At 68.1% G+C, this 56919-nt stretch carries 52 protein-coding genes and 6 pseudogenes (1 of these 58 only partly in view); 31 read left to right on the top strand and 27 right to left on the bottom strand.

Annotated elements, in window-relative coordinates; genetic code table 11:
* Positions 1-95: the 5' end (the start) of a DUF2089 domain-containing protein gene (locus tag E1292_RS17260; RefSeq protein WP_220446890.1), read on the bottom strand. 283 nt of this gene lie to the left of the window's left edge; 95 of the gene's 378 nt are visible here — the first part of the coding sequence; it begins with the start codon at positions 93-95; its stop codon lies beyond the left edge, outside the window.
* A gap of 288 nt (positions 96-383) precedes the next feature.
* Between E1292_RS17260 and E1292_RS17255 the strand changes: the two genes are divergently transcribed.
* The 5 genes from E1292_RS17255 to E1292_RS17235 are packed head-to-tail and all read left to right on the top strand — an operon-like array spanning position 384 to position 6354.
* Complete coding sequence (locus E1292_RS17255; RefSeq protein WP_220446889.1) at positions 384-1967, top strand: ABC transporter substrate-binding protein; 1584 nt, start codon at positions 384-386, stop codon at positions 1965-1967.
* Positions 1964-2908 (top strand): ABC transporter permease, encoded by a 945-nt coding sequence (locus E1292_RS17250; protein ID WP_132596234.1) that lies wholly within the window; start codon positions 1964-1966, stop codon positions 2906-2908. Before E1292_RS17255 ends, E1292_RS17250 begins: the two co-directional genes overlap by 4 nt.
* Before the next feature lie 2 nt (positions 2909-2910).
* On the top strand, positions 2911-3795 hold the full coding sequence (locus E1292_RS17245; RefSeq protein ID WP_132596233.1) for an ABC transporter permease: 885 nt from the start codon (positions 2911-2913) through the stop codon (positions 3793-3795).
* 52 nt (positions 3796-3847) lie between these two features.
* On the top strand, positions 3848-4645 hold the full coding sequence (locus tag E1292_RS17240; RefSeq protein ID WP_220446888.1) for a creatininase family protein: 798 nt from the start codon (positions 3848-3850) through the stop codon (positions 4643-4645).
* Positions 4646-4683: 38 nt separating this feature from the next.
* Positions 4684-6354 carry an ABC transporter ATP-binding protein gene (locus E1292_RS17235; protein WP_132596231.1) on the top strand — a complete coding sequence of 557 codons (1671 nt, stop codon included), beginning with the start codon at positions 4684-4686 and terminating at the stop codon, positions 6352-6354.
* A 20-nt stretch (positions 6355-6374) separates the two neighbouring features.
* On the opposite strand, the gene E1292_RS17230 is transcribed toward E1292_RS17235, so the two are convergent.
* A complete protein-coding gene (locus tag E1292_RS17230) occupies positions 6375-7055 on the bottom strand; it encodes a GntR family transcriptional regulator (RefSeq protein WP_220446887.1) in 681 nt (226 codons plus the stop codon).
* Between the two features lie 57 nt (positions 7056-7112).
* Between E1292_RS17230 and E1292_RS17225 the strand changes: the two genes are divergently transcribed.
* From E1292_RS17225 to E1292_RS17215, 3 genes are all read left to right on the top strand, one after another.
* Positions 7113-7865, top strand: a complete 753-nt coding sequence (locus E1292_RS17225) for an HpcH/HpaI aldolase family protein (RefSeq protein ID WP_132596230.1) — start codon at positions 7113-7115, stop codon at positions 7863-7865.
* 104 nt (positions 7866-7969) lie between these two features.
* Positions 7970-8695, top strand: coding sequence for a sulfite exporter TauE/SafE family protein (locus E1292_RS17220; RefSeq protein WP_165974595.1), 726 nt, complete (start codon positions 7970-7972; stop codon positions 8693-8695).
* A gap of 199 nt (positions 8696-8894) precedes the next feature.
* Complete coding sequence (locus tag E1292_RS17215; protein ID WP_220446891.1) at positions 8895-9320, top strand: VOC family protein; 426 nt, start codon at positions 8895-8897, stop codon at positions 9318-9320.
* A 91-nt stretch (positions 9321-9411) separates the two neighbouring features.
* Here the strand turns inward: E1292_RS17215 and E1292_RS17210 are convergent, their stop codons facing one another.
* On the bottom strand, positions 9412-11409 hold the full coding sequence (locus E1292_RS17210; RefSeq protein ID WP_220446886.1) for a sulfatase: 1998 nt from the start codon (positions 11407-11409) through the stop codon (positions 9412-9414).
* Between the two features lie 354 nt (positions 11410-11763).
* Here E1292_RS17210 and E1292_RS17205 point away from each other — a divergent pair, with 354 nt between their 5' ends.
* Positions 11764-12342, top strand: coding sequence for a DedA family protein (locus tag E1292_RS17205; RefSeq protein WP_246090165.1), 579 nt, complete (start codon positions 11764-11766; stop codon positions 12340-12342).
* Between the two features lie 147 nt (positions 12343-12489).
* Here the strand turns inward: E1292_RS17205 and E1292_RS51155 are convergent, their stop codons facing one another.
* The gene (locus E1292_RS51155; RefSeq protein WP_165974594.1) at positions 12490-12672 is read right to left on the bottom strand and encodes a hypothetical protein; all 183 of its coding nucleotides are present in this window, start codon (positions 12670-12672) and stop codon (positions 12490-12492) included.
* Here E1292_RS51155 and E1292_RS17200 point away from each other — a divergent pair.
* From E1292_RS17200 to E1292_RS17175, 5 genes and pseudogenes are all read left to right on the top strand, one after another.
* Positions 12671-13900: a serine hydrolase domain-containing protein gene (locus E1292_RS17200; protein WP_132596227.1), complete on the top strand. Its 1230-nt coding sequence runs from the start codon at positions 12671-12673 to the stop codon at positions 13898-13900. The genes E1292_RS51155 and E1292_RS17200 overlap by 2 nt on opposite strands.
* Before the next feature lie 105 nt (positions 13901-14005).
* Positions 14006-15033, top strand: a pseudogene (locus tag E1292_RS55790) (AfsR/SARP family transcriptional regulator).
* Between the two features lie 198 nt (positions 15034-15231).
* Positions 15232-15870, top strand: coding sequence for a class I SAM-dependent methyltransferase (locus E1292_RS17185; protein ID WP_132596224.1), 639 nt, complete (start codon positions 15232-15234; stop codon positions 15868-15870).
* Positions 15871-16174: 304 nt separating this feature from the next.
* Positions 16175-16954 carry a hypothetical protein gene (locus tag E1292_RS17180; protein ID WP_132596223.1) on the top strand — a complete coding sequence of 260 codons (780 nt, stop codon included), beginning with the start codon at positions 16175-16177 and terminating at the stop codon, positions 16952-16954.
* The gene (locus E1292_RS17175; RefSeq protein ID WP_132596222.1) at positions 16912-19650 is read left to right on the top strand and encodes an outer membrane protein assembly factor BamB family protein; all 2739 of its coding nucleotides are present in this window, start codon (positions 16912-16914) and stop codon (positions 19648-19650) included. Before E1292_RS17180 ends, E1292_RS17175 begins: the two co-directional genes overlap by 43 nt.
* Positions 19651-20111: 461 nt before the next feature.
* Here E1292_RS17175 and E1292_RS17170 read toward each other — a convergent pair whose 3' ends face one another.
* Entirely contained in the window at positions 20112-20741 is a 630-nt protein-coding gene (locus tag E1292_RS17170; protein WP_132596221.1) for a hypothetical protein, read from the bottom strand.
* Between the two features lie 177 nt (positions 20742-20918).
* A complete protein-coding gene (locus tag E1292_RS17165; protein WP_165974593.1) occupies positions 20919-21920 on the bottom strand; it encodes a NucA/NucB deoxyribonuclease domain-containing protein in 1002 nt (333 codons plus the stop codon).
* Between the two features lie 1157 nt (positions 21921-23077).
* On the opposite strand from E1292_RS17165, the gene E1292_RS17160 reads away from it, so the two are divergent.
* Both E1292_RS17160 and E1292_RS17155 read left to right on the top strand, forming a co-directional pair.
* A complete protein-coding gene (locus E1292_RS17160) occupies positions 23078-23815 on the top strand; it encodes a class I SAM-dependent methyltransferase (RefSeq protein ID WP_132596219.1) in 738 nt (245 codons plus the stop codon).
* Positions 23816-24219: 404 nt separating this feature from the next.
* Positions 24220-24900 (top strand): hypothetical protein, encoded by a 681-nt coding sequence (locus E1292_RS17155; protein WP_132596218.1) that lies wholly within the window; start codon positions 24220-24222, stop codon positions 24898-24900.
* 313 nt (positions 24901-25213) lie between these two features.
* Here the strand turns inward: E1292_RS17155 and E1292_RS17150 are convergent, their stop codons facing one another.
* The 4 genes from E1292_RS17150 to E1292_RS17135 form a co-directional block, all read right to left on the bottom strand.
* Entirely contained in the window at positions 25214-26803 is a 1590-nt protein-coding gene (locus E1292_RS17150) for an ABC transporter permease (RefSeq protein WP_132596217.1), read from the bottom strand.
* Positions 26800-27693 (bottom strand): ABC transporter ATP-binding protein, encoded by an 894-nt coding sequence (locus E1292_RS17145; RefSeq protein ID WP_132596216.1) that lies wholly within the window; start codon positions 27691-27693, stop codon positions 26800-26802. The genes E1292_RS17150 and E1292_RS17145 overlap by 4 nt, the downstream gene beginning before the upstream one ends.
* 359 nt (positions 27694-28052) lie before the next feature.
* A complete protein-coding gene (locus E1292_RS17140; protein WP_132596215.1) occupies positions 28053-29207 on the bottom strand; it encodes an FAD-dependent monooxygenase in 1155 nt (384 codons plus the stop codon).
* Entirely contained in the window at positions 29204-29671 is a 468-nt protein-coding gene (locus E1292_RS17135) for a GbsR/MarR family transcriptional regulator (protein WP_132596214.1), read from the bottom strand. The genes E1292_RS17140 and E1292_RS17135 overlap by 4 nt, the downstream gene beginning before the upstream one ends.
* A 166-nt stretch (positions 29672-29837) precedes the next feature.
* Between E1292_RS17135 and E1292_RS17130 the strand changes: the two genes are divergently transcribed.
* Together E1292_RS17130 and E1292_RS17125 are read left to right on the top strand one after the other, a co-directional pair.
* A complete protein-coding gene (locus E1292_RS17130) occupies positions 29838-30518 on the top strand; it encodes a TetR/AcrR family transcriptional regulator (protein WP_132596213.1) in 681 nt (226 codons plus the stop codon).
* Between the two features lie 3 nt (positions 30519-30521).
* Positions 30522-30965, top strand: a complete 444-nt coding sequence (locus E1292_RS17125; protein ID WP_132596212.1) for a hypothetical protein — start codon at positions 30522-30524, stop codon at positions 30963-30965.
* A 120-nt stretch (positions 30966-31085) separates the two neighbouring features.
* Here E1292_RS17125 and E1292_RS17120 read toward each other — a convergent pair whose 3' ends face one another.
* From E1292_RS17120 to E1292_RS17105, 4 genes are all read right to left on the bottom strand, one after another.
* Entirely contained in the window at positions 31086-32435 is a 1350-nt protein-coding gene (locus E1292_RS17120) for a TrkH family potassium uptake protein (RefSeq protein ID WP_132596238.1), read from the bottom strand.
* 548 nt (positions 32436-32983) lie between these two features.
* Positions 32984-33982, bottom strand: coding sequence for an FAD-dependent monooxygenase (locus E1292_RS17115; RefSeq protein ID WP_246090164.1), 999 nt, complete (start codon positions 33980-33982; stop codon positions 32984-32986).
* A complete protein-coding gene (locus E1292_RS17110; protein WP_132596211.1) occupies positions 33939-34943 on the bottom strand; it encodes an NAD-dependent epimerase/dehydratase family protein in 1005 nt (334 codons plus the stop codon). Before E1292_RS17110 ends, E1292_RS17115 begins: the two co-directional genes overlap by 44 nt.
* Complete coding sequence (locus E1292_RS17105) at positions 34940-36553, bottom strand: CocE/NonD family hydrolase (protein WP_132596210.1); 1614 nt, start codon at positions 36551-36553, stop codon at positions 34940-34942. The genes E1292_RS17110 and E1292_RS17105 overlap by 4 nt, the downstream gene beginning before the upstream one ends.
* A 169-nt stretch (positions 36554-36722) precedes the next feature.
* Here E1292_RS17105 and E1292_RS17100 point away from each other — a divergent pair, with 169 nt between their 5' ends.
* The 3 genes and pseudogenes from E1292_RS17100 (at position 36723) to E1292_RS56115 (ending at position 38076) form a co-directional block, all read left to right on the top strand.
* Positions 36723-37181: a GbsR/MarR family transcriptional regulator gene (locus E1292_RS17100; protein ID WP_132596209.1), complete on the top strand. Its 459-nt coding sequence runs from the start codon at positions 36723-36725 to the stop codon at positions 37179-37181.
* A 33-nt stretch (positions 37182-37214) separates the two neighbouring features.
* Positions 37215-37415 (top strand): annotated as a pseudogene (locus E1292_RS17095) (transposase); the annotation flags it as partial.
* Between the two features lie 34 nt (positions 37416-37449).
* Complete coding sequence (locus tag E1292_RS56115; RefSeq protein WP_439331894.1) at positions 37450-38076, top strand: MauE/DoxX family redox-associated membrane protein; 627 nt, start codon at positions 37450-37452, stop codon at positions 38074-38076.
* Here E1292_RS56115 and E1292_RS17085 read toward each other — a convergent pair.
* The gene (locus tag E1292_RS17085) at positions 37996-39180 is read right to left on the bottom strand and encodes a helix-turn-helix transcriptional regulator (protein ID WP_132596207.1); all 1185 of its coding nucleotides are present in this window, start codon (positions 39178-39180) and stop codon (positions 37996-37998) included. The two genes, E1292_RS56115 and E1292_RS17085, sit on opposite strands and share 81 nt — an antisense overlap.
* A gap of 74 nt (positions 39181-39254) precedes the next feature.
* Here E1292_RS17085 and E1292_RS17080 point away from each other — a divergent pair, with 74 nt between their 5' ends.
* The 3 genes from E1292_RS17080 (at position 39255) to E1292_RS17070 (ending at position 41046) form a co-directional block, all read left to right on the top strand.
* A complete protein-coding gene (locus E1292_RS17080) occupies positions 39255-39812 on the top strand; it encodes a YceI family protein (RefSeq protein ID WP_132596206.1) in 558 nt (185 codons plus the stop codon).
* Between the two features lie 63 nt (positions 39813-39875).
* On the top strand, positions 39876-40454 hold the full coding sequence (locus E1292_RS17075; protein ID WP_220446885.1) for a dihydrofolate reductase family protein: 579 nt from the start codon (positions 39876-39878) through the stop codon (positions 40452-40454).
* A 25-nt stretch (positions 40455-40479) separates the two neighbouring features.
* A complete protein-coding gene (locus tag E1292_RS17070) occupies positions 40480-41046 on the top strand; it encodes a dihydrofolate reductase family protein (RefSeq protein ID WP_220446884.1) in 567 nt (188 codons plus the stop codon).
* Positions 41047-41300: 254 nt separating this feature from the next.
* On the opposite strand, the pseudogene E1292_RS53805 reads toward E1292_RS17070, so the two are convergent.
* From E1292_RS53805 to E1292_RS53800, 3 genes and pseudogenes are all read right to left on the bottom strand, one after another.
* Positions 41301-41476, bottom strand: a pseudogene (locus tag E1292_RS53805) (IS5/IS1182 family transposase); the annotation flags it as partial.
* A gap of 48 nt (positions 41477-41524) precedes the next feature.
* Entirely contained in the window at positions 41525-42445 is a 921-nt protein-coding gene (locus tag E1292_RS17065) for a phosphotransferase (RefSeq protein ID WP_132596203.1), read from the bottom strand.
* Between the two features lie 190 nt (positions 42446-42635).
* Positions 42636-42815 (bottom strand): hypothetical protein, encoded by a 180-nt coding sequence (locus E1292_RS53800; RefSeq protein WP_246090163.1) that lies wholly within the window; start codon positions 42813-42815, stop codon positions 42636-42638.
* A gap of 198 nt (positions 42816-43013) precedes the next feature.
* On the opposite strand from E1292_RS53800, the gene E1292_RS53795 reads away from it, so the two are divergent.
* Positions 43014-43199, top strand: coding sequence for a hypothetical protein (locus E1292_RS53795; protein ID WP_246090162.1), 186 nt, complete (start codon positions 43014-43016; stop codon positions 43197-43199).
* 260 nt (positions 43200-43459) lie between these two features.
* Complete coding sequence (locus E1292_RS53790; protein WP_246090161.1) at positions 43460-43750, top strand: transposase; 291 nt, start codon at positions 43460-43462, stop codon at positions 43748-43750.
* A 211-nt stretch (positions 43751-43961) separates the two neighbouring features.
* Here E1292_RS53790 and E1292_RS17055 read toward each other — a convergent pair.
* Positions 43962-45074 (bottom strand): annotated as a pseudogene (locus E1292_RS17055) (MFS transporter); the annotation flags it as partial.
* A gap of 560 nt (positions 45075-45634) precedes the next feature.
* Between E1292_RS17055 and E1292_RS17050 the strand changes: the two are divergent.
* Complete coding sequence (locus tag E1292_RS17050) at positions 45635-45973, top strand: hypothetical protein (protein WP_165974591.1); 339 nt, start codon at positions 45635-45637, stop codon at positions 45971-45973.
* A 1007-nt stretch (positions 45974-46980) separates the two neighbouring features.
* Here the strand turns inward: E1292_RS17050 and E1292_RS52710 are convergent.
* Positions 46981-47544 (bottom strand): hypothetical protein, encoded by a 564-nt coding sequence (locus E1292_RS52710; RefSeq protein ID WP_220446883.1) that lies wholly within the window; start codon positions 47542-47544, stop codon positions 46981-46983.
* A gap of 15 nt (positions 47545-47559) precedes the next feature.
* Between E1292_RS52710 and E1292_RS52705 the strand changes: the two genes are divergently transcribed.
* The 4 genes and pseudogenes from E1292_RS52705 to E1292_RS17040 all read left to right on the top strand — a co-directional run bounded on the left by E1292_RS52705 (position 47560) and on the right by E1292_RS17040 (position 51039).
* On the top strand, positions 47560-48522 hold the full coding sequence (locus E1292_RS52705) for a restriction endonuclease (protein WP_220446882.1): 963 nt from the start codon (positions 47560-47562) through the stop codon (positions 48520-48522).
* Positions 48449-48871: pseudogene (locus E1292_RS55785) on the top strand (DUF262 domain-containing protein); the annotation flags it as partial. The gene E1292_RS52705 and the pseudogene E1292_RS55785, both read left to right, overlap by 74 nt.
* A 98-nt stretch (positions 48872-48969) precedes the next feature.
* Entirely contained in the window at positions 48970-49278 is a 309-nt protein-coding gene (locus tag E1292_RS53785; RefSeq protein WP_246090160.1) for a DUF262 domain-containing protein, read from the top strand.
* 36 nt (positions 49279-49314) lie between these two features.
* Entirely contained in the window at positions 49315-51039 is a 1725-nt protein-coding gene (locus E1292_RS17040) for an RNA-binding domain-containing protein (RefSeq protein WP_220446880.1), read from the top strand.
* 753 nt (positions 51040-51792) lie between these two features.
* On the opposite strand, the gene E1292_RS52695 is transcribed toward E1292_RS17040, so the two are convergent.
* The 7 genes and pseudogenes from E1292_RS52695 to E1292_RS17010 all read right to left on the bottom strand — a co-directional run.
* Entirely contained in the window at positions 51793-52122 is a 330-nt protein-coding gene (locus E1292_RS52695) for an Lsr2 family DNA-binding protein (RefSeq protein ID WP_220446879.1), read from the bottom strand.
* Between the two features lie 53 nt (positions 52123-52175).
* Positions 52176-52751, bottom strand: a pseudogene (locus tag E1292_RS55780) (ERCC4 domain-containing protein); the annotation flags it as partial.
* A 378-nt stretch (positions 52752-53129) separates the two neighbouring features.
* Complete coding sequence (locus E1292_RS17030) at positions 53130-53714, bottom strand: hypothetical protein (protein WP_132596199.1); 585 nt, start codon at positions 53712-53714, stop codon at positions 53130-53132.
* A 106-nt stretch (positions 53715-53820) separates the two neighbouring features.
* On the bottom strand, positions 53821-54150 hold the full coding sequence (locus E1292_RS17025; RefSeq protein WP_132596198.1) for a hypothetical protein: 330 nt from the start codon (positions 54148-54150) through the stop codon (positions 53821-53823).
* Between the two features lie 336 nt (positions 54151-54486).
* Positions 54487-54996 carry a NucA/NucB deoxyribonuclease domain-containing protein gene (locus tag E1292_RS17020; protein ID WP_165974590.1) on the bottom strand — a complete coding sequence of 170 codons (510 nt, stop codon included), beginning with the start codon at positions 54994-54996 and terminating at the stop codon, positions 54487-54489.
* The gene (locus E1292_RS17015; protein ID WP_132596196.1) at positions 54936-56108 is read right to left on the bottom strand and encodes a hypothetical protein; all 1173 of its coding nucleotides are present in this window, start codon (positions 56106-56108) and stop codon (positions 54936-54938) included. The genes E1292_RS17020 and E1292_RS17015 overlap by 61 nt, the downstream gene beginning before the upstream one ends.
* Positions 56105-56919: ISAs1 family transposase (locus E1292_RS17010; RefSeq protein ID WP_132596195.1), on the bottom strand; the 815-nt coding region annotated here is incomplete at its 5' end. The genes E1292_RS17010 and E1292_RS17015, both read right to left, overlap by 4 nt.

The following is a 56919-nucleotide window of genomic DNA, read 5'->3' as shown; positions in this document are numbered from 1 at the left end:
ACGCCGCTTTCCGCCAGCCGCACCCGCTCGACGACGAACGGCCGGCCCCGGGTCAGGTTGGTGAGTTCCTGCCAGTCCATCGCCCGATCTGTCATAAATCAAGTTATACCGGGCTTCGATGTGAATTTTCAATATGTCGATCTTGAATATCTCAACTGACCGGTCGAACCATCACGGCCGGGCGCCCCCGACCCGGCTCCCCCGCACGGGCGACCCGGCCCACCGGACGACGACCCGCCGGGTTACGGGCCGACGTGCGGACTGGTTTTCGGATAGCCGTTGACCCCTCATGTGAACGCCGTGTATACATGCGCCATACGTGCTGGATTCCTACCAAGACGGCTCAGTGTCAGGCCCGGCGACCTGGAGATGTCATGGCGATGATGAGCAGGCGAAGCTTCCTCGCGGGAGGCGCCGTCGCGTTGGGGACCACGACTCTGGCGGCCTGCGGCAACCCGGTGACCCTGCCGGAGTCCATGGAGGCCGTCCGGCCCCGCCCCGGCGGTCCGAACCGCGGCGGAGCTCTTCACTTCGGCCTGTCCACCGATCCGGCCAACCTGGACCCCCACGTCTCCACGGGCAGCGCGTCGGACTATCTTCGGCAACTCGCCTACAACGGCCTGGTCCAGTACGACGGCTCCGGCGAGATCGTCGCCGATCTCGCGACCGAGTTCGGCTGGACCGACGAGCGGACGTACAAGGTCAGGCTCCGTCCGGACGTGCAATTCCACGACGGGTCCGCCCTGACGACCGATGACGTGGTCTTCTCGTTCCGCCGCATGATGGACGAGAACACCGCGGCGACGTCGGGGCCGCTCCTCGACCAGGTCGCCTCCATCGAGGCCGTCGACGCCACCACCGTGGTCTTCACCTTCAAGCAGCCCGACGTGGCCTTCCCGTTCGCCCTCGCGGCGCCGACCTCCAACATCGTGTCCAGGAAGTGGATCGAGTCGGGCGCGAACACCAAGACGCAGGTGATGGGCACCGGCCCGTTCCGGTTCGTCGAGCGCATCCCCGGCGTCAGCACCACCTTCGTCCGGTTCGACGACTACTTCGAGCCCGAACTGCCGTACCTCAACGGGATCGTGTTCCAGCCGATGAGCGATGACTACGCGCGCGTCACGGCACTCCGCACCGCCACCGTCGACATGATCGACTATGTCCCGGCGACGCATGTCGGGGTCATCACCGGCAACCCGCGGCTGCGGTTCGCCTCCGACAAGACCTTCGGTTTCGGCTTCGTCGGGTTCGTCACCAGCCGGCGGCCGTTCGACGACGTGCGCGTCCGCAGGGCGGTCGCCATGTCGATCAACAGGCCTTCGGTCCTCGACACCGCGCTGCTCGGAAACGGGCGGCCCATGGACGGGGCTCTCATGCCCGAGATCTTCGCCCCCTACGCACGCCAGCTCGACGACTCCACGCCGTACGACCCCGAGCAGGCGAAGTACCTGCTCAAGCAGGCGGGTCAGGAAGGGCTGACGCTGCCGGTGGTCACCACCAGTTCGTACTCGGTCATCGCCCGGCCGGCCCAGGCGATGCTGCCGGGCCTGCGCGCGGCCGGTATGAACGTGAACCTCACCCAGCAGGAGTGGCTGACGTTCCGGGCCAGCGTGGCCGCCAAGACGTTCCCCGTCCACTCCTGGGGGACGGCGCCGAAGTTCGGCGATCCCGCGTCGCTGCGTGACTTCATCGGCGGCACCGGCACCTTCGCGAAGAACCTCGACTTCCAGGACGACAGGATCGATGACCTGCTCGATCAGGGAAGAAGGACGACCGACCCGGCTCTGCGGAACGAGATCTACCTCGAGGCCGAGAAACGGGCGCTGGAGCTGGTCCCGATGACCTACACCGTCCGCCGCGAGCAGGGCGAGGCTCACTACCGCTACGTCAGGGGATACGAGCATCCGCCGAAGGGCGCGTGGACCGCCACGGCTCTTCGCCGCACCTGGATGGAGAAGACAGCGTGAGGCGTTTCCTCGTCAGACGATTCACCCAGGCGATCGTCCAGTTGCTCCTCGTCGGAAGCATCGTCTTCTTCCTCGCCCGGCTCATCCCCGGCGATCCCGCCAGGGCCGCCCTGGGAGAGGCCGCCACGGAGGAGCAGGTGGCCCTGACCCGGGCCGCGATGCACCTCGACGAGCCCTTCCTGGGACAGTTCTTCGGATTCTGGGTGCGGCTCCTCCAGGGAGACCTCGGCACCTCCCTCATCAGCGGCCGTGCGGTGATGCAGGACCTCCCCTCCCGGCTCGGCAACTCCCTGGAGCTGGTCCTGCTCGCCCTGGCGGTCTCTCTGGTGGCCGGTATCGCGCTCGGCCGTGTCGCCGCCACCCGGGCCGACAAGCCGTCGGACCACGTACTGGTCGCAGGGTCGATCTTCGGGATCTCCCTTCCCGTCTTCGTCGTCGGAACCCTGCTCCTGCTGGTGTTCGCGGTCCTCATCCCGATCCTGCCGCCGCGCCGGTTCGCCTCGCCGCTGGACGACCCCGTCGCGCACTTGCAGATCCTCGTCCTCCCGGTGGTCACGCTGGCGGCGGCCTCATGCGCCGTGATCACCCGGATGACCAGAGCGGCGATGCTCGAGACGCTCAACGCGGACTACGTCCGTACGGCGCGGGCCAAAGGGCTCGTCGAGAAGCGCGTCATCAAACGTCACGCCCTGCGGACCGCCATGCTTCCCGTGGTCTCCATGACGACCGTCGAGCTGACGACGCTCATCGGAAGCACGGTCCTGGTCGAGACCATCTTCGGGTGGCCGGGAATGAGCTCCCTGCTCATGAACGCCGTGGGGCAGCGCGACTACCCCGTCATCCAGGCCGTCGTTCTCGCCGCGGCGACCATCGTCATCCTGGTCAACCTCGTCGGAGACCTGGTGGTCAGGGCCCTCGATCCTCGGGCGGAGGACAACTGATCATGGCAACTGCTCCGGAGTCGCTGGCGCAGGCCCTGCCTGGCACACCACTGGTCAAAGGCGCCGGCAGGAAATCCTTTCTCAAGCGGATGGTGGCGAACCGCAGAACGTCCATCGCGGGCGCCTTCCTCCTGCTGGTCGCCATCGTCGCGATGTTCGCGCCGCTCATCGCCCCCTACGACTACCGCGACATCGTCGGCAGACCGCTGACCTCCGGCGGGCCGCTGGGCATCGACGACTTCGGCCGCGACGTCCTCTCCCGCCTGCTGATCGGGCTCCGTACCTCCCTCGCGGTGGCCCTGTCGGCGGTTGCGGTCGCGGGAGTCATCGGGGTCGCGCTGGGCCTGGTGGCCGGTTACGTCGGCCGCTGGGTGTCGACGATCATCATGCGCGGCATCGATGTGCTGCTCAGCTTCCCCCCGATCGTGCTGGCGATCGCGGTGGTGGCGATCTTGGGCCCGGCGCTGGTCAACGTCGTCCTCGTCATCGGCGTGCTCTACATTCCGAGGTTCACCCGGATCGTCTACAGCCAGGTGCTCTCGATCAGGAGCATGGAGTACGTCGAGGCCTCGGAGATCATGGGCACGAAGCCGGCCGACATCCTCGTCAAGACGATCCTGCCGAACGTGGCCGCGCCGATCATCGTCCAGCTCAGCCTCTCGGTGAGCTTCGCCATCCAGATGGAGGCGGGCCTGAGCTTCCTCGGTCTCGGGGCGCAGCCGCCGCTTCCGTCCCTGGGCACGATGGTCGGCGCGGGACGTGACTTCCTCGAGGTGCAGCCGACGCTCCTGATCTACCCGTCCGTGCTCATCATTCTCGTCGTCCTCGCGCTCAACGTGTTCGGGGACGGCATGCGCGACCTGCTCGACCCGCGGCACCGCACCTGACCACCGTTCTCCCGCGGCGACGACGGCGATCCAGAAAGGAAACCTCATCACCATGGCCCTTCCCGCCACGCACAGGCTCGGCGAGCTCTCCTGGACCCAGGTCAAGGAGTTGGCGGAGCAGGATCCGATCATCCTCCTGCCCATCGGAGCCGTCGAACAGCACGGGCCGCACCTGCCGATCCATGAGGACTCCATCGTGGCCGAGTGGGTCGCGGACAAGCTGGCGAAGGAGAACGGCTGCTACGTCGCTCCGGCCCTCAACTACGGACACTCCGGGACGTTCCGCGGCTACAACGGCAACCTCTCGCTGAGCCAGGCCACGTTGCGCAACGTCACCTACGAGATCATCGAGGCTCTGGTCCGGTCCGGCTTCAGGCGCATCGTCATCATCGACAACAACGGCGGGAACGTCGGGCCGGTCACGGGCGCCGGCCTTGACGCACGGCGCGACTTCGGGGTCCTGATCGGGCACCTGTATCCGTGGCAGCTGGGTTACGCGCTCATGCGCGACGTGTACGACGACCCGGGCAGGGCGTACGGCCACGGGGCGGAGCCCGAGCACTCCGCGATGCTCGCGATGTTCCCGGACCAGGTGCAGGGCGACCTCGCCGTAGCCGGGGGCCTGGAGTCCTCCAGCGGCTGGAACCCGACGAGCTACACGGAAGCGGCGATTCCCGGCTACGACGTCCGCGGGACCGTCTTCTGGGACTTCTCCGAGGTCAGCTCGACGGGGTGCACCGGCGACGTGAGCCTGGGCAGCGCGAAGATCGGCGAGATCTGGATCGAGCGCGTGATCGGCTTCTGCTCGGCGTACCTCCGGGAGTACGACCGGAACACCTCGGCGAAGTAGCCCGCCGTCCTTCCCGCACGAGCACCTGAGGAGAGGCCATGACAACCGGCACGATTCCCTCCGACCCGATCCTCTCGGTCGAGCGGCTCTCCGTGGACTTCCAGATCGCCGGCGAGTGGACACCGGCCGTGAAGGACGTCAGCTTCTCGGTCGCCAAGGGCGAGGTGGTGGCGCTGGTCGGGGAGTCCGGCTCGGGCAAGTCCGTGAGCTCGATGTCCGTACTCGGGCTGCTGGCGCCGAACGCGCGGCGCCACGACAGCATCCGTTTCGGCGGCACCGAGATGCTCGGCCTCGGCGAAGAGGCTCTCCGCGCCATCCGGGGCAGGAGGATCGCCATGATCTTCCAGGAGCCGATGACGGCGCTCAACCCCGTCTACACCATCGGGGAGCAGATCATCGAGGCGATCCAGTGCCACGAGCCCGTACCGGCGGCCGAGGCCCGTGCGCGGACGCTGGAACTGCTGAAGAAGGTCGGGATCCCGGAGCCGGAGCGCCGGATCCACAGCTACCCGCACCAGCTCTCCGGCGGGCAGCGCCAGCGGGCCATGATCGCCATGGCCATCTCCGGTTCGCCGGAGGTGATCATCGCCGACGAGCCGACCACGGCCCTCGACGTCACGGTCCAGGCGGAGATCCTCGAGCTGCTCCGCCGCCTGCGGGAGGACCTCGGCTCGGCGGTCGTCATCATCACCCACGACATGGGGGTGGTCGCCGATCTCGCCGACCGGGTGGTGGTCATGAGGCAGGGGGAGGTCGTCGAGGAGGCGCCGGTCGCCCGGCTCTTCTCCGAACCGCGGCACGAGTACACCAGGAAGCTGCTCGCCGCGGTGCCGCGGCAGGAGCCCGGAGGGCACGCGGAACCGGACGCGGCCACGACCGGCGCAGGCGGGGGCGCCACCCTCCGGGTCGCCGATCTGGAGGTCGAGTACCCGGGGAGGCTGGGTCGCAAGGGCTTCAAGGCCGTGCACGGAGTCAGTTTCACCATCGGGAAGGGCAGGGTCCTCGGCCTCGTGGGCGAGTCCGGTTCGGGCAAGTCCACGATCGGCCGGGCGATGGTCGGCCTGGTGCGGGCGTCGGCCGGCACCATCGAGATCTGCGGGCAGGACGTGACGAGCCTCAGGCCGAAGGAACTGCGCGGTTTGCGCAGGAAGTACTCGATGGTCTTCCAGGATCCGGGGTCGTCGCTGAACCCGCGGTTGTCGATCGGAGACTCGATCGCGGCACCCATGATCGTGAACCGCTACGCGGATCGCCGGGCCGTCCACGAGCGTGTGCTGAACCTCCTCGACCAGGTGGAACTGCCCACGAGCTGGGCCGACAGGTTCCCTCATGAGCTGTCCGGCGGCCAGCGGCAGCGCGTCGGCATCGCCCGCGCGCTGGCGCTCGATCCGGAGCTGCTCATCGCCGACGAGCCGACGTCGGCGCTCGACGTCTCGGTTCAGGCCACCGTTCTGCGGCTGTTCCAGGAACTGCAGGACAGGCTCGGCTTCTCCTGCCTGTTCATCAGCCACGACCTCGGCGTCGTCGAGCTGCTCTCCCACGATGTCGCCGTACTGCAGCACGGGCGGCTGGTGGAGAGCGGCCCCGCCCGTGACGTGCTGCGCGACCCGCGGACGGAGTACACCAGGCGGCTGATCGCGGCGGCGCCGGTGCCCGACCCCGTCGAGCAGGCCGAACGCCGCCGGCTCTGGCGGGAGACGGCGAGGTGAGGGGGCCGATGATCCGTCGGTCACCTCAGGTGGGAGACGACCGTCTCGTCGGGGCGCAGGTGATGCCGCAGGGTCCGCTCGGCGGTGTCGAAGTCGTGGTCGGTCAGCGCTTTCAGCAGGGTGCGGTGCTCCGGGGCGATGACTTCGAGGCGCTTGGGGCGCAGGGACACGGCGCTGACCGCGATCCGCTGGTGCCGCGGCTGAAGGCTCGTGTAGAGGTCGATCAGGATGCTGTTGCCGGTCGCCCTCACGAAGGAGTAGTGGAAGAAGAAGTCCATCTTCGCGTGTTCGGCGATGGCGTCCCGGTCACCGGCGCGGACCCGCGCCACGCGCTCGGGGTCCTCCATCCGGTCCAGATGCCCGGACAGTCCGGCCGGTATGTCGATGCTCTTGTCGCACAGGATCTTGAAGCCGTGGAGCTCGAGCAGCAGCCGCATCTCATAGGTCTCGAACAACTCTCCTGCCGTCACGCGCCGCACCTGGGCGCCCCGCCGGGGCAGCAGGTCGATGAACTTCTCCGCGGCCAGACGGTGGAACGCCTCGCGTACGGGGGTCCGTGACACCCCGGCCTCGTCACAGACGAGCTTCTCCTCGAGGAACGCCCCCTCGGGGATCCGCCCGCTGAGGATCGCCTCCCGCGTCCACTGGTAGGCACGCTCGCCTGCGGTCATCGCCCGACCGGTGTCGAGTGACTGGTCCATGCCACCCCCTCATCCATTGTATACACAGCGTATACCACAGACCCCGAAGGAGACTCCATGACGCATGAGCAGGACCGAAGGTACGCCGCATGGCTGTCCGGTCCCGGTTTCGCCGCGGCCGAGATCGTCGCCGGCCTCGGCTACGGCGCCGTGGTCCTCGACATCGAACACGGCGCGTTCGACCTCGCCGACCTGGAACGTTTCACCCCCTTCCTCCGGGGGCTGAACCTCGAGGTCCTGGCGAAGGTGCTGGGGCCGGAGAGGGGGCCGATCCAGCAGGCTCTCGACTTCGGCGCCACCGCCGTCGTCGTGCCCCACATCGAGAACGCCGCGCACGCGGCCGCCGTCTGCGCGTTCGGGAAGTTCCCCCCGCTGGGGGAAAGGAGCTTCGCCGGCGGCAGGACCGCGCGGTACGGCGGCCACGACGACGACTGGATCGCGCGGCAGGACCGCGAAACCCGCGTGTACCCGATGATCGAGGACGCCGGCGCCATCGACCAGATCGGCGACATCCTCGCGCTCCCGACGGTCGACGGTGTCTTCCTCGGTCCCAGCGACCTCTCCATGCGCCGCGGGCGGGGCGCCTACACCCGCTCCGAGGACGACTTCGCCGACCTCAGGATCGTGGCGGACGCGGCCCGCGCCGCCGGCAAGCCCTGGGTGCTGCCTGCCTGGTCCACCGCGGAGAAGGCGTTCGCGCTCGAGAACGGAGCCGACCAGCTCGTCCTCACGATGGAGCACGGCGCCCTCATGGCAGGCTTCGGCGCGGCACTCGACGAGGCGAACGCGCTGACCACCGACCACCACTGACAGGAGCCGGAACGCCATGTGCTTCAATGCCCCGCGGCGCGGCGGAACGCGAGGCCCGGGGACACGACCGGAGCCGATGGAACGGACAGAAGGAAGCGCGTGTGATGACAGCACTCGTCACCGGAGTGGTGGTGATCGCAGCACTGGCGGCCTTCGCCCAGGCGCTGAGCGGCTTCGGCTTCGCCCTCGTCGCCGTACCGCTCCTGACACTCCTGGCGGGACCCCAGACCGCCGTCACGGTGGTGACGGCCCTCGGAGGTCTGCTCGCGCTCGCCATCACCGTCCACCAGAGGCGTCACGTCCAGGGACGGACCGCGTTGCTGGTGACCGGGGCGGGGCTCGTGGGCATGCCGTTCGGCCTGCTCGCGATCACCGCGCTGAGCGCACGCTCCCTGTCGGTCCTCATCGCCTGCGTCGTCCTGGCGTTCGCCCTCCTCCTCGCACGCGGGGCGACCCTCAGCCGCGGAGCCGGCTCCGCGGCGGCCGCGGGCTTCGTCAGCGGGGCGCTGCTGACCTCGACCGGCATGAACGGCCCTCCGGTGGTCGCGGCGTTCCAGGCGATGGAGCTGCAACCCCGTGAGTTCCGCGCGACGCTCCAGGCGACGTTCTGCGCGGGAGACGCGCTGGCCGTCCTGGGTTTCCTCGCCGTCGGCCGGCTGACCGCGGACAACCTGCTCCTGACCGCCGCCGGCCTCCCCGGCATGGCCGTGGGCTGGTGGCTGGGCGACCGGATCTTCGCGCGGACGGACCCGCGGCGCTTCAGGAAGATCGTCCTGACGGTGCTGGTCGCCAGCGCGTGCATGGCCCTGGCGCAGGCCGCTCTGACCTAGGTACGGCCGCCCGGCCTGCCGGGTCTGCAACTGCCTGAACGGTAGGACCGGCGCGTGACGGGCATTGCCACGTCAAGGGGTTCTTGAGGCAGCTGCCGCCGAGGATGTCGAGAACGGCCTGGCAGCTCCGTCTCGGGAACGGATGCGGGCCACCGTGGCCGTATTACACCGAAGGAGACCCAGCATGACGATCCAGCGGATGGACAACGTCCTCATCGTGGTCGACGATCTCGACGCTGTCATCGCGTTCTTCGTCGAACTCGGCATGGTGCTGGAGGGCAAGGGGCCGATCGAGGGACGTTGGGTGGAGCGCGTCATCGGGATCGACGACGTCCGGCAGGACTTCGCCATGCTGCGGACCCCGGACGGCCACGGCCGGATCGAGCTGGCGAAGTTCCACACGCCGAAGGCGATCAGCGCCGAGCCGAAGGACGCACCGGCGAACACGCTGGGCATCCGCCGCATCATGTTCGCCGTCGACGACATCGAGGCCGTCATCGCCCGCCTGCGCTCCCACGGCGCCGAACTCGTCGGCGAGGTGGCGCAGTTCGAGGACAGCTACCTGCTCTGCTACGTCCGCGGCCCCGAGGGCATCATCGTCGGACTGGCCGAACAGCTCAGCTGAAGGCCGCCGAAGGGACGGCACCCGCGCCCGGGAGGTGCGCCGGACCGCCGGTCGGCGGACGACGCCCCCGCATGGCCGGGCCGCATCGGCGTCAGCGACGGCGGACCGCGAAGCGCTCCACCGCGAGCGTGCCTCCGTCGACGCGGGCGCCGAAGCCGTAGCGGTACTGCCCGCGGACCTCCGGATCGTCGAGTCGTGCGTAGCGGCCGACATCGGCGGTGAACAGGTAGTGCCAGGCGCCGCCGGCCGCCACCGCGTACGCGGTGAGCTCGTCACGGTGCAGCACGCACGCCAGCCGGGCGTCGGGCCCCGGATAGTCGATCCTCCCGTCGAGCTGGACGATGCGCCGGGCGGTCAGCTCGCCGCCGACCCTGACGTCCCAGCCGGTGCGCTTGCGCCGGTGGTTGTACCAGACCACCAGGTAGTCACCGGCGTCCTTGACCAGGCCCGCGAACAGGGTGTCCTGGGTGGGCGCGGCGGCGCCGGCATCCGAGCGCCGGCTGACGACGATCGCGGCCGGCGACTCGTCCGCGACGACGTCCGAGCGCAGCAGCGCGAAGGCGGCGGCCCCGTCCGCGGTCACGGTGAGCGCACCACCGGCGGCCCGTACCGTCCCGGGACGTCCCTCCGGATCCGGTGCCAGGACGGTGAACCCGGACAGCCCGCTCGAGAAGTCCCGCTCCAGCACCAGGCCCGGGAAGTTGTCCGGCGTGGGCCGCGGCGGCAGCAGGTCGACGTCGCGCAGGTGCGCGTCCAGGGCCGCGCGCAGCTGTCGTGTCTCGCCGGGCCGCCGGTCGGCGAGGTTCTCGGCCTCGCCGGGATCGGCGAGGAGGTCGTACAGCTCGCTCCGCCCGTCGTGCAGATACCGCAGCAGTTTGTACCGGCCGCGGCGGACCGCGGCGGTGGGCGCGCCGGGGTTGTGCCAGTGCGGATACACCCAGAAGAGGTCGGTACGCCGCGGCGCCGTGCCGCCGCTCAGCAGGCCGGCGAAGCTGACGCCGTCGAGGTGTTGTCCCGGCGGTCTGGGGACGTCGGCGGTGTCGAGCAGGGTGGGCATGAAGTCGACGGTGCTGAAGGGGGTGTCGACGACCCGCCCGCCGGACCCTGCCGGGTGGTAGGCGATCATCGGCACGCGGACACCGCCCTCGTACAGGGTCGCCTTGGAGCCGCGCAGCGGGCTGCTGGTCGCCACGCCGCCGTCGCCGCCGTTGTCCGACAGCAGCAGGATGACCGTGTTCCCGGCGATGCCGAGCCGTCGCAGCGTGTCCCTGATCATGCCGACGCCGTCGTCGATGACCTCCAGCATCGCGGCGAGGACCGGGTTCCTGCCCGGCTCTCCGGCGCCCGGCTTCGAGGCGTACTTGTCGACCAGCGGCTGCGGCGCCGCCAGTTTCGTGTGGGTGGCGTAGTGCGACAGGTAGAGGAAGAACGGCCGCGCGTCGTCCTCGGCGCGGGTGACGAAGTCCACGGCCTCCAGGTTGAGCCGGTCGGTGAGGTACTCGTCCTCCTCACGGGCGGGCAGATCCGGCAGCATGAAGTACGGGTGGAAGTAGTCACCGTCGGCGATGTACTTCTGCTCCGAGGCGATGACGTCGGTGAAACCGTGCGACCACGGATTGCCGGGCCGCTCGCGCACCGGGCCGGTGTAGGTCTCGCTCAGGTGCCACTTGCCGATCAGGCCGGTGCGGTAGCCGGCGTCGCGTAACGTCTCCGGCAGGGTCCGGTGACCGGCCGGCAGGAAGTCGTCACCGGCGGCGCCGAGGAACTCGGTGATGCCCACGCGCGCCGGATACTGCCCCGTCATGATGCTGGCCCGGGTCGGCGAGCAGACCGGCGCCGCCGAGTAGCCCGCCTCGAACCTGATCCCGTCGGCGGCGAGCCGGTCCATGTGCGGGGTCTCGTTGAACGTGTTGCCGTAACAGCCCAGCTCCCGCCGGGCGAGGTCGTCGATGAGAACCACGATGATGTTGGGCTTCGCCGCCCCGTCCGCGGGGACGCCGGCGTACGCCGCCGGGCCGGCCGCGCCGCTCAGGCCGGCGGCGGCAAGCCCTCGGAGCACGGTCCGCCGGTCCGGCATCGATGCTGTCACGGCGAGGGGACCTCCGGTCTGGTCGACATGCCAGCGTCCGCCTTGACGGCGTGCCCAGCTCGCTGGTGCTCCCGGGCGCCGCCCTCCATCAAGGCGTCACATAGTACACAAACGGTGTAATGGCCCTACAGTCATGCGGGGGAACGCGGACCTGTGCCCTTCGGCCACCCAGAAGCCGGAGGGCGGGCGCCGAGCCGGCCGGGTAGCCGAGAAAGGACTGGTCTGGTGCACCGTGCCCCTGCCAGAGTGATGGGCTCATGGCAAGCAGCGGTCGGGGGACGGTGGCACGGGGTGGACTGGATCGCTGAAGGCGTTCAGGCAGTGGGCGATCTCCCCTTCCCTTTGCTCGGGTTGGTGGCCGGAGTCATGGCGTTCGCCGAGTCGGGGTTGGGGGTCGGCTCGGTCGTCCCCGGCGAGACGGGCGTGCTGCTGCTGGGAGTCGCCGCGACCACCCCCGTGCGGTTCGCCGCCATGCTGATGATCGTGGCGCTGGGGGTCACCGCCGGCGACCACGTCGGCTACTGGCTCGGGCTCCGGTACGCCGGTCGCATGCGCGGCACCCGGGTGGTGCGACGGCTCGGCGTGCGCCACTGGGATCGCGCGACCGCCGCGCTACGCCGCCACGGCGCGGCGGCGGTGTTCGTCACCCGGCTGGTTCCGGTCGTGCGCACGCTCACGCCCGCAGCCGCCGGGGCCGCGCACGTGCCCTACGGCCGGTTTCTCCCGGCCTCACTCGCGGGCTCCTTGTTGTGGTCGGCGGTGTACGTCGGCCTGGGCGCGTTCGCCGGAGCGTCGGCCGCTCGTCTTGAGGAGCTCCTGGGACGGTTCTCGTGGCTGCTCCTCGCGGCCCTGGCGCTGTTCGCCGCGGCCGTGACCTTGTGGCGGCGCAGGCGCCGGGCGGCGGCAGGCCACGGAGACGACGAGTCCGGCTGAGGCCTGGGGCGACCTGGAGAACCGAGCCGCTGATCGTGGTCGTGCCGGGGCGATGACCGGGCAGGCCGCCGTCGCCTCCGGCGGCTGCTCCCTCGGCCCGGCCCTCGAGCCCGCCGCCGCGCGTGGGGTGTCGTGTCAGGGGCCGCATCAGGGCGGCGACGGCCCGGTGTCAGCGCGGTCGGCGATGGTGAAGGCCATGAACGGTCCAGCGATCACGGCCTCGGGGCTGCGAACTGGGCCACGCCGGACCCGCTCCGGCCCTCGCGCGTCGCCCGTGAAGCCCACGGTCACCGCGCAGGGACGGGGCTCGTACGCAAGGAGATCAATCATGGAGAACGGCGGCAACGGCTTCACCGGAACGGGGCTGCGCAGGCTGCACGACGTGCTGGCGCGGCATGTCGACTCCGGGAAGATCCCCGGGCTCGTCGCCCTTGTCAGCCGGGGCGACGAGACGCATGTCGAAGCGCTCGGCACGATGCGCCATGACGGCGGCGCGCCGATGCGCCGCGACACGATCTTCCGGATGGCGTCCACGTCCAAGCCTGTCTCGGTCGCGGCGGCGATGATCCTGGTCGACGAGTGCCGGCTGCGGCTCGACGACCCGGTGCGGGAATGGCTGCCCGAGCTCGCCGACCGGCAGGTGCTGAGGCGGTTCGACGGCCCGCTCGACGACACCGTGCCGGCGCGACGGCCGATCACCGTACGGGACGTGCTGACGTCCACGTTCGGGCTCGGTATGGACATGACGTCGCTGGGCACGCCGATCATGAACGCGGTCTTCGCGCAGGGGCTCACGCCCAACCTGCCGGAGCCGATGCCCGAGCCGGACGAGTGGATGCGGCGCCTGGGCGAGCTTCCGCTGATGCACCAGCCCGGCGAGCGCTGGCAGTACCACATCGGCAACGACCTGCTCGGCGTGCTGGTGGCCAGGGTCACCGGACAGCCGTTCGAGACCTTCCTGCGCGAACGCGTCTTCGAACCGCTGGGCATGACCGACACCGGCTTCCACGTGCCCGCCGACAAGATCGACCGGCTGCCGCCCCTGTACGCCCCCGACCCGCGGACCGGGGAGTTCACCGTGTGGGACGCGGCCGAGGGCGGGCGCTGGAGCCTGCCTCCGGCGTTCCCGTCGGGCGGCGGCGGGCTGGTCTCCACCGTCGACGACTACCACGCCTACTTCCGGATGTTGCTGAACGGCGGCCTGCACGGAAGTGAGCGGATCCTGTCCCGGCCCGCCGTGGAGCTGATGACCACCAACCGGCTCACGCCCGAGCAGCAGGCCGCCCGCCACGCCATGGCCGTCGACAACGTCCACATCTCGCACGGCCAGGGCCAGCACGGCGGCTGGGGCCTCGGGATGGCGGTGCGCACCTACCGCGGCGACTACGCGCCCATCGGCCAGTACGGCTGGGACGGCGGAAGCGGCGCCTCCAGCTACGCCGACCCGGCCAACCAGCTCACCGGCGTCCTGCTCACCCAGGTCGGGGCATCGGTCCCGGACCCGATGCGGCTCATGCACGACTTCTGGACCACGCTCTACCAGGCGCTCGACGACTGACGCCCACGCCGTCTTGAACGAGGGTGCGCCAAGGGTAATGATCGGCTCACCATCACAGGTGGGGAGCGCGACTTGGCGAGTGCGACCTTCGGCGTCCTGGGGCCCGTGCGCGTCCGCGTGGGCGAGCAGGAGTCAGTCAAGCTGAATGGCAAGCAGAGCGCGTTGCTGGCCGTCCTGCTGCTCAACGTCAACACCACCGTTTCCCGGGACCGGCTCATCGCCGCGCTGTGGGAAAGTCCTCCCTCCTCGGCCGTCGCCAACCTCCAGACGTACGTCGCCCGGCTGAGAAAGGCGCTACCGGCGGGGACGCGCCTGCTCACCAGGCAGTCCGGCTACGTGCTGGAAGCGGGCGCGGAGGAGGTCGACCTGCTCGCCTTCGACGAGGAGGTACGCCTCGCCCGGCTGGAGGCCGGCACGGGCGAGCCCGAGCGCGCGGCCGAACGGTTCGAGCGGGCGCTGGACCTGTGGCGTGGCGAACTCGCCGAGGGCACGCCGCTGGGGAGCGAGGTGCTCGCCCGTGTCGCCGAGGTGAAGGAGCGGCGTACGCGGGCGCGCCTCGACCTCGCGGAGGCGAGGATCGCCCTCGACCGCCCCAGGAGGCCATCGATGACATCTGCCGCCTCCTGGCCGAAGAGCAGTTAAGGGAAAGGGCCTGGTACCTGTTGATCCTGGCCCTCGCACGGACAGGCCGGCGGGACAAGGCGCTCGACGCGTACCAGCGGGCCCGCCACGCGCTCGTGGCGGAGCTGGGCGTCGAACCCGGCGCGGACCTGCGACGGCTGCAGGCGATGATTCTTGACGGAAAGCTGCAACCCGTCGCGCTCGGATCGCCGCGCGGGGGGATCTGCCAGCTCCCCTTGGACATCGCCGACTTCGTCGGCAGGCGAGAGGAACTCGCCGCGGCGGCCGGTACGCTCTGCCGCGAGCACGGCCGGGCGGAGGCCGCGCCGCCCGCGCGGAAGCCGCCGACGCCCACGGTGCCCGTCTGCGTGGTATCGGGGCAGGGGGGCCGGCGCGGTGACGGTTGTGGATGCCAGCACGCTCAGGCCGATGCCCAACGCGATCAGCGCACGCCTCAAGTCGATCTCCTGTCCGGTGGTGCCCGCCCTTGTCGGCGAACAGCAAGATCATAGCCCCGGAAGGCCGCAACTTTGGATCACATGTTCGATACGAAGTTCCCTGTGCCCATGCAACCTTGATCCCCGGGGCCGAGGCCCTGTTCCTCAACGCCGGCCCGCACGCCCTTCCTGCCGGCCACCGAGGAGGCGTACGACGAGGAGCGCTTCGAACCCCTCATGGCGCTTGGGGCGAATCGAGTAGGGTGACCCGTCATGACCGAACGCCCCTCCTATCTCACTGCCACAGCGGATGCCTACGACGCTGTCGCCGCTCTTTACGCTGACCTCTTCCAGCGCGCGCTCGATGACCAGCCGCTGGATCGCGCGGCGCTGGACGTGTTCGCCGAGGTCGTGCGGACCGCCGGTGGCGGGCCGGTCGCCGAGCTCGGATGTGGCCCTGGATATGTGACGGCGTACCTGCAGAAGCTGGGTCTGGACGTTTTCGGCCTTGACCTGTCGCCGGTGATGATCGATCTTGCCCGTGAGGCCTATCCGGAGCTGCGCTTCGAGGTCGGTTCGATGGACGCCCTGGATCTGGCCGATGGAGGGCTGCGGGGCATCGTGTCCTGGTACTCCGTCATCCATACGCCCCCGGAGGAGCTGCCGGCGTACTTGAGGGAGTTCCGCCGCGTTCTGGCCCCGGGCGGCCATCTCCTGCTCGGCTTCTTCGAGTCCGAAGGGGACCCGGTGACGCCCTTCGACCACAAGGTGACGCCGGCATATCGGTGGCCGATCGACGAACTGGCCGCGCTCGCACGCGCCGCCGACTTCGTCGAAGTCGGCCGGGTGCTGCGCGAGCCTCACGAGGGGGAACGGTTCCGCCAGGGTCGCCTGCTGATGCGCCGACAGTGAACGCGGAGCCCGCGCGAAGACCGCACGCGCCGTTGGTGACGGTGAGCCGGCGAACGCGGGCTTTTCTGGACGCACACCTCGAAGGGAAATCATGTGGCCCATATGCTTACGGGCCTGATTCGCCGCACATAATGCGGAAACCCTCAGACTGAATTCGTCAACGGCGCGGCAATACGACCGTCCCATCAGCTATGAATCAGCTGCCGTACGCCGCCGACGAAGGGGACGCCCCATGGCCAAAGTGCGCCAGAAGAGGCGTGCCGCATCCGCCTCCCGTACCGAAGAGGCCGGAGGGTGGAAAGCCATGCGGACGTGGCTGGCGGGAATCGTCAGCGCCGTGATCGTCGCGGCCGTCGGCGTCGTGTTCTCCGCCTGGTTCAACGCGCGCGGCCCCGACGCCGTCGACAACATCGGCGGCGAGCCCCCGATCAAGGTCGGCCACGTGGCTGTCGACTACGCCGCGCAGGACACCGCCCTGCGCGAAGCGGTGACCGACCCGGCGGACCGGGCGGTCCTGCTCGGCACCGCGTCCGGCTCGCGACGCGACTCGGTCATGACGCGCCACGACCGAGCTCCGCTCGAGACCGCCGACCTCACCGTCGTCCTCGTCGGCAACCGCAGCAGCCTGCGCATCGTCGACATCCAGCCGCGCGTCCTCGACCGCAAGCCCGTCTCGGACGGCGCGCTGTTCATCTTCAACCCCGCCGGAGAGGCCGCCACGATCGAACTCTCCGCCGACCTCGACGACCCCGCACCCCGCTTCACCTCTCCCGAGGACCCGGACACCTCGTACTTCAGGAAGAAGCAGATCGACCTCGAACGGGACGAACGAGTCACGCTTTCCATGACGGTCACGGGCACGGCCGCCTACTACGCTTTCGACCTGCTCGTCACCGTGCTCACGGGGGACCGGACCGAGCAGGTGACGGTTCGGGGGCCGGACGGAACCCCGTTCCGGGTGACCGGCACCTCCAGCACCTACCACGCCTACTACACGACCTCTCCGCTCGGCGGCTGGCAGCCGATCTCCAGGAGCGGCGCGTGCGCGATCGAACGGAAGCTCGCCAAGGCCGGGAAGTGCTGACCGCGCGCGGGTACCGGTCAGCCGCGGCCCTGCTCGTGGTCATCCTGGCGACCTGCTCGGCCGGGGCCGTGGACGACGCCGCGAGGCGTCCCCGCGTACCCGTCGAGTGGCGAGCGTCGTGGTCGGTGCCGGCGGATGCCGAGTACGGCGTCGAGTTCCTGGGGGCCCCGGGCCACGCCGTGTCCGCCCGGGCGGTCACCGTGGCCACGCGCCAGGGCACCGTACGCGTCCACGACCCGCGCACGGGCGCGCTCCAGCGCACCATCCCCACCGACCCGGCCCGGCCCGCGCCTGTCACCGGCGTCTGGATCGCGGGCGACACGCTCGTCGTCGCCAGAGGAGAACCGGACGGCGCCGAGCAGACCCTGTACGGCCACGACCTGGCCACGGGCGCGCCCCTGTGGCGGCGCACGATCACCACCCACCTCCGTCAGCCCCGGCTCGACGACACCGGCTCGTACCACGGCCCCCGGATCATGGCGACCGAGCGCAGCATCGTGGTGTTCGAGCAGCCGGACGAACCCCTCGGCATCCGAGCCCTCGATGCGCGGACCGGAACGACCACGGCCAAGGTGACCTATCCGCGAGGCTGCCGGCTGACCGGCGCCGCGACGGCCCGATCGGTGCGCCTGCTCAGCTACTGCCAGGGCAACGAGTTGCGGCTGGCCTCGATCGATCCGCGCACCCTGCGGCAGGTCACGACACACCTGTTGCCGTCGTCGGCCTCCCCGAAGGACGGTGGCCCGCCCATCGGGCTCACGGCCAACGCCGAAGGGTACGTGCGCGCCAGGGCGGGCCAGGACGACTTCTTCTTCGGGCCCGACGGCCGTCTGCTGTCCACCGGCTCGCAGGCCGCCAAGGTCACGGCTCCGGACCGCTGGAACCCTCCCCTGTACGCCGGTTCCTTTACCGTGGCGAACGATCAGGGCCGTACGCTGCAGGACTCCGCCTGGCCGCTGCCCGCCTACCTGATCTCCGTGGACCCCGGCACCGGACGGCTCGGCGGGCTGCCGATCGATCTACCCGCTCACCTGGTCTCCCTCGCCGGGACGAGCCAGGACATGGCCTTCGTGTTCAGCGATGTCCCCGGGGACGAGCGGCTCACCGCGTACAGGCCGATCTACGGGACCGCCCGCCCGACGATCGCCTGGCCGGCCGCCTGTGGCCTGCTGACCGGCCGCGACCTGGCGACCTTCGCCGACGGCTACCACGCGGCCCCGGCGACGGACGGCGCGGCGAAATGCGACTGGATACCGCCGGCCGACGACGGTGCCGTCGTCTCGTTGTCCGTGGAATGGGTGTCGCCGTCGGACGCGAGCGCGCGCAAGCTGTACGCCGCCGAGACCGCCGCCATCAAAGAGACCGGCGCCATCGATCCCACCACCGAGGCCCCGGGCTTCCTGACCTACACGGTGAACGAGACGAACGGTTTCTACGGCGCGACGATCATCAACGTGGGCCCCGTCATCGTCCGGCTGACCTCGTCATCGCGGCAGGCCGTGCGGCTCGTCTCCCCGCTGCTGCGCGACCGTCTGCTCGCCCGGTACGAGCCCGGCGCCCGCGCCCCCGCCCTCGCCCCCGTGCGCGAACGCGGGTGGAGTTTCCCGACCGACGCGGCCGTGCGTACCGAGCCGGTGGTGACCGGCGGCGTCGTCTACGCCGCCAGCGGCGACGGCACGGTGTCCGCGCTGGACGCCGCCACCGGCGCGGTGCGGTGGCGCTATCGGACGGGCGCTTCCGTGGTGGACGGCCACGTGGTGGCGCACGGCACCGTGTACGCGGCCAACAGCACCGGCGGGCTGGTGGCGCTGGACACGGCCACCGGCCGCCCGAGGTGGAGCCAGAAGATCACCGTGTTCGGCGACCTCGTGGTCGCGGCGGGCCGCCTCTACCTCTGGACCAGGGACCCCACCTGGTCCTCGAAGGCCGAACTCGTCGCGCTCGACGCCGCCTCCGGCAAGCGGCTGTGGAGCTTCGAGCCGGCGGGCGACATGCTCACCCCCGAGCCCGTGCTGGCCGGGGACGTCGTCCTCACCGGCAGCGACCACGGCGTGATGTACGCCCTGGACCCCGCCACCGGAACCGAGAAGCGGCGCCACCGGCTCGGCGCGGAACACGACCGCGTCCTCCTGCTACGGGCCGGCGGAACCGTCTACGCCACGAGCGGCAACGGCGACGTGAACGCCCTGGACGCCGTCTCAGGCGAGCTCCGATGGAGGTCACGGATCGCGGGCGCCATCTCCTCCCGCCCGACGGTGGCCGGCGGGACCGTGTACGTGGGCGACGACGAGGGCACCACGTACGCGCTGGAAGCCGCCACGGGCACCCCCCTGTGGGACTTCCAGGCCAGGGGCGACCAGCCCCTGTTCGAATGGAGCGCCGCCGTGGCGGACGGACTCGTGTACACCGCCGGCCGCGACCGTACGCTGTACGCACTCGACACCACCACGGGCGAGACGCGCTGGCGTCTCCCGCTGCCCGGTGGCCGCGACGCCGGCCCCGTGGCGGCGGCAGGATCCGTCCACGTCTCCGACCGCGAGGGAACGCTCCATGCCCTCGACCCCGCCACCGGCACGGTGCGATCGAGGTTCCGGACCGGCGGCACCGCCGTGACCGGCCCTGTCGTGAAAGACGGCTTCCTCTACATCGGCAGCTCCACCGGGAACATCTACGCGCGGCCCACGGCAGGCCCTTAGCCGGCCGGTGTCGAAGGCCCGGCTCGCACGCCGGTCGACCGGGAAGAACTGCGAGAGACCTGTCCCTCTCAACGGGCGGAACTCCGTGTGGGGACCGGCCCCGGCAGGGCGCGGCTACCATGCCGGCATGCCGCGATCCGACCTTGCGCATCGTCCCCGGGCCGGGCGTTCCCGCCGACGAGCCGGGCTCGTGCTCGTGCTCGCCGTGAGCCTGTTCAGCGCCGGGTGTTCGAGCGGGTGCATGGCTACGGCATGGGCGGGGCGTGGTGGTGGGTCCATGCGACGTCGGCCCGGGAGGTCCTGGAGACGTTCGCCGAAGTGGAGGTCATCGACAGCCCGCAAGCTGTCGACCAGGCACAAGGATGGGATCTGGCCGAGGTCGACATCGACTCCCCTGCCATGCCCGGGGGCTTGGACGACCTGCGAGCCAAGCGTGATGCCCAGCGTTTGCGCTGGAACGGTCACGCGGGCGGCCGGCCCGTCGCCTTGCGGATCGCTTGGTCCAGCCGGTTCCTGGTCTGCTGTTCCGCCTGCTGCCGGGGCGGAGGCTCGGCCGGGTGTGAGGCGGGGGCCGATGCCGAGCGCAGCCCGGCGCCGCACTGGTCGGTGGTCCGGATGAGCACGGCCGGCGCCGGTGGCGCCGGCCACAATTGCAGGTGATATTCCTCGACGGCAGCGTCGGCGACGGCGTCGAAGTGGGTGTCGCGGCCGCGGACGAAGGCGCGCAGCCGATACCAGCCGGGGCCGTGCGGGCTGAGCAGGGGCACGTCGGACACCGGACCGGTGTCCAGGGAATCGAGGCGCAACTGGCCGCGTGGGGCGTGCACGCTCGCCTCGACGATGTCCTGCCACGAGGCTCCGAGGTTGTCATCGGTGCCGGCGTCGGGGACGAGGTTGTCGGGTGGCTGGGAGGCAAGGGTGAGGCCGACGTGGACGACGCCGGTGTCGATGCCGGTGTAGAGGAGCGCTCCGGCGGACATGAGCACGACGAGACCGTTGGAGTAGTCGGCTGTCTCGATCGGGATCTCGCCGCCGTCCAGCAAGCCGAACGCGTGGTCACTCACGCGGACGTCGGCTGAGGCGTCCACCATGGCCTGTGCCCTTCCTTGACGGGGCCAAGCGCACAGCGCGCCGGCCCGGACCGGACATCCTTCTCTCTGCCCGCCTTGAACGGGGCTCACCCTGCCGCACCGGCTCCTGTGCGGGAACGGCGATGCGGCAGGAGTGAGTCCCTACGTGTTCATCCGGTCATGGCCCACAAGGATGGGTCAGGCGCCGACGGTGACGCGGAAGGGGTCGCCGTCCAGAACGCGCTCGCGCCGGAAGAACTGGGTGTTGAGGCCGCCCTGCGCGTTGTTCTCCGTGGCGGTGATCATGCACACGGAGACGCCGGTCGGGCCGGTCTGCTGGGGAAGGTTGAAGTTGCAGTTGTCGAAGGTTCGTCTGCTGCCGCCGGAACTGAGTCCTTCGTAGGAGCGGGCGATGGGGTATTCGTCGCAGCTCAAACCGCTGATGGACGGGGCGTCACCGCAGGCGAGGCTGCGGTTGGTGTTGATGATCGTCTCGTTGGTGGTACGGGTCAGCGGCGCGTCGAAGGTGGCACCGGGCAGTCCCGATGCCTGGGCGCGGGACACGTGAGAGGCCAGCGAGGGGTAGGAGCTCTGGCTGTAGACGAGTTCTGAGGCGTACCACGGCACCACGCATCCGACGGCCGCGTTGCCGGCAGTGGCGTTGTCGCAGCGGATCTCGCTCATGTCGTAGCTGATGCCGGCCGGGGTGTAGGTGCCGTTGGTGAAGGTGAGTGACCAGGTGGTGGTGCAGGAGCCGATCGCGCCTGCGGCGGTGGCGGTGGTGCTGAAGTACGACTCGCCCTGCAGCCAGGTGTTCAGCGGCGAGATCGGGCGGGCGGGGAAGGACGAGCTGGCGGTGGTGCACGAGCCACTGCCGCTGGCCACACCCGACAGGCTGGCGCGGAGGGCGTCACCCCATCCCTGGTAGGCCGACAGTTCGATCTGGTGGCCCCAGTCGGGCAGGCTGGTGGAGGAGTAGCTGTAGTTGATGACGTTGAACGACGCCTCGCCCGTGACCGTCCGTACGCCGTTGCGGATGACGTACGTCGTGTAGAGCAGTCCGGTGATCTCGCATGCTTGGGTGCGCAGCGCCCACACTCCGGTGTAGGCGTTCTCGATGCACCAGTCGGGAATCGCCACGATGTCCTGCACCTGCGCGCCGGGACGTTCCTGGGTGAAGGGGCTCTTCGGCGTGGTCACCTGCAGACAGGCGGCTGTCTCGCCTTCATCTGGCGTGGGGCAGTCGGGAGTGCTGCGCTGAGTCTCCTTGGTCCCCTTCTTGCGGGCGGGCTCATCGGAGCCGTCCGTAGGCTGGGGTGAGGCCAGTCGTTCCGGTGGGGTCGGGGTTCGGGCGGCCGACGCGGGGGTGGCGACGCCACTGAGAAGGGCGGCCGCGCAGGCTAAGAGCGCCAGGATGGATCGTGCGCGCATCTGGGTACACTCTCCCTACTTGAGGTAAGTGGCTCACGGGCGGGCGTCCTGGGCAGGTCCTCCGCCCGTGGCTGCTGGGGCGCTCACGATTATGTGTTCGACAATTGGCCCAAACAAGCCCTTGACCGACCATCTATCTCCAGGTAGGCGATAACGGTCATTTCCTCTTCGATGGGGCGTCATTGCAGGTCAGCCCATGCCGGCAATCGGAGAGGCGCGCCTGCCGTACACCCGCGAATTTGATCCGGCCGCATCCACACGGCGAAATGCGCATGGCGCGGCGATGAATGGAGTGCTGACACTTCGCCACGCGACCGGCATTTCCAGCCCCAGTCCATCGGTATTGAACGTCGACCATTACTCCAGCCGCGTCCACGACCGCCCCGATCGCCACCCGCCGCCCGAACGGCCACCTGTCCGCCGCCTCGTTTGCGCCCGGTCTGCCGCCGATCCGCTCGGACGACCTCCGTCACGGCGCGGCCATGTTGTCCCTCGCGGCCCTCGTCCCACGAGCGACCGTCTTGAGGGACCCGTCCGAGACCGATGGTCCCCGTTCGGCCCCCCAGTCCCATCCCGCCGACCCAGCGAATGCCGAACTGCATGAGAACGCATGTGCGGGTACCTGCTGGTCCCGCTGGGTGAGGCGTTCGCCGTGGCCGTCAGCCTCAGCGCCGCGCGGGCCGTGGTGCTGCGCATCGATCGTGTTGACGCGTACGGCCGGGTCCAGGTCGGTTGTCTGGTGGCTGACGGATGGAGAAGTTCGGTCAACCACCCTGACGATCGCGGCGGAAGTCCGATCGTCGCCAGGGTGGAGCCGCGCCCGTCGCGGTGCTCATCAAAGCTCCCGGCCGCGGAAAGGCACTGGCGCAACCGCTCAGAGATCGCGACGATGCAACAAGTCCGGAATCCGAGCCCCGCGGAGCGCTATGTCCGAGCCAAGGTTCGACGCCGAAGGCCTCTTCGATGACGACTACCTCTACTTCTTTGCCGAGCATCTCGACGCCCGCAGCGACGCCGAGGCCGAAGTGGTCTGGCAACTGCTTGACCTTCAACCCGGCATGGAGGTCCTGGATCTGGCTTGCGGCCACGGGCGGATCTCCAACCGGCTTGCCCGGCGAGGCTGCCGTGTCACCGGTCTGGACTCTTCTCGGCTGTTTCTGGACCGGGCCCGCCAGGATGCCGACACCCTCGGCGTCACGGTCGACTACGTCCACGGCGACATGCGCCGGCTGCCGTGGCCAGACCGCTTCGACCGCGTCGTCAGCTGGTTCACCGCCTTCGGCTACTTCAGCGACCCCGAAAACCAGCGGGTCCTCGTCCAGGCCGCTGCCGCGCTCAAACCGGGCGGCAAGATCGCGCTCGACCTGAACAACCACACCGCCGTCGTCCGCACCTATCAGACGTCCACGCTGGTCGAACGAAACGGCGACCTCTTGATTGATCGGCACCACCTCGACGTGCTCACCAGCACAAACGTGGTCAACCGAACCATCATCCGCGATGGCCGGGCCCGGAGCGTCCCGTACTTCGTGCGGATGTTCGCCTTCACCGAACTGCGCGACTGGATGCTCGCCGCTGGCTTCACGGCAGTCCATGCCCTGGGCGCGGATGGCACGGCACTCACGATCGACAGCCGACGGATGATCGTAGTCGCAGAACGCTGACCAGTGGTATGACCACGTCGTGCCCCCGCCGAGATCGGCGCGAGGCCGGCCGCACAGCCGGATGTCGCCGAGGTACACGGCCTCCGCATCTAGAACCACCTCTGGCTATCTCACCATGTCCGCCCTCCTCCGGCTTGGTCTTCAGCCCACTCTTGTTGGTCTGGTCTTCCGCCGCCTTGAAGACGCGGAAGGGGCGTGACCCTGCTGTCGGATCTCCCTCACCACGTACTGGTTCCCGACGGCCGCTCCGCTGAGGATGTCAAGAGATTCGATGGCAGGCAGGTCCTGGACCCCAAATCAAAAAACAAGCCACCCAGCGCCACGGCCGCCGGTAACCGCCCCTGCGTGTAACACAAGGTCCATAACCATTTGTTCACCAAGGAAAGCAGCGGCACTCTAATGAAGTGCAGACATTTCCGTCTTCTGAGGGTGACCCCGAGCCCGGCGAGCAGAACCGGCCGCCGGCCGAGACGCTCTTCGCATGGGGGTCGGATCTCCTCAAGGGGTTCGCCGCTGGTGCCGGCATCGTGCTCGCCGTCCTGTTCGGGTGGGCGATCGTCGTGGGAATCATCCTCGGAGTCGTCGGCGCGCTGCTCGGCATGGACCCGAACACCCCCGAGCTGGACAAGTTCTTCGAGGACTATTTCGAGCCGGTGTACTTTGGCCTGCCGGGCCTCGCGGTCGTGGTCGGGGGCGGCGGCTGGGGGATACTGCGCCTCTTGGAAAGGCGCAAGGAGCGGGCGGACCGGCACACGATCGCGCTGGAGACCAGGGCCAAGGCCGTCCAGGACGTGGTGCGCGAATCGGCGAGCGTGTCGGAGGACCTCGACCGGGAGATCGCGGAGAAGCTCGCCCGACTCAACGAGCTCAACGCCCGTCTCGAAGAGGTGCGTAAGCAAGTCCTGCTGACGGAGGAGCAGACCAGGATGGTGGACGTCGTCGTCGGCAAGCACCTGGTCGGCCAGGCCAGGGCGCAGTTCGTGCAGCAGGTGATCTTCCTGCTCCTGGCCTTCCTGCTCGGCTTCGTCGTCAACTGGTTGTCCACGCCGGCGCTCGACACGTTGCGGGGCTGGTGGACCACCTGAGCATGGCCCTGCGCAAAGTCGTCTGGAGCGTCGGCGAAGGGGACGACAGCGGCTGGACCGTTCTGCTCCCGCCGTGGTGGGGCTCGTCCTGTGCGACACGGCCATCGTCTGGATCGCCCGCCGCTTCCGCCTGCCCATCTCGCTCCGCCGGCCTTGACCGGCAGCCGGGCAAGCGCGGTCCGAGATCCAGGCGCACAGCGTGACAGATCCGCGCCCCCTTCGATACACCCCTGCGGGGTTGACCAGTCAGCTGCTGTCGGGGGACGGGCCCGGGCCCCGACCTCGCAAGCAGCCCAGGGGGATGTGAAGACCGTCAGCCCTCCCGCAGGTCACGCCGCTGGAAGGCGACGGTCCCCGCCGACAGGAGCGCTGCCGTGAGCGCGCCGAGCCACAGCAGCGGACCGACATCCGAGGGTTGGCTCAGCGCCTGCGGGACGTGTGCGAAGGGAGACAGGTTCCTGACCCGGTCGTCCAGTTGGAGTAGCTCGCCGAGCTGGCCGAGCAGGGCGAAGGCCACCAAGGCCGCCCACGCCAGAGCGGTCAGGCGGGGCAGCAGCCCGAACAGCAGCATCGCGATGCCGGCCAGGGTCCACGTAGCCGGCACCTGGACCAGCGCCGCGCCGAGCAGGCGCATGGCCTGACGGGCCGGCTCGCCGATCCGCAGGCCGTGTGCGAGCCCGGCGGCCAGCCCGCCTGCGGTGATGATCAGAGCACTGCCGCCGAGGGCCATGCCCAGATGGCTCAGAATCCATCGCCAGCGGAGTACGGCTGTGGCCAGGACCGGCTCTGCCCGCAGAGCCGACTCCTCCCCTTGCAGTCTCAGCGTCGCCTGCACCGCATAACCGCCGGCAACCAGGCCCAGCAGGCTCAGCTCGGCGGCCAGGAACGTGTCGGTCAATGCGCCCGCGCCGCCGACCTGCTCAAGGATCGCGGCCAGTTGGGGGTTGTCGCCGACGATGTCGCCGACGCTGTAGGCCAGGGCACCGAACAGCAGGCCCACGACCACGAAGCTGATCGCCCAGCCGAGCAGGCCACCGCGCTGCAACCGCCAGGCCAGCGCAAGCGGGCTGGCGAGATACGCTGCGGCGTCAGGCCTGCCCGGCCGCGCCGGCATGAGTCCGGCGCCGAGATCGCGCCGCCTGGCCAGCAGCGCCGCCGCGGCAACCAGCACCAGCCCGGTGACGACGAACAAGGCGAGCACCCACCAGCGCTCACCGGCGAACGCCCGCACCCGCTGCGCCCAGCCCAGCGGGGACAGCCACGCGAGCGCTTCCACCTTGGCAGCGTCGCCGAGCGCGCGCAGGAGGAAGGCCAGGCCGAGCGCCGCGGCGGCGAGGGCGTTGGTGGTTCGCGCATGAGTGGTGAGCTGGGCGGCGAGCAGAGCAACACCAGTGAACACCCACCCCGTGCCGCCCACGGCCGCGCCGAAGGCCAAGGCGCCCGCCACGGGCAGCCCCTGCCCGGCCAGGCCCAGCGTGATCAGCAGAGCGATGAGCACGTTCGCGCCCGTGGCCACGAGCACCGCCGCGGTCGACATCGCGTAACGGCCCACCCTGCAGGCACCGACCAGTTCGGCCCGGCCGGTCTCCTCCTCCGCCCGTGTGTGCCGAGTCACCACCACCATGCTCATCAACGCCGCCAGCGCCGCGGACATGGTGGTGGCCCGCCACGCGGTCAGCCCGCCGACCGAGGTCGCGTCGAACACCGGCCCCGTCAGCGCCTGCAACGCCGGCGCGGAACCGATGGTCACGCCCAGCGCGATACGCTGGCCGGCTTGCGGATACAGGTCGGCGATGGCCGCGGCGCTGACCGTGATCACGCCGGCGACCACGACGACCCAGACGGGCAGCAAAAGGCGGTCGCGGCGCAGCGCCAGCCACACCATCGTCAGCGTGCCGGTCATGCCGCGACCTGGTAGTGGCGCAGGAAGAGCTCCTCCAACGTGGCCGGCTGACAGGTCAGCGCGCGCACGCCGGAGTCGGTGAGCAGGCGCAGCACCACCTGGAGATGCTCACCGTCGATCTGGAAACGGACGTGGCAGCCGTTGACGGTCAGGCCATGAACTCCGTCCAGACCGGGCAGGCCGTCGGGGAGCCGGTCGAGTTCGGCGCTGATCGTGGTGCGAGTGAGGTGGCGCAGTCCGGCCAGGGTCCCGGTCTCCACCGTCCGCCCGTCGCGGATGATCGTGACCTGGTCGCAGAGCGCCTCCACCTCCGACAGCATGTGGCTGGACAGCAGCACCGTACGGCCGGCGCGCCGTTCCTCGGCGATGACCTCCCTGAACGCCGCCTCCATCAGCGGATCCAGGCCCGAGGTCGGCTCGTCGAGCAGCAACAGCTCGACGTCCGAGGCCAATGCGGCGATCAGGGCCACCTTCTGGCGGTTGCCCTTGGAGTAGGCGCGTCCCTTCTTGGTGGGGTCGAGGTCGAAGCGTTCCAGCAGCGCCGCCTTGCGCTGCCGGTCGATCCCACCGCGCAACCGGCCGAGCAGATCGATGGCCTCCCCGCCGGACAGCGTTGGCCACAGCACGACATCGCCGGGCACGTACGCCAGCCGCCGATGCAGCGCGACCGCGTCCCGCCACGGCTGGCCTCCGAGCAGCTCGGCGTGCCCCGATCCGGCCCGCAGCAGGCCAAGCAGAATGCGCAGGGTGGTGGTCTTGCCCGAGCCGTTCGGACCGAGAAAACCGTGGACCTCACCGGTTCGTACCGTGAGGTCGAGCCCGTCCAGGGCACGAACCTTGCCGAAATGCTTGGTCAAGCCGCTGACCAGGATGGCTGGGCTGTTCGTCACGAGCGCCTCCACGAAGCCGGTCCGATATGACGTTGCCGACCAGACTTCCCGGCGCTCCAGCACGACAGTAACAGCGCCGCCGGGCGTCCACCAGATGGCCGCGACCTCACAGCGCGCGCAGGATCAGCACCGCTCCGCCGGGCCTCGCGTTCGCAAGAGCGTCGATGATGTGACGGCGTCACCGCAAGGCCGGCGCCGGGGCGGTTGTCCACACTTCGGCGTCCATGCGTCCGGTCACCGGATGCGAGAGTGACGCCGTCGGCGGTGGCCGGCGCGTCGCCACGTTGACGTGCGGAACCAGTCCTCTCATCCGGGCTTGGGGCGAGAGGACCGGTTCCCGCCCCGCACCTGCCCGTGGCTCAGTGAGGCGTGGTCGGAGACGGCAGGTGCGGCGGACGCCAGCGCCAGGTGGGGTTGCCGTCGTCGGCGATGCCCTTGCGCCAAAGGGCGGCGGGCGTCAACCGGATCATGGTTACCAGAGCCCGGTGGAGGGCGAGGGAGGTGGTGCGGCGCCCGTCGGCGCGCGCGCCCCGCGCGGTGGCTTGGGTACGCGGGCGGCGCTCGGTGTCGTAGCGACGTAGCGCGGCTTCGATCGTGGACTCACCCGCCAGCGCTGCCGCGAGCACGACGGCGTCCTCCAGGGACTGCCCGGCACCCTGGCCGCGGTCGGGGCTCATGGCGTGCGCGGCATCGCCGAGCAGCGCCACCCGGCCGCACACGTAGGCCGGTAACGGGTCCAGGTCGCAGATATCGATATGGATCACCGCCTCGTCCGGCGTTGCCGCGATCAGCGAGGGGATCGGATCGTGCCACGTTGCGACTCGGCGGGCAACCTCGATCTTCTCCTTCTCGTAGCGGATGGCCGGCCGGCCGGCGGTGGTGACGTAGGCCCAGTAGGCGCGACCGCGGCTGATCGGATGAATCAGGAAGTAGCCGCCGGCACCCATGGTGATGCTGCCGGGGAGCCCGTCGGCGTCGGTGATGCCGAGCCAGGCGGTGCGGTCCAAGAAGCGCGGAGCCGGCGCGTCCGGCCATAGCAGCCGGCGCACGGTGCTGCGGATGCCGTCCGCGCCGATCAGCAGGTCGGCGGTGGCCTGGCCGCCATTCCAGGTGACCGTCACCTGCTGCTCGGCTTGCCGGACGCCGGTGACCTCGGCGTTCGTGCGCACCCAGGTCGTGGGCAGCGCCTGCAGCAGCATTCGATGCAGGTCCGCACGATGGAAAGCGACCAGGGGTGTCGGATCGCCGGGACGGGCCTGTTGCAGGTGGCGCCCGTCGGGCAGACGCAGGTTGCCGGCCGAATAGGTGGGTACCCCGGCCGATCGGGCCTGCTCTCCCACGCCGAGCGCCTCCAGGGCTCGCATCGCGTTCGGGGCCTGTGACATGCCCGCGCCGATCTCGCGTACCTCGGCGGCTCGCTCGAGTACGGTGGCCCGCCAGCCGATGCGACGCAGCGCGACGGCGGTGGCCAGGCCGCCGATGCCGCCGCCGACCACGACAGCGTGTCTGGTCACGGGATCTCCCCCTCGATGCCGGTGTGCAGGGGCGGGGCGTTGTCGAAGACCTCGGCCATCCACGCGAAGGCGGCGTGCGCCTGCCGGATGCGCGCCCTCTGCTCGTCACCCGGACCCACCAGGTCCAGGCCCTCCCTGGTGATGTCGAGGAAAGAAGAGATGCCGGCGATCTGCTTGCGGACGACTACCTGCCAGGCGTCGGTGGCCATCCGGTAATAGACGGTCCGCTCTCCCGGCCGGGTGCGCCAGGTGAGAAAGCCCATACCGGTCAGCAGCCGCAGGTTGGAGGTCAGCGAGGCTCGGCTCGCGCCGATCGCCTCGCTGATCTGCCCGGCCGACTGCTCCGGCGGGTCACAGACCATCAGCCAGCCCAGCACCCGCCCGGCGATCGGCGGTACCCCGTCACGCGCCAGGTACATCGCCACACGTTCGACCCACTCCAGCAACGGCTCTTGATCGCTCACATGCCCGCTCCTTACCATTACAGCTATTTCAGTATGAACTAAAACCAATGAACGATCAACAGGCTCGTCGAAGGGCTGGACGCGGGCGTTGTGCTCCGCATCTGGCGCCTCCCTCTCGGCTGGTGTATTAATAAAGCGAGCGTCGCTTTATTAATAGGAGTTGCGAGTGGCACGGACGGTCAACGCGACGGCGTACGCGGCCAGGAGGGACGCGTTCCTCGACGCCGCGCAGCACCTCATCGAGACCAAGGGATACGCGCAGATGAGCGTGCAGGAACTGGCGGAGCGGGCGGGCGTGTCGCAGGGCGCCTTCTACCACTACTTCGATTCCAAACCGGCGCTGCTGGAGGCCCTGATCGAGCGGGCCGCGGACCAGTTGCGTGGCCACCTGTCCACCACGGTGGAGGAACCCGGTCTGCCGGCGGTGCAACAGCTCCAGCGCTTCCTCGCCGCGCTGGCCGGCTGGAAGCTGGCGCGCAGAGAAGCTCTCATGGCGCTACTGACAGTGTGGTATTGCGACGACAACGCCGTGGTCCGCCAGAAGATGCGTCCACGGCTGGCCGAGCGCATGGCGCCGCTGCTGTCTGCGATCATCCGCTCCGGGATGGACGAGGGCGCCTTCTCCGTACGCCACCCCGATCAGACCGGCCGCGTGCTGGTCTCCCTCATCCAGGACCTCAACGACACGCTCGGCGAGCTGTTTCTCACCGGCCGCACGACGGCCGTCGAGATCGAGCACACCGTGGCCGCGTACACGGACGCGATCGAGCGAGTGCTCGGCGTGCCCGCCGGCTCGGTGACGCTGGTCGACCCAACCACACTGCACGACTGGTTCGCGAAGGAGTGAACGATGGTCATCGCCCTGAAGATCCTGCTCGGCCTGTACACGCTGCAGGCCCTGGTCAAGTTCGCCAACATGTTCGCGGTGCCCTATACGGTCCGAATCAAGCGGATCGCCGCCATGTACAGCGGCAACGGCCGTTCCATCAGAATCTTCGACGATGTGCTGCTGGCGCTCATGGTGGTGCTGGTGGCGCTGCAGGCGGCGGTCGGGCTGGAACACCTGAGCTTCACCACGGGTCTGCTGGTCGGATTGACGCTGACCCAGTTGTTCTTCCACCGGTTCAACCGGCCCCTTGAACCGGACAGGGCTCCCTCGCCGCCGGCCTCGCCCATCAAGAGCATGTCGTACGCCATCCAGGCCAGCCCGGTACTGGCCTGGCGCGAACTCCTCGTCCAGGCGGTGCTCTTCGTGTGGGTGCTGTACATGCTGATTACTCAGAACGGCGCGTGAACGGCTCTCAGCTGACCAGATCCTGATCCAGGCCCGTTCTCTTGCGCGGCTCGGCATGAGCCGCGCCATCGGGCGCGTCATGGTTGGTTGCTGAGCGCCGAGGCGACACGCAACGTCTCGTCAGCCGACGATCACGCGTTCCTCCGGAAGTTCGTAGCGGCGGGTGCGCTGTTTCAGCGCCAGCGCCGAGCCCAGCGTCAAAGGCCCGATGCGGCCGACGAACATCAACAGGCTGAGCAGCACATGCCCGGCCAGCGGGGTGCTCGCGGTGATGCCGGTGGACAACCCGTTGGTGGCGAACGCCGAGATCACCTCGAACAGCACCCGGTCCAGACCATGGGAGGTGATCGTGAGCATCAGCAAGGTCGAGACCGTGACCAGGAAGACGCCCAGCAGGCTGATGGACACCGCCTGACGCTGGGTGGCGGCGGGCAGCCGACGGTGACCGATGTTGACCTGGCTCTCCCCGCGCAACTCGGCCCACACCATGAACAGCAGGAAGCCGAACGTGGTGACCTTGATGCCCCCCGCCGTACCCGCGCTGCCCCCGCCGATGAACATCAGCACGTCGGTGACCAACCACGACGACGGGTTCATTTGCCCGATGTCGAGGGTGTTGAACCCGCCCGACCGCGGCATGACCGCGGCGAAGAAAGCCGACAACAACCTGGCGGAGTCGTCCAGCGGGCCCATCGTGGCGGGATTGCGCCACTCGGCCGCCAGGAACGCCAACGTACCCACCCCGATCAGCAGGACGCTCAGCCCGACGGTCACCCGGGTCAACAGGGACCAGCGGCTCGGGCGCCGCCACTGACGCAACAACTCGAACACCACCGGGTAGCCCAGCCCGCCCACGATGACGGCCACGGCGACAGTCAGGCAGATCCACGGATCGGCCACGAAACGCATCAGATTATCCGGCCACAACGCGAACCCGGCATTGTTGAACGCCGACACCGCGTGAAAAACGCCCAGGTAGGCCGCCCGGCCCGGCGGCTCGTCGTACCCGACCATGAAACGGACGGTGAGCACGGCGGCCACCGCCACCTCGCACACCAAACTGAACAGCACCACCTTGCGCAACACCTGACGCAGGTCGGCGGCCACCACGGACTTCGTCTCCAACTGCGCGGACAGACGCGCGCGCAACCCCACCCTGCCGGACACGATGACCATGATCAACGTAGCGAGCGTCATGATCCCCAACCCGCCGACCTGGATGAGCAGCGCGATGACCACCTCGCCGAACACCGACCAGTGCGTAGGCGTGTCGACCACGATCAGACCGGTCACGCAGACCGCGGAGGTAGCCGTGAACAACGCGGTCAACCAGTGCGAGGAATCACCGTCGGCAGTGGCCACCGGGGTGGCCAGCAGCAGCGTGCCGACCAACACCGCCACCCCGAAGCCGGCCGCGATCACCACAGCCGGGTGCCTGCCTCGACCGGGCAGGGCCGAGCGGCGCCGCATCACGCGGCCTCGTGCTCTCCCCGGCCGCTGCCGGTCTCTTGGTCGCTCATGAGTGCCTCCGTACGGCCCGCGTGATGAAAATGCCGCCGACCAGGCTTCCCGGCACACCGCGCCACACCGTAGCGCAGGCAGCGACCTGCCCGCCACGAAGAGAAGGGTCAGCGCGCCGGGCTCGTCCACCCCGGCAGAACCCGACGTCGCGTCCACGGACCAGCGGCGGCATCGCATCGCCGGGCAACGACCTGGTTGTCGATCAGACCACCAGCGCCCGGCCCGGACAGCTCGCCCCCTGTCGACGCACTGCCGGCGGTGATGACCGCCTCGAGCCTGCCCGGCGGGGAGCCGAGGGCAGAATCGGTGGGCACGATTCCGGCTGTGTCCCGTGCCGGGCCGGCGGCCGCGAGCAGGATCGAGCCAGGCGGCTGCGCGTCCGGAAGGTAGCGTCTGGCACAGCGCGCGGCGTAGTCCGGCGGCGAAGGCGAGGAGTGGCAGCCCGCCGATCACGAGCTGGATGGTGGTCGGGCGCATCGGGCAGGCGGCCAGCCAGCTCAGCCCTTGATGAAGCGGCGGGTCATGTAGCGGCGAACCGGGGGCAGGGCGGCCAGCCGCAGGGGTAGCAAGCTCAACCACAGGAGGAGCGGGCTGGTGGGGGCGTAGACGCCTTTGACGCGACGGCCGAGTTTCTGCTTGCGCTCGGCTTCGGGTCGGATGGCCGCCTCCCACGCGGCCAGCGCGGCGGGGACGTCGCCGGGGTGGGCGGCCAGTTCCGTCCCGAGGCGATCGGCGCCGCCGACGGCCAGGGACGAGCCGTACCCGGCGAAGAGGGTGACGCACCAGGCGGCGTCGCCGAGCAGCACCACCCGGCCCTTGCTCCAGGACGCTGCGACGACCTGGCTGATGGTGTCGAAATAGACCGACTCGGCCCGCTGGAGTCCGGCCAGGGCTTCGGGGATGATCCAGCCGAGGTCGCCATAGACGCGCTGAAGTTCGGTGGCCACGTCTTCGCCCGGGCGGGCGTGGCTTGCGCGGTAGCCGAAGAAGGCGACGTTGCGCCCGTCGGGGATGCTGATGACCGCGGCGGTGCGGCCACCGGATGACAGGGTGCCGGTCGCGCCGGTGGCGACGGTGGCAGGGCGCTTGTCGAGCATGTAGACGGCGACCTTGTGCTCCAGGTCGAGCAGGAAGTCCTCTTCCGGACCGAACAGCAGGGCGCGGGTGGCCGAATGCAGGCCGTCGGCGCCGATCAGCAGATCGCCCTCCTGCGTGGTGCCGTCGGTCAAGGTCACGCGTACGGTGTGCTCATCCTGGTCGACGGTGGTGAGGGTGGCGCCGAAGCGGATCTCGGCGTGGTCGCGGACCTTCTCGTACAGCACGGCTTCGAGGTCACCGCGCAGGATGGTGATCGAGCGGGGGCCGGTGGTGGCGGCGATGGTGGCGCGGTCGAGGGAGAAGCGGCGTTCGCCGTTCGGCTTGTGGTAGACGAGTTCGTCGGTGATGAAGCCCTTAGTGTGCGAGGTGGTCGAGCAGCCGCTGTTCGGCGGCGGCATCCAGCCAGGTGTCCGGGGAAGGGGCGTCCGCGCGGGGTGCCGGGTCGCCTTCGGCCTGCAGCCAGGTCCAGGTGTCGGCGAGGGTCTCGCGCAGCGGTCGGGTGGTGAGGCCTTCGGCCTGGGCGGCACTGACGTCGGCGTCGTGCATGCCGCTCGGCACGCTGCCGTCGGGCAGCCGCAGTCCGAACTCCATGCCGAGCGGCAGGCCGTGCCGCAGGAGCAGTTCCGGCTCGGCCCACACCAGTTCGGTGTCGCAACCGGTGACCTCCAGGGCCGTGCTGAGCAGGTCGCCGAGGGTGATCGCCCCCGGTGGGCCGGTCGTGGTGAAGGCGCCGCTCAGGCCGCGTTCGGCCGAGCGCAGCAGCCAGGCGGCCAGGTCCCGGACGTCGATGTACTGCAGAGGGGTCTCGGCAGGGGCGGGTGCCAGGACCCTGCCCCCCTTCTCCATGCGGCGCAGCCACCACGGGATGCGGCCGACGTCCTCGTACGGGCCGAGGATCATCCCGGCTCTGGCCAGCAACGCCGCCTCGGGGGAGTACTCCAGGACGGCGAGTTCGCCGCCGCGCTTGGCCGCGGCGTAATCGGTGTCGTCGGTGCTGCCGGGGTCGCCGTCGACCAGGGGCGCCTGCTCATCGGCGCCCGCGGGCCAGGGCCAGCGGTGCACGCCGCGGCTGGAGACGTAGCCGTAGTGCCCGACCCTGCCGGACAGCAGGCGGGCGGTGTCGCGCACCACGCGGGGCGCCCAGGCCCAGGTGTCGATGACCGCGTCCCATTCCTGGCCGTCCAGCGCCCGCCGGACAGCCTCGGGGTCGGTGCGGTCGGCGAGCAGCGCCCGCACGCCGGGCGCGGGGGCGCGGCTGAGGCCGCGGTTGAGCGTGCTCACATCGTCGCCGCGCTCCAGCGCGGTCTCTACGACGGCGCGGCCCACGTGGTGGGTGCCGCCGAGAACAAGCAGTTTCATGACGCTCCTGGGGTGAGGGGCAGCCAAAGGGCTGACAGGTGATGGTGGTCGTGGAAGATCTCGTGCTCGGACGCGCGAAGGCCCGTCCCGGTCGCGAGCGGCTCGCCGGTGCCGGGGTTTCGGCCGAAGCGCGGGTGGGCGCCGCTGGAGACCTGCAGCCGGATGCGGTGGCCACGCTTGAACCTGTGGGCCATCGGCCACAATGTGATCTCGACCGTGCGGATGTGGCCCGGGTCGCGCAGGCGCACGATCCCGTCGCACACGTTGATCGACCGGCCGCGCGCGTCCACGTCGCACAGGCGGGCGAAGTAGTCGACGTGCGGGTTGGCAGAGCGCGCGTGCAACCGCACGCCTACCGGGCCGACCGCCTCGACGTCGCCGGGCAGGGGCGCGGTGGTGAAGGTCAGCACGTCGGCTCTGGCCTCGACGGCGCGGTTGTCCCGCGTCCCGGCCGACCAGCCCACCTGGGAGCCACCGACGGTGGGGGTCGGGTCGGCGGGGTCGTAGCGGTAGGGGCTGGGAGGGCTCTGGCCGTCGTGCGGGGTACGGCTGAGCCCGCCACCTGGACGCAGGAACCACGGGGTCGGCTCGTGCGCGGGCGGCCACGCGGGCACGTCGATCCAACGGCCCGCCCCGGTGACGAACAGCCGTACACCGGTGGGCGCCTGCCGCCCGAGCAGCACGGCGTCCAGCATGGCGAGCGCGTCGCTCAGCCCTTGGCGGGTGTAGAGGCCGCGCCCGTGGCTCCACGGGCCCACCAGCAGCCGCACCTGGCGCCCGGCCGCGACCAGGGCGGCGTAGTCGGCCAGCATCCCCGGTAGGAAGAAGTCGTGCCAGCCGCCCTGCACATGCACCACTGGCGGCATGCGCTCGGCGTTGGCCCGGTGATCGGTGCTCGCCCAGTACTCCTCGCCGGGACCGTGCCGCACCCAGTCTCGAAACCAGGGCACGGGGTGCCCGGTCAGCACCTGGTCAGCCTCCTGCAGGGGAAGGGCGAGCGTGGCGCGCGACAGCCGCCGGGCGGCGCCGACCAGGCCGGCCATCTGGCGGGTGATGCCGTAGCCGCCGGTGAACATCCGCTCCACCAGCTGCACCCAGCCCAGCGCGTTGCCCGTCGCGAAAGCCCCGCCGGGGTACATGAAGCCTTCGGCGAACGACGATGGCGCGTCCTGAATCAGCGCGATCTTCCACTCCGGGATGTCGCGGGCGGCCAGCTCCCACTGCACCAGGCCGAGATAGCTGGCTCCCCAGGTGGCCAGCTCGCCGCCGAACCACGGCTGCTCACGCAGCCAGCTCAGGGTGCCATCGCCGTCGGCCGGGTCGATGACGAAGCCGTCGAAGCGGCCACCGGATCCGGCCGTGCCGCGCAGGCTCTGGTACAGCACCTGGTAGCCGCGCTCGGCCAGCAGCGCGGGAAGCCGGTCCAGGACGTTGCCGCGGCCGTACGGGCTGCGCAGCAGCACCAGCGGCGGGCGGTGCTGGCCCGCCGGGTAGTAGTGCGTGGCCAGCAGCCGCACACCGTCGGCGGCCGGGATCTCCACGTTCCGCCGCACGCGCACCCGGTGACGCAAGGCGGGCCGCACGCCGTACAAACGGCTGAGCAGGGTCATAGCCGGTCAACTCCCTATCGACGTGGAACTGGATGTCACATCGCCGACCAGGCTTCCCGGCACACCACCGAACCTCCCGCGAGAGGCCGATACGAGGGACTATACCGACTTTTCAGAAATTTCTGAAGTATCGGTACGTTCGCTATCCTGCTTGCGCAAGGAGGCATACGTGAACGACAGGCATGAGCAGTGGCAGGCGGCCGAACGGCTGGCCCTGACCCTGATCGAAGGCGGGCTGCAACGCATGTCCGCGCGCACTCTGGCGGTCTTCCTGTTCACCGACCAGGAGAGCGTCACCGCCGGCGAGATCGCCGACCGGTTGGAGGCCAGCGCGGGCTCGGTCTCCGGCGCGATCAAATCCCTGCTGACGGTCGGCCTGATCGAACGCCTGCCCGCGCCGGGCAGCCGCCGCGAGCACTACCGGCTCCGCGACGACGCCTGGGCCACCCTGTTCACCAGCCAGAACACCGTCATCCAGGCCATGCTCCAGGCCGCAGCCGCCGGGATCGCCGCCACCGAAACCGGCGATCCCGCCCATCAGCGACTGACCCAGATGCGCGCCTTCTACGCATTCCTGCTCGGCGAACTCCCCGCCCTGCTGAACCGCTGGCACCAGCAGAACACCTGACCCAGCCGACCGGCCGCGTGGCTCACAACATCGTCCATCGTCCCGCGCATCGCCCGCCGCGGGATCGAGTCCAGCCAGCGGCTGGGACGTCACCGATGGGTCGTCGAGAGAACGGTCTCCTGGCTGGCCGGCTGCCGCCGCTTACACCGCCACTACGAACGCCGGGCCGACCGCTTCGCAACCTTCGTCGCCATCACCGCAGCCCTCATCGGTTACCACCGACTCACCAGATGAGTCACCGTCTCATCACGCACCGAAGATCACCCGCATGGCACCACAGCCACGCGGGCCCTTGGCATGCCCACCCGCGCAGGCCGGCCGATCAGGCATCTCTCGATCGAGGTTGACAGCGGGAGTGGCGAGGTTCGCTCGACGCCATCGAGTCGGGCCCAAGCGCTGGTCGGCCCTGGTCGCCGGGGCCGTGGTGGCGGGCGAGGCGGGCGTGCTGCTCCTGCTCGCCCTGCCCTGGACCGTACCGGCGGGGTTCGTGACGGGGGCGCTGCTGCTGACCGTGTTCACCGCCGGGATCTCGGTGGTGCTGCGCCGCCGGCGGACGGTCACCTGCCAGTGCTTCGGCGCTTCGACGGCGCCGGTGGGAACCGTGCACGTGATCCGGCTGGCGCCAGGCGTTCCGGCGGCACTCACCTCGGAAAGAAACTCCGGTCGAGTTGAGGGCAACGTGAATCGGATTAAGCGCATCAAACGCGACGGATACGTGCGCGCCAACGTGGACCTACTCCGCCTCCAGCTCCTCCACGCCGATAAGCAACCGAGCATGACCACATCACAACAATCGGGTCAGAACCGTTCACCACTACAAGTCTCCGGCGATTCCCGACGTCAAGGAGACGGCGTAATGATCGAGGAACAGCCGGGCGATCAGGTCGCCGCGTGAACCGGTGCCGGATTTGGCGAAGATCGCCTTCAGGTGGTCCTGCACGGTGTACGACGACACGTGCAGCCGGCCGGCGATCTGCTTGGTGGACAAGCCTTGGGCCACCAGTTCGGTGACCCGGCGCTCGCTGTCGGTGAAGCCGTAGGCGTCGACCATCAGGGGCGCCATCTCGGCGGGGCGAGCAGCTTCCAGCATCACCGCGACCTGCGCTTCCGGGCCGTCATTCAGCAGCGAGCCTCGGACGATCAGCCACCGGCCGGCCCGGGTGCGCGCTCGGGCCCTGGCCGGCCGGGCATCGGCCGGCGCAGGTGCTGCACTCGTTGCCGGGCCGCAGAGGGAACGGGCCTGGCGGGCGACAGCGGAAATCACCAGTGGCAGCCGAGCGCCCTCCCTGCCACCGGTGCCCAGCTCGTCCAGCAGGTGATCCGCTGCCCTGTTGGACATGCGCACGCCGTCATCGGCGTCGAGGACCAGCAGACCGACGTCGTCGGCACCGGCCTGCGCGTCACCGAGCAACAGGCCGCGCCGTAGTCCATCGGCGATCAGGCCGGCGATCGACGAGACGAACTCCACCTCGGCCGGGGAGAAGTACGGGCGCCCCGCCTCCCGGAACACGGTCAGCTGGCCCCATGTCCCGGTGCTGCCGGCGAGCACCACCCGCAACTCATCGGAGAATCCCCCGGGGCGGCGGATCTCCCGCTGACGCAGGCTACGGTCGAGATCACCGGCGGTGGCCTCGCTCAGGGTGCCGGCCGGGCGGCGGGCGTGGGCGAGCTGTGACCACTTGTTGAAGTCCGGCTCACGCACCTCGATCTCCACGAGCCGGAGCAACGCGGCCGCGGGCAGGCCGTTCTCCACGAACTCCGCGGTCGGGAGCATGGTCGCCGGGTCGGTCGTCATCATGCAGGTGCCCTCGGCGGGCACGGCCCGGCCCAAGGCATCGCCGACGGCACGCGCGAAGTCCGGCACGGGCAACCCTCGGTGAACCAGCCTGACGATTTCGTCGCGGACGCGCGCCTGCGCCGCCGATGCGTTGACCACGATCGGGAGCTTATGGCGATCGACGGCATAATCCCAGAAATCTGGGATATAACCCGGCTCCACGATCTCGCATGCTGGTCGCACAGATCAGCATCCGCCCGGGCAGGCCGGGCCTCACAGGGGGAGCCCCGTACGCCATGATCACCGTCGATACCATCCTCGCCGTCGGCACCTGGGTCGGCGATCCCGTCCATTCCGACGTCTCGTTCAAGGTCCGCCACATGGGCGTCGGCAAGGTCAGAGGAACGTTCGCGCTCGCCTCGGCGGCGCTGACCGTCGGCGACGACGGCGGCCGGGTGACCGCCCTCATCGACCCCGTCTCGGTGGACACCGGAAACCGGCAGCGTGACCAGCACATCACATCCGCCGACTTCCTGGACGTGGAGAACCACCCGCAGATCGAGTTCACCTCGACCGAGGTCCGTGACTTCGACGGCCAGACCTTCATCCTGGTCGGCGAATTGACCCTGCACGGTGTCACCAGGACCGTCGAGTTGGAGGCCGAGTTCCTCGGCGTCGTCGACGACCCGTCCGGCGCGAAGCGCACCGGGTTCTCGGCGACCACCACCATCAGCCGTGCGGCGTTCGGCGTCGACATCCAACTCGGCTTCGGCGCCGGCAACGTCGTGGTCGCCGACACCATCGAGATCGCCATCGAGATCGAGTTCACCAGCACCGGACCGGACCCGCGATGACCCTCGTGGCACACCGTCGTACGTACCGAAAGGATGGGAAGCTTGAGTAAGACCGTGCTGTACATGTCGATGTCGGTGGACGGGTTCATCGCCGGGCCGAACGTGGCACCGGGCAACGGGCTCGGCGACAAAGGGCAGCGGCTGCACGAGTGGTTTCTGCAGGATGCCGGCGCCGAGCGCAGAACAGGCAGCCATCTGGCGGGCGTGAACCGCGAAGTCATGGACGAGGCCATGGCCACCGGGGCGGTCGTCGTCGGCCGGCGGACGTTCGAGCTCGCCGACGGCTGGGGCGGCGACCACCACGATGGCGTGCCGATCTTCGTCCTGAGCCGCCGTCAGCCCGATCCCAAGCCGCAATGGCCCGGGGTCACCTATGTAAGCGACGTCACGGCCGCGGTGGGCATGGCCAAGGACGCGGCCGGCGACAAGGACGTACTGGTCCACGGAGCGCGCACCGCTCGGCTGGCACTTGCCGCAGGCGTCCTCGACGAACTGCAGATTCACCTGATCCCGGTCCTCCTCGGACAGGGTGAACCGCTCTTCGACGACATGCCACCCGACCACATCGAGCTCGAACTGCTCCGTGCCGTGGACGGGCCGGGTGTGGCGCACGTGCGCTACCGCGTAAGAACGGCGGGCTGAGGCGATGGCACTCATCCGGCTGTACATGACCATATCCCTGGACGGTTACGTCACCGGGCCGCGGGACAGCCTGAACACCCCGATGGGCATCGGCGGGTTCCGCCTCTTCAACTGGCTCGATCGGCGCAACGACCCGGGACCAAGCGGACAGGTGTACACCGAGGTGCTGGCCACCCGCGCCGTCATCTCCGGCCGCCGTACCTACGAACACGCCGGCCGCTGGCAGGGCGACCATCACGACGGCGTCCCGATCTTCGTCCTGACCCACAACGTCCCGGACGACCCGCCACCGGGCTGCGTCCGCTACGTCACCGACGTACACCAGTGCGCTGCACAGGCCCGCGCGGCAGCCGGAGACGGCGACGTGATGGTGCACGGTGCCGGGGCGGCGCAGGCGCTGCTGCGGGCAGGGCAGCTCGACGAACTGGAACTGCACGTCGTACCGGTCCTGCTCGGGCAGGGACGAAGGCTGTTCGACAACCTGCCCGCCGAGCACATCGAGCTCGACGCGGTCCGCCGATTGACCACTCCGCAGGTCGAGGACCTCGCGCAGCACGTCACGCACATGCGCTACCGCATCCGCCGTCCGTGACCAGGAGTCGCTCGGTAGTGCTCAGGGCGGCCCGCTACCTGACCGGCCGCGCCGACAATGGCGCTACACCGGGCCCCGATCGAGCGACCGCCGATCGCCACTGGCTAAAAAGCCTGCCGTCCCTGATCAGCCGCCGTTTCGGGATCACGAGCGCCCGCTGGGAGTCTGACCGGCACCGAGCAATCCTGCTGGTCCGCGCCCCGGTCGCCGACGGTGACTCTCCGTGGTAGTACCTGGACTTCTGAGACGGTGACTCATCTGGTGAGTCGGCGGTAGCGAATGAGGGCTGCGGCGATCGCAACGAAGGATGCGAAGAGGTCCGCCCGGCGTTCGTAGCGCCGGTGTAAGCGTCGGCGGCCAGCCAAGAGACGGTGCGCTCCATCACCCAGCGATGGCATCCCAGCCGCCGGCTCGACTCGAGGCGCGCTCGCCCGCCGGTGCTGGTCTGGGGGGACGCTCCCCGGGCTCGCCCGCGGGGCTAGGCATTCGCTCGGCGGAGGCGTTCGGCTGCCTGCGCCCGCAGCGCATCGCCGCCTGCCGGAGAGCCACCGCACAGTGCCATCTCCCGGGCGTTGTACGCAGCCATCCACACGCTGGCCGCCCACGCGATCTCCAGCTCCACGGGCGTGAACAAGCGCCCCCGAAAGTCCTGATAAGCCACCAGGAACGCTTCGGAGCTTTCGATCCGCGCCAGCGTCGGCGGCCCGGCACTGGCGAATGACCCGCTCGCCGCTCCCACCAGCGCCGCCTCCGGCTGCCACGCCAGACTGTCCCAGTCGTGCACCGCCCACACCCGCCGCCCCTGCCATCGCAGGTTCTGCGCCTCGAAATCGGCATGGCCGAGCACGCACGGCAGACCGCCGGCCAGCAGCCGCTCCCGGGCCCGCTCAGCCGCCTCGACAATGTGCTCGGACACGACACTCTGGTCCAGGCCATCGAGGAACTCGATCGCCGGCCACGTCCCAGCACCGTTCTCGTCCCAGCGCACCCAGGGTGGATTCGGCAACGGCGGCGCGACGATCACGCTGGCGAGTTCGGCCATCAGCCGAGCGAACACCTCCGCGGAACGTCTGGCCATGTCCGGCGAGTCCCCGTGTGGCACTTCGCCGCCGGGCCGGAAATCCTCAGCGTGCACGGCCAGCCCACCGACACCGACCACCGGCGTCAGCGGCCGGGCACAGGGAAACCCGCGCTCGGCCAGCCGGGCCTGCGCTGCGACACACGACGCCGCCCGGCCGTCGTCGGCACGCGCCTTGACTACCACGTCCCGGCCACCGGCCAACCGCAGACCGAACACCATCGAGACCTGATGTGACCGGAACAACACGTCGGCGGGTTCGCCGCCCAGATGGTCAAGACACCAAGCCGGCAGCCAGAGCGGCAACTCGTCCAGGGGCACGCTCAGGACTGTGCCATAGGCGCCGAACCCAGCGGAAGAGAGGGGTGTGGACACAGGTGCTGAGGCCAAGGCTCCGCTTCGCCGGCATCACTACCTCGCGCTGACATCTCAGGCGCACCGCCAGACCACTATGGGCTTGATACACCCTCTCACTCCGTCTGTGGACTCGGGGACCACCGTCCCCGAACCCTCAACCGCGAGCATCGCCTGCCCAGCGGGATCTGGCCACCGCGATCGTGTGCGGCGCCCGCAGCATGCTGGAGGCCGAGCGGCTGCTGGTCCACCAGGCGGCATTGTTCGGGACGGCGCCGTCGGACTCCACCACCCACCGCACGCCGGCCGGCCTGGACGAGGCGATGCTCGCCCGCATCGCCAAGATGCGTGCGAGGGCGCGCCGTCCTGTCTGCTTTCACCCGCTGGCCTGCTGGTGCGCCAACACCCAAGAGTCGCTGGCGATGCTGCTGCGCCCCGGTAACCGGGCAGCAGCACCATCGCCGACCACCTGCGTGTGCTGCGTGAGGCGCTCGCTCAGATCCCGGACTCCTGTCAAACCAAGGTTCTGGTACGGGTGGACGGCGCGGACGCCACCCACGATCTACTGGTCCACCTGGAAGGGCTGAACACCGCCCGCCGCACGGCGCGGTACCTGGTCGGGTGGATGATCACCGACCTCGACGAGCAGGCCGTCGCCCGGCTGCCCGCCACCGCCTGGACCGACTCCCTCGACCAGGACGGCGACCTCCAGCCCGGCTGACACGTGGCCGAGCTGACCGGCCTCAACCAGCGCAAAGGCTGGCCGGAGAACATGCGGCTCCCCCTACGCCGGGTCCGCCCCTCGGCCCGCCACCGCAAGAACCTCACCGCCTTCGAAACCCGGACCGGCTGGAAATACTCGATCATCGCCACCAATATCGGCCGCATGTGGGGCATCGCCGGCTCCCACCACCCGCGATGGCTGGACGCACTGGCCCGCGTCCACGCCGTCGTCGAAGACCGCGTCCGCACCGACAAGCGATGGGCCTTACCAACCTGCCCAGCAAGGACTGGACCATCAATTCCGGATGGATGCTCAGCGCCAACCTCGGCCACGACCTGGACTGCTGGATCCGCCTGCTGACCCTGCACGACCAGCCCGGACTGGACCGCGCCGAGCCCGACACCATGCGCTACCGGCTCTACCACCTGCCCGCCCGCCTGGCCAGCCACGCCCGCGGCCGCCACCTACGCATCGACCGCACCTGGCCCTGGGCCCAAGCATTCGTCCTGGCCTGGCAGCGCCTCACCGACCTGGCCGCTCTCGCCTGAGAACGGCCCCCATCCCAGACGATTCGGAAGGAAACCTCTCCGGGACCGTGGACCCCGGCGCCCCCGCAGCGTCATGCGACGGCCCGCCCCAACCGCCTCGGGGCCATCACGGGCGAACCGCGGAGCCGCTCACACAGCCCAACCCGCTGAAGAATCGAGGCAAGGCGCACGAAAGCGTTCACTGATAAGACGATGCGAAGCGGTCACCCATCTATGCATTGGCTTCAGAATCGGCCTCGGGTTCATGAGAGCGAGTCCGCTCCGCCCAGGCCACAGCCGGCGGAACCAGAAGGCCTGCGGCTACCATCAGAACACCGAGGGCAATCCATCCGTTCGTACCGACTCCCAGCACAAGCACCGCGAGGAGGTACGGGCCGGCTGACGCAGCCAAACCTTGCCCGAGCCCGAAGACCCCGCTGTATTCGCCTTGCAGATGAGCGGGCACCAGGCCGAAGCTCAGCTCGAATTCAGCGGCCGCATAGCGAAGTTCAGCCAACGTCAACACGATCACCCCTATGATGAGGAGACTAGTCGCGATGGTGGCCTCGAATGCTGACGTCCAGCCGAAGAGAGCAAACGCGACCAGAAGGCCAAAACTTGCGCTACGGGCCGCATTGCCTGCGCCTTTTACCCCGTTGATGCCCTTTGTCGCATTAAGTTGAAAAAGAGCAATCATCACCGTATTGATGACAATCAAAATGGCGACTGTCGATCGTGGCGCCTCTGTGTGTTGGACGATCCAGAGAGGTATCGCGAAGGTGAGAACAGGTCCCTGCAGCGCCAGGACGCCGTTCAGTGCCGTAACCGCCAGGAAAGCGCGGTCACGCAGCGCCATCCCGGTCGCCTTCTCCGACCTGGAGCGCAAAGGCGCAAGCTTCGGCAGGAGCAGGACCAGCAGCACGTTGAAAGCGAAGGTGATCGCGTTCGCGAGAATAAGAGCCGCGTAGGCGAAGCGCGTGTCGACGGCAATGACGATACCAGCAGCCAATGCGCCAAAGCTCGTGCCAATATTGACGAGTGACCGTAATACAGCGCGCAAGCGGGTCGCGTTGGCACCGCCGATGCGTCGAAACACGGGCATTCGCGCGGTCTGGCTAGCGGCTGCTGCGAACTGGCTCACGCATGCCATGGCAACGAAAGATGGAAAAGAATTCACAAAAAGGAAGCCGGCCATGGCACATGCTTCGAGAATGAGAAACAGTGCCCAGAGCCGACGAGGCCCCCAACGATCGGCCATCCTCCCCACCGGGATTCCTGCGGCGAGAGCGACGAACCCAGCGACCGTCAGCCCTCCGCCTACCTCCATGACGGATAATCCGACGACGCGGGTGAAATATAGGGCATAGCAGCGAGATCCATCCCCAGGGACTCTTCCTCATTGCCATGCGCCCATGGTGAACCTGCTGGACGCATGCCGCCACCGGATGTGCGCAAACTGCAACGAAGCCAGCTACACACTCAGGTACGGTGCACGCCGGGACGCTGCGCCCTCCATTGGTATCGAGGTGTCGATCAGCAGGCAGGTCGAGGTGGCAGAGCGACGGCGGCGCGTTCCGGGCGGACGACGCAACGTGGTGAAGATCAAGCTGACCGACGACGAGCTTACTCTCGTTGGGGGCGGCCGGAGTACGGCAGGAAGACATCGCGGGGTAGATCAGCGCAGGTAACCGAGCGTTCGTCAAACGGTCGCTATCGGGACGGGTGACGACGGCTGTGTCGCGATCACATGGGGTGGCAGTCGATGCTTCCTGGCCCCGGGGTTCCTGCGACGAACGGGCGCTTTCGGTCTGTTGTGTCGCAGGTACGTCGCGTGATCTTGGCTGAGGTCTCATGATGGCCGATATGCGCAGGCGCGTGTTGCTTTGGACGGGGAGCATAGTCGCGGTGGCGGCCGCCGCCGGGCTGACCGTCTACCTGGTGCAGGTCGGACTGGATGATGCCGACAAGCTGGCCAGCGTGATCGGCTTGTTCGTCGCCGTGGCCGGATTGAGCGTGGCCGGGTACAAGCTGACCACCGGCCGCTCTCCGGAGCAGAAACAGGAGCAACTCGACGGTCCGTCGACTTTGGGGCAGCCGTCGATCGCCCTCCAGGGCGGTAACGGGGCATCCTCTCGACGGGCCCGGGCGCGACCAACGTGCGGTTGCACGCGCACGCCTCCGAGCACGGCCGCGTCCACCAGAGCGTGCTGCCGGTGGCGGCGCTGCGGCCGGTCACCGAGGTGACCGCGCCGCCGGCGACGGTGAACGTGCCCGGGCACCGGCAGGTGTTCGTCGGCCGCCAGCAGGAACTGGCCGTTCTGGAGGAGACGTTGCGAGCCCCGGGCAGGCGGTCGCCACCACCATGTCGAGGTGTCCGTGCTCGATCAAGCGGTCCACGATGTCCGGCGTCACCCCTTCGTACAGACGCCATTGCCGATCGAGATCATCAGCGTTCATGAACCTGAACTCTAAGGCGAGATTTATGCCACCGTGATCGCATCGCTCCGGCAAGGGAGGCTGCTTGGTCGTTTTCGCCTGCGCAGGATGCGGCGCGATAATGACCGCGCGAGTGGCGCGGGTGGCGCTTCCCGACCACGCTGGCCAGAAATACGGGCGGGCTCCAGATCCCTCGTTCTCCAGGCCGTCTCATCGTGATGTTGAATCGGGAAGGGGTACGGGGTGCCGATGCTTCGCTGCGGCGCCCCGTCCCAACGCGCGCGTTAGAGGTCGTCCATCTGCCGAGACCTCTTATAGGCGTTCAGGTGCGACTCGCAGCTGGACCAGCGTCGGCCGATGCTGTCAACTACGGTGTACTTGATGTCCTCGGTGCAAGGGTCATTGGATCCGTTCCCGCCCCATGTGCACCGGTCTCGGCTGGTCCGACCCGGCGGGAAGTCGTTCGGGTCCCAGGGCTTGATGTCCTCGATCTCCATGAGATGCCTTTGCGGCTTGTGACGAGCGAGTGGAGTCAACGGTGGCTTTCAGCCAACGGCAGGCGCTGAAGAGCCGCGTCGGAACGAGCCTACGACACAACTCATAGACGCTCGAAGCTGTGTCCTCTATCCCATAGATGCCTCTTCATGATCACACATGACCTAGCGAACTTGTCCGCATAAATCCGCCAGGAGCGGGGTTATATTGAACATTGACATTGTCTGCGTACGGTGACCGGGTTACCTTCGAGCCATTGACCTGTACGTTTGGCAGAATCGGCGAGGTGCGCTGTGGCACGAGGTTCTGGTTCGTCGAAGTCATATCGGGATTGGGAAGCCGAGCGCCGGAGACAGGAACGCGCCGCGGAGCAGGCGCGGCAAAAACGCGAACGAGAACGCAAGGCCGAGGAGCAACGACGTCTCCAAGCAGAAGTGTCCGCTCGAGACACCGAAGCCGCTGAACGTACACGCCAAATCGAAGCTCGCGTCGAGACGCTCGAGACGCTGCTGCGCTCCTCGCTGGACCGCGACCCGCGCGTCCAGCTCGCCTCCCTGCGTCAGCGCGCGGACGTCCCACCGCTGGACCTGGGTCCATTCGCCGTACCGTACCCCGCCCCCGTGTGGGAACCCCCCGCGCCTCCCGGACGGTTGCAGCGCGCATTCGGTGGTGTCCAGCGGTACGAAATCGCTCTGCGCCAGGCCGAAGCCGACTTCGCCCGGACACAAGCCGAACACCAGCAGCGCGAAACGCAGCGACAGCAGGAGGTGATCACTCGTAGGCGAGCTAACCAGCAGCGAGTAGCAGCGGCCGAGCGAGCCGCCGCTGAGAAGAACGCTCGCGTGGATGCAATGCAGGCCGGACTTCGGTCTGGGGAGCGGCATGCAGTCAGCGACTACATGGATCTTGTCCTGCAGGCATCCCCGTACCCTGAAGACTTCCCCACCGAACGCAGAGCCGGCTACGTGCCCGAGTCCTCACTGCTCGCCGTCGAGTGGTACCTGCCTCCACCGGAGATCATCCCCGAGCACAAGCTCTACAAGCACATCAAGAACCGCAAGGCCGTCGAACCCACCGCTCGGTCCATCGCCGAAACCCGGCAGCTCTATCAACGCGTGATCGCGCAAATAGCGCTCCGCACCCTGCGCGAGGTGTTCGACGCCGATCCCAACCAGCTGATCACCACCATCGTGTTCAACGGCCTGGTCCGCACCATCGATCCGGTGACGGGCCAGCAGATCGAGCCCCATCTCATCACCTTGCGTGCCACTAGAGAGCAATTCTCAGCCGTGGTTCTGAACGAGCCCCGTCTCAAGCCCGTCGAGTGCGTTCGCCGACACTTCCACGCCCGCGTCTCCCCACACCCTGACGAGTTGGAGCCGGTCAAGCCCGTCATGCCGTTCAACATGGCCGACCCCCGCATCGTCGATCCCGTGGACATCATCTCCGACATCGACCAGCGTCCAAACCTTCTTGACCTGCACCCTAAGGATTTCGAGGCGTTCATCCAGAACCTGTTCACGAAGATGGGCTTCGACACCAAGCTGTACCAAGCCAGCGGCGACGGCGGCGTCGATTGTGTCGCTTACGCCGCCCGTTCCGTAGCAAGCTCGAAGATCATTGTTCAAGCGAAGCTCTACACCAAGACCGTACAACCCACGCATGTGCGCGACCTATACGGGACCATGCAACACGAGGGCGCCACCAACGGCATCATGATCACAACGTCCGGCTACGGACCCGACAGTTACAAGTTCGCCAGCGGCAAACCCCTTGAACTGATCGACGGTGCCGGACTGCTGGCCCTCTGTCACGAACACAACATTCCCGCTCGCATCCTGCCGCGCGAGAAGCAACCGTGACATTCAGGGATATTCGCGATTTATTGCCATATCTGGCTCGTACACCGGAAACGAGAGTCAGCTCACCGACCTGGCGCGCAAGACCGCCTCATCAGTTAGCTCCGCAGACGGTGTTAATCGTGACGTCCGCCCGAGAGCTTTCGTCTACCCTGTCGCGAGAGCACGTCTGAGGAAAGGAACCGGAGTGGCGAAAACGTTCGAGAGCGGCGACATTCCCCTGGCGGACCTACTCAACCAGGCGCACCAGGGAGTACTACAGCTACCCGATTTTCAGCGTGGGTGGGTCTGGGACGACGACCACATCGTGAGTCTGCTGGCCTCGGTCTCTCGCTCGTTCCCGATCGGCGCCGTGATGACGCTGGAGACCGGAAACGCTGATGTGCGCTTCCAGCCCCGGCACTCGAGGGAGTCCCAAGTTCTGCGGCCGTGGGAGAACCGAGGTACCTGTTGCTCGACGGACAGCAGCGCACGACCTCGCTCTACCTGGCGCTCCGATCCGGAGCACCGGTCCCGACCCAGGATACCCGCAAGAAGGACGTCGAACGTTGGTACTTCGCGGACATCGATGCGTGCATTGACCCCGACGCCGACCGGAGTGACGCCATCCTGTCGCTACCGGCAGATAAGCGACGGGTGAATTCCCGCGGCGACGTCGTGCTCGACGCCTCCGCGACCAGGGTGCAAGTGCGGGCCGGCAAGGCGGGCCTTTTCCCACTCGAAATCGTACTCAACCCGGCTGCCACCACCGATTGGTAGCTTGCGTACTTAATGGCGGGAGCGCCAGAGGAGCGGGTGAAGATCTGGAAGAGATTCCAGGAGGCGCTGATCATGCCGTTCCTGCAATACAGCGTTCCGCGGATCGCGCTTGATCGGAAGACGACCAAGGAGGCCGTCTGCCAGGTATTCGAGAGAGTGAACACTGGCGGCGTCGAGCTGACGGTCTTCGAGCTGCTGACAGCGACCTACGCCGCGGAGCACTTTCGGTTGCGCGACGATTGGGCATGGCGTCAGGCGACCTGGGCGGACGAGCCACTGCTCGCAGATCTGGACGCCACGACCTTCTTGCAAATCGTCACGCTACTCTGGACTCGTGGCCGCTGGGAGGAGCGCACCCGCGAACGTGTTCGCGGAGACCGCGTCCCGGCCGTGTCGGCCAAGCGCCGCGACATGCTGTCGCTGCCGCTGAGCGAGTACCGGCGCTGGGCCGATGCCGTCACCGGGGCGTTGCAGCGGGTGGTGCGGTTCCTCGAGGGTGAGCGCATCTTCCGTGCTCGCGACCTCCCGTACAGCACCCAGCTTGTTCCCTTGACGGCGATTCTCACGTTGCTCGGCGAGGGCGCGTTCACGCCGGAGCCAACCGCGAAGTTGCGTCAGTGGTACTGGTGCGGGGTGTTCGGCGAGTTGTACGGAGGCACCACGGAAACCCGCTTCGCCAACGACCTGCAGGACGTGCTCGCGTGGGTTCAGGACGACGGTGAGGAACCGCGTACGGTGCGCGAGTCGCAGTTCCAGGCTGAACGGCTGCTGGGCTTGCGCACCCGCAACAGTGCCGCTTACAAGGGTCTCTACGCACTCGTGATGAAGCGGGGCGGTCGCGATTTCCGTACCGGCGAGACGATCGACGCGAAGGCGTACGCGGCTGACTCGATCGACATCCGCCACATCTTCCCCCAGAAATGGTGCGCGGCGAACGGCATTGACAGCGCGTATGCCAACTGCATCGTCAACAAGACCGCCATCGATGGGCAGACCTGGGGATACATGGGCGCGAGCGCGCCGAGCAAGTATCTGGCCGCGATTGAAACCGGTGTGCCGGTGAACCCGCAGGACCTGGACGCCATCTGCAACAGCCACGACATCGACCCGGTCGCGCTCCGCCAGGACGACTTCGGCGCCGTCTTCGACGCACGCTTCGAACGGCTGATCCGTCAGATCGAGGATGCGACCGGCCGGCCGGTGAACCGGGGTGACGGCCAGGACAGCCCCTTCTCCGCGCATCGCGGCGCCGCCGCGCTGGCACGCGGTATCGAATCGCTGATCAAAGCCGGGGAGAGCAAGGTCGTCGAGTTCAAGTCGACCGGCTGCAAGAATCTGGGCACCGGTCAGAAGGATCAGGCGATGGAGTGGGCGGTGGTCAAGACGATCGCCGGCTTTATGAACGGCCACGGGGGGACGCTGCTCGTCGGCGTCCAGGACGATGGGTCGGTGCTAGGCCTGGAAGAAGATCTGACCATCTTCTCCAAGAAGAACACTGACGGTTGGGAGCTGTGGCTGACCGAGCTGTTGATTAAGACATTCGGAAAGGCTGTGACGGCCAACGTGACCGTCGCTTTCGGCACCATCAACGAACGCACGGTTGCCCGTGTCAACGTCGCACCCGCCTCAGCGCCGGTGTATACAACCCGGACGAAGACCGGAGCGAAGGGAGCGGTCTTCCTCGTCCGGCTCAACAATACGACGCATGAGCTCGACGGGCCCGAGGCCTCCAAGTATCAGCACGACCGGTGGTTCAAATAGCCGCGGCCGAAATCACGTGTTCGGAGGCGTCGCCGTACAGGCAGACGAGCGCTCCATCCGCTCCGTCTGGCGTTTGGAGCTGTCGCCTCCGACTGGCATATTTCACCGCGTCAAGGCCACCGCCAGCTAAGCCGGCTGCGACAGTACTGCTCTTGCGCAGACACCCGCATCTGAAGAGCGGGGACACCTTTCGCTCCTCTCGCCACAGATATTGGCCCGAACAGGGAAAAGCAACCAAGCGATACGGGAATGGAAGTCATTATTAAGGAGGTGACGCACATCGAGCGGAAACCATATCTCCCCATTAACAAGACATACCGGACGCTGAACGACCCCCGCTCTCCTAAAGCGGGTGCCGCAGGTTCGAATCCTGCCGGGGGCACGCATCTGACCAGGCATTTCAGCCCCTGACCTGCGGCTTTCCAGCCGCAGGTCATTTGCTTTGTGGACCTTCATAGGCAGCCGAGAGCGCCCGAACGCAACCGTAGGACCATGATCAGGGGACATAGTTGGGATGATCTTGGCGGTGTTTTCCCAGTTCAGGCCTCGATTCTGAGCCCTCATGCCTCGCGCAACCCGCTACAACGGCTCGGCATGCGACGCACATAGCCGTTGATTATGCCGAATACATGCCTAAAGCGGAGCGTCATCCCTCCATGCGAAGCCCGTCCGCACCCGTCGCCGGCAAGAATGACGTCGCCCGGCATGTCGATGCCGCTCGTCCTCTCCCCATCGCGGGACCTTCCGGGTGATTCACGTGTGGGCGCGCCGGTACGCTTCCCAGACCTGCGGACGAAGCCGCCCCTTAGCCGGCACCTCCAGACCGTTCTCGCGAGCCCAGGCACGGACCTCGGCCGTGCTGGGTTCCGGCATTGTCGGGGGCTCGTCCAGCGTCGGCACGATTGGCGCCGCCTCGGCCGAGTGACCCGCGGCCGCGTAGGCAGCGGCCAGGAACCGGTAGGTCCACTCCTCGGCCAACTGCCGGCTCTCGCAGAACACGATCGGCACCCCGGGAAAGGCCACCTGCAACTCCGCCATCCCGTCAGCGACCACCGCCGGGCGCACGTGTTCCAGCTTGAACACCTGGCTGTAGCCTCCTCCACCACCACCGCGGCATGCGCAAGGGCAGCCAGCTCCGTCAGCTGATACTTCAGCCGACTGTTCAGCAGAGAACCCACCAAGTCGGCCAGGCTCTTACGCTCCACAGCCGCATGCAGCATCCCGGCGACTTCGACACCGTAATCACCGCACGGCAACCGCCGCCTGACCAGCTCCACCTGCTGGCGAGGGAACTTGTAGGCGTACCGCTCCCCACTGTCCACGACAACCTGCAGAGCCGCGACCCCACAAGCGCGAGCCGTAGGAGTGGTCACCTGCGGACGAGCCTGCTTACGCACCCGCGCCGTCTGCCAGAACACCGCATCCCGGCCCCGCGCCTTGGTGAAAACGATCTGCGACCGGTTCTCCCGCGCCCGATCCAGCACCAGGTCGATCGCCGCGCCCCGCCGCACACACGACCGGACCGCAACCCGCTCAACCACCTTAGGATCGGTCGGCCACTCCTCCGGCTCGACCGGGTAGCAGTAGATCGCCTTCTCCCGCGGCCAAGTGCCACCCGCCCGCAGAAACAGCCCCTCCCCAAGCGGCAATCGGATCAGAAAGGGCAGACGAGACTGCTGATCCGGATTCCGGACGATCACCAGCTCACGCATCCTGCCAGTCTCCCTCACGATCGCACGGACGGCAGGACGTTAGTAGGCGCGACCGCCGCAGACGGCGTGCGGACCTGGCTGCAGCGCAGACGGGGCCAGAAGTTGATGGCGCAACGACCGACTGGAGGTCGCGGGAGCGACGGCAGCAGCTGTCACGCACGCTCATTCCGGCCATACGACAGCAAGGCATAGAGGCCACGCGTACGTCACGAAACATGACCCAAATTTCGCAGCTCGGTCCCGTTGCAGGATCCGCTTGTCGGACTTCCGCGCGTGACTGGACCAGCACCCTCGACTGATCGTTGCTGTGCTAGCGCGATGACCTGTAGTTCGCGAGCATGTGAGCCACGGACAAACAAGAAGACCGATGATCCGACGTCATTGATCAAGGGCTACCGATGTATGAGCGTGGTCGAACCAATCGAGGCGCAGGCGTGCACCTGTGCGTTCTTCTACGATGGCCAGGGCGGTTGCCTCAACGGCGGGCCAGGCGTCATGTTGGGCCGCGGAGAGAGCAGCCAGTTCGGCTTGGACTGAGTCGAGATCTTCGCCGACAGCTTCGGCTGGGTCAAGGTGGGGGACGGCCGCGAGAATGCGCCCATCCAGGGCATGGATCATCCGCCGGCTCAGCGCCGTATGCCAGGAGACGTGCCAGACGTCAACGTCGCGACTGAGCCGGGCGATGAAGTCCGGGTCGGGCGTGTTGCTCGTCCTGTGGAGATCGACGATCATCACCGCCCCATCCGTTTCGTCGAGCACCACAGCGTTGGCCGCGTAGGCCTCCTCGAAATCGCGCTCGACAATGACAGCACGGCTGTGCCCGGCCAACCTCTGAGCGACGTCACTCAGCGTCAGTGGCCCGACTCGCGCCCGTAGAACTGTCCATGCGAGCTCCTCGGTGAGCCAACTGCCGTCTCCGAGGAGAATCTCCGCATAACGCTGCGCCGTTGCCTGGATGTTCATTTCCGATTTCCCTCACTTATCGAGGACGAACACATGGCAGGTGGAGAACGTTCTCTCCCCCTGCCACGCAGGCGATATCACCGATATGGACCCCCGGCCGGAACCTTCAACGGGACCAATATTCTCGAGGTATGCGGTAGAGATTGTGGACCGTATCGAACCACTCGCTGCTGATGGCGCCCTCAGTTACCTTCTCGACTACCTTCAAGAAGGAGTTGAGCGTCACCTCGCTGTCCGCCGTCTCCGAGAAGGGCACGTCTCGTAGATACGGGCTCAGGACGTAGCCGAGGCTCGCGGGATCGGTGTGATACGGAGTGATGTTATCGATCAACTGTCCGTTCTCCAAGTAGAACAGCTCGGTCGGACCATCGATGTCCGTCCATCCGAGCCCCAGCACGCGACGGCCGGCTTCACTCAGGGCTTTTTGCAGACTCACTCGCCCGCAGATATGCCCACTGAGGCTGATGATCTGCGTCCACCCGGGAGCATGTGCCCCCAACCAAACGATTTCTCCGTGTTCCGAGACGTCAGAGAACCACCTCATCGCAGTATGCCGGTCACACAGCACTTCGGACGAAGAGTCGACACGAAGCCGCATGGCAATCTCGCGCTCATCACTTTCCGAGACCCACAGCCCTCGGAAATAGTCCCCGAACCCGTATGCTTTGAGCAAGCTAAGCGGGCCCTCAGTGAATAATGACATCATAGTCTTTCATGGAGCTGCTAAGAAGAGTGTGCCTCCGGACTATCCAGCTCGGAGGCACACTCGCACTTAATTGGTTATTCTAATCCAGAAACGGGTGCCGTTTCCGATTCGATAGATGCGATAGAAGGCCTTGATATAGTCTCCGTGATCGTTGTTGTCCTGGTGAGCGATCGGCCTCACTGAATAGTGTCCGTTTGCGTTGCTGGCGCCTTCTTTTGTGGAAGCGAAGGGGAACTCGTCGCACTCTTGCCCCTTGTCGGCGTAACTTCGGTCGAAGTAGTACTGACAGCAGTTAGTGTACGTGACGGGTTGGCCAGTGTTGGGATCGGTCTTAGTGATCTTCTTCCAGAAGGTTGCGCGGTGTTTGTTGGCCAACTTCGTGTCTGTGGATCGATGTAACGCATTAGCTCTGCGCTTCTTCCAGTCCACGTCCCAGTTTCCTGGGCTGTTCTTCGCCATCGGCCTCCCCGCACTGTCGAGCAGCGGAGGTTTGGTCGTCGCGTTGACACTCCGATTCATCGCATTGGCATTGTGGTTGATTGCCTCAACGAAGTTGGCGTTCTTCGAACGGGACATGGGGAGGACGTTGGATGCCATCTTGTTAATGCAGGCACCCGTGAAAACGAAGTCTGACAGATCGTCATTGGCCGACAGCGATAGGCTCGCTGAGGTCTTCGGCTTGCCGAAGACCTCAGCCAGTCGCAGCGGAAGTGAGGGGCATACACTGTGCTCCACGGCTCCCCGCCACCGATCCGGCGCCCCAGGATGCTTCCCTGCTCGTCGAAGACGATCTGGTCATAGAGATAAACTGGCTCGTCGGTCCACCGATCATTCGCATCTTGGAGGGTGGGGCGCACTGTACAAGTGTCGACCTTATCTCCATCCGTGTCCGTCATCTGTAGGACAAAGTCGTCGTTACCGTCGCTCGTCCACTGGCCGAGCGTGGCCTCTCGATCGGCTCCTCTAGCCAGACGGCACGTTGAGCCGTCCTCACCGACCGGGTTCAGTTCAAGGCGGAGCCTCTGGTTGTCGTACAACCCGGTAGTTTCGACCCGTGCTTCGAGACTTGTGTATTTCACTCCCAACACACCGAAGGTCTTGATCTCACTGAGACGGGTGAAGTATTTGATCTGCTGCGGCTTGAGGGTGCCCCCTGTATCCCCAACCACCCGGCTGCCATCAGCGGTACCCAGGTAGGAATGAGTCACCCAGGTCGCCTTGAGCTGCACAGCACTGCCGTAACCGACCAGCTTGCCGGTCTTCTTCCCCTTGTGAAACTCGGAGATGTAGATGTACTTGCTCCAGCAAGTGCTGTAGGGACGTACGACGAGGCTGCTTCTCAGAATATCTTGGTCCGGATCGGCACCAGCCTGACGCTGGGCCTCGATGCAATCTTCCAACGAAATATGGTCGTACTTAACGTCGAAGACCGCATCCGCTAATGCTCCCTTCGCTGTCGGAGTGGGCTGGGACGTCGGGGACCTCAATGCAGGCGGATTCTGGGTGCCGAGGCGTGCCATGTCGTCCGTGTTCAGTGCCTGTTGATAAATCTGCTCATCATCGAGGTCTCCGAGCATCCGGGCGCCGAGGCTCATCGAACTTTCCGCGTTCCAAACCGGAACCTTGATCGTGTTGGTTTTGATCGCAGTGCCGTTGAGGTACAGGGTGCAGGGCCGATGCGTTCTCATGTTGTGAAACCGAGTAGCTGGAGTCCGTCGGCGGGGTGACTGCGGTAGTGGTCGGTGGCTGCGGCGATGTTGGTCCAACCGATCAGACGGGCCAGGCCGATGGCCAGGTTTCGCAGGCCGGCCAAGATGCGGGGTGCGGTGCCGGTGCGGACGCGGGAGGCGTCTTCGCGGTAGGTGACGTCGCGGATGTGGTGCAGGGCCTCGATGCTCCAGTGGCCGCGGATCAGGGTGGCGAGCTGGGCGTGGGTGATCCGGCCCGGTGGGAGGCTGGTGATGGCGTAGATCGTGACGATGGTGGTCTTGCCGGTGCGGTGGTCGGTACGGCGGCGTTTGACCTGGATGGCCTGGGCGGCGTGGGGGAAGGGCAGTGCGGGGCGGGCGGTGCAGATCTTCATGCGGCGGATCTCGCGGCGGCCGTGGCCGGTCTCGTCGGTGCGGTCGTTGAGGATCGCTTCGCGCCAGGGCAGAACCTTGAGCCGGCGCAGGAGTGTGGGCTGGTTGCCCTTGACGATGAACAGGTAGTGGCCGCCGGCGGCGACGATGTGCCGGGCGTGGTCGTGCTGGGTGTGCAGGGCATCGGCGGTGACCACCACGCTGGTCAGGTCGAGGTGGGACAGCAGGGGTGTGAAGGCGGGGATCTCGTTGCTCTTGGCTTCGACCTGCTGTTGGGCTATGACGATCTGGGTGTTGTGGCAGGTGGCGGCCAGCAGGTGGGTCACGCCTTGGCTGGTGCGGCTGCCGCGCAGGGTCTTGCCGTCCACGGCCAGGCCGGACAGGGGGATCCGGTCTGCGGGCCGGTTGCCTGGGGTGG

The sequence above is a fragment of the Nonomuraea deserti genome (assembly GCF_004348685.1).
GTDB lineage: Bacteria > Actinomycetota > Actinomycetes > Streptosporangiales > Streptosporangiaceae > Nonomuraea > Nonomuraea deserti.
Note: the sequence above shows the minus strand (reverse complement) of the source record. Positions and strands in the feature narration are given on the sequence as shown.

What these genes read in the sequence shown, in the direction of transcription:
- E1292_RS17255 (WP_220446889.1), top strand. Translation starts at nt 384, where the DNA reads ATGAGCAGGCGAAGCTTCCTCGCGGGAGGCGCCGTCGCGTTGGGGACC.
- E1292_RS17245 (WP_132596233.1), top strand. Translation starts at nt 2,911, where the DNA reads ATGGCAACTGCTCCGGAGTCGCTGGCGCAGGCCCTGCCTGGCACACCA.
- E1292_RS17240 (WP_220446888.1), top strand. Translation starts at nt 3,848, where the DNA reads ATGGCCCTTCCCGCCACGCACAGGCTCGGCGAGCTCTCCTGGACCCAG.
- E1292_RS17235 (WP_132596231.1), top strand. Translation starts at nt 4,684, where the DNA reads ATGACAACCGGCACGATTCCCTCCGACCCGATCCTCTCGGTCGAGCGG.
- E1292_RS17230 (WP_220446887.1), bottom strand. Translation starts at nt 7,055, where the DNA reads ATGGACCAGTCACTCGACACCGGTCGGGCGATGACCGCAGGCGAGCGT.
- E1292_RS17225 (WP_132596230.1), top strand. Translation starts at nt 7,113, where the DNA reads ATGACGCATGAGCAGGACCGAAGGTACGCCGCATGGCTGTCCGGTCCC.
- E1292_RS17220 (WP_165974595.1), top strand. Translation starts at nt 7,970, where the DNA reads ATGACAGCACTCGTCACCGGAGTGGTGGTGATCGCAGCACTGGCGGCC.
- E1292_RS17215 (WP_220446891.1), top strand. Translation starts at nt 8,895, where the DNA reads ATGGACAACGTCCTCATCGTGGTCGACGATCTCGACGCTGTCATCGCG.
- E1292_RS17200 (WP_132596227.1), top strand. Translation starts at nt 12,671, where the DNA reads ATGGAGAACGGCGGCAACGGCTTCACCGGAACGGGGCTGCGCAGGCTG.
- E1292_RS51155 (WP_165974594.1), bottom strand. Translation starts at nt 12,672, where the DNA reads ATGATTGATCTCCTTGCGTACGAGCCCCGTCCCTGCGCGGTGACCGTG.
- E1292_RS17185 (WP_132596224.1), top strand. Translation starts at nt 15,232, where the DNA reads ATGACCGAACGCCCCTCCTATCTCACTGCCACAGCGGATGCCTACGAC.
- E1292_RS17180 (WP_132596223.1), top strand. Translation starts at nt 16,175, where the DNA reads ATGCGGACGTGGCTGGCGGGAATCGTCAGCGCCGTGATCGTCGCGGCC.
- E1292_RS17170 (WP_132596221.1), bottom strand. Translation starts at nt 20,741, where the DNA reads ATGGTGGACGCCTCAGCCGACGTCCGCGTGAGTGACCACGCGTTCGGC.
- E1292_RS17160 (WP_132596219.1), top strand. Translation starts at nt 23,078, where the DNA reads ATGTCCGAGCCAAGGTTCGACGCCGAAGGCCTCTTCGATGACGACTAC.
- E1292_RS17150 (WP_132596217.1), bottom strand. Translation starts at nt 26,803, where the DNA reads ATGACCGGCACGCTGACGATGGTGTGGCTGGCGCTGCGCCGCGACCGC.
- E1292_RS17125 (WP_132596212.1), top strand. Translation starts at nt 30,522, where the DNA reads ATGGTCATCGCCCTGAAGATCCTGCTCGGCCTGTACACGCTGCAGGCC.
- E1292_RS17120 (WP_132596238.1), bottom strand. Translation starts at nt 32,435, where the DNA reads ATGCGGCGCCGCTCGGCCCTGCCCGGTCGAGGCAGGCACCCGGCTGTG.
- E1292_RS17115 (WP_246090164.1), bottom strand. Translation starts at nt 33,982, where the DNA reads ATGCCGCCGCCGAACAGCGGCTGCTCGACCACCTCGCACACTAAGGGC.
- E1292_RS17110 (WP_132596211.1), bottom strand. Translation starts at nt 34,943, where the DNA reads ATGAAACTGCTTGTTCTCGGCGGCACCCACCACGTGGGCCGCGCCGTC.
- E1292_RS17105 (WP_132596210.1), bottom strand. Translation starts at nt 36,553, where the DNA reads ATGACCCTGCTCAGCCGTTTGTACGGCGTGCGGCCCGCCTTGCGTCAC.
- E1292_RS56115 (WP_439331894.1), top strand. Translation starts at nt 37,450, where the DNA reads ATGGCACCACAGCCACGCGGGCCCTTGGCATGCCCACCCGCGCAGGCC.
- E1292_RS17080 (WP_132596206.1), top strand. Translation starts at nt 39,255, where the DNA reads ATGATCACCGTCGATACCATCCTCGCCGTCGGCACCTGGGTCGGCGAT.
- E1292_RS17075 (WP_220446885.1), top strand. Translation starts at nt 39,876, where the DNA reads ATGTCGATGTCGGTGGACGGGTTCATCGCCGGGCCGAACGTGGCACCG.
- E1292_RS17070 (WP_220446884.1), top strand. Translation starts at nt 40,480, where the DNA reads ATGACCATATCCCTGGACGGTTACGTCACCGGGCCGCGGGACAGCCTG.
- E1292_RS53800 (WP_246090163.1), bottom strand. Translation starts at nt 42,815, where the DNA reads ATGCGGGCGAGCATCGCCTCGTCCAGGCCGGCCGGCGTGCGGTGGGTG.
- E1292_RS53790 (WP_246090161.1), top strand. Translation starts at nt 43,460, where the DNA reads ATGGGCCTTACCAACCTGCCCAGCAAGGACTGGACCATCAATTCCGGA.
- E1292_RS52710 (WP_220446883.1), bottom strand. Translation starts at nt 47,544, where the DNA reads ATGCCGCTCCCCAGACCGAAGTCCGGCCTGCATTGCATCCACGCGAGC.
- E1292_RS52705 (WP_220446882.1), top strand. Translation starts at nt 47,560, where the DNA reads ATGGATCTTGTCCTGCAGGCATCCCCGTACCCTGAAGACTTCCCCACC.
- E1292_RS17030 (WP_132596199.1), bottom strand. Translation starts at nt 53,714, where the DNA reads ATGAACATCCAGGCAACGGCGCAGCGTTATGCGGAGATTCTCCTCGGA.
- E1292_RS17020 (WP_165974590.1), bottom strand. Translation starts at nt 54,996, where the DNA reads ATGTCCCGTTCGAAGAACGCCAACTTCGTTGAGGCAATCAACCACAAT.
- E1292_RS17015 (WP_132596196.1), bottom strand. Translation starts at nt 56,108, where the DNA reads ATGAGAACGCATCGGCCCTGCACCCTGTACCTCAACGGCACTGCGATC.